The sequence below is a fragment of the Pseudomonas sp. G5(2012) genome (genome assembly GCF_000408945.1).
Classification (GTDB): domain Bacteria; phylum Pseudomonadota; class Gammaproteobacteria; order Pseudomonadales; family Pseudomonadaceae; genus Aquipseudomonas; species Aquipseudomonas umsongensis.
Window position 1 is genome coordinate 1 of the sequence record NZ_APIO01000079.1, and the last position, 43,865, is coordinate 43,865.

Here is a 43,865-nt window from a genome sequence, read left to right on the forward strand (position 1 = left end):
GCAGCTCCTACAGGGGGATTTGCGGTGGACATAAAAAAGGGAGGCCACTTGGGCCTCCCTTTTTTTATTGCGATTTGCCGTTACAGACTGGCAATCCGCGCATGCTGCTCGGCCAGCTTGCCCAGAGCCTGTTCGGCTTCGGCCAGTTTGGCGCGTTCCTTGTCGATGACTTCGGCCGGAGCCTTGTCAACGAACCCGGCGTTGGACAGCTTGCCACCGACGCGCTGCACTTCGCCTTGCAGGCGCTGGATTTCCTTGTCCAGGCGCGCAAGCTCGGCACCTTTGTCGATCAGGCCAGCCATTGGCACCAGCACTTCCATCTCGCCGACCAGGGCAGTGGCGGACAGCGGTGCTTCTTCGCCAGCAGCCAGCACGGTGATCGATTCCAGGCGCGCCAGCTTCTTCAGCAGGGCTTCGTTCTCGGTCAGGCGACGCTGGTCTTCTGCACTGACGTTCTTCAGGAACAGCGGCAGCGGTTTGCCCGGGCCGATGTTCATCTCGCCACGGATGTTACGCGTGCCGAGCATCAGGCCCTTGAGCCATTCGATGTCGTCTTCGGCGGCCTGGTCGATGCGCGCTTCATTGGCCACTGGCCAAGGTTGCAGCATGATCGTCTTGCCTTCGATACCGGCCAGCGGCGCGACGCGCTGCCAGATTTCTTCGGTGATGAACGGCATGAACGGGTGCGCCAGGCGCAAGGCAACTTCGAGCACGCGAACCAGGGTGCGACGGGTGCCGCGCTGGCGTTCGACCGGGGCGTTTTCGTCCCACAGCACTGGCTTGGACAGTTCCAGGTACCAGTCGCAATACTGGTTCCAGATGAACTCGTACAAGGCTTGCGCGGCCAGGTCGAAACGGAACTGGTCGAGCTGGCGGGTGACTTCGGCTTCGGTGCGTTGCAGCTGCGAAATGATCCAGCGGTCAGCCAGAGAGAGCTCGTAGGCTTCGCCGTTCTGGCCGCAGTCTTCGCCCTTGTCCAGCACGTAGCGCGCGGCGTTCCAGATCTTGTTGCAGAAGTTGCGATAGCCTTCGACGCGGCCCATGTCGAACTTGATGTCGCGACCGGTGGACGCCAGCGAGCAGAAGGTGAAGCGCAGGGCGTCGGTGCCGTAGCTGGCGATACCCTCGGCGAACTCTTCACGGGTCTGCTTCTCGATCTTCTTCGCCAGTTTCGGCTGCATCATGCCGGAGGTGCGTTTCTGCACCAGCTCTTCGAGCTCGATACCGTCGATGATGTCCAGTGGGTCCAGGACGTTGCCCTTGGACTTGGACATCTTCTGGCCTTGGCCATCACGCACCAGGCCGTGCACGTACACGGTCTTGAACGGCACCTGCGGTGTGCCGTCTTCGTTCTTCACCAAATGCATGGTGAGCATGATCATCCGGGCAACCCAGAAGAAAATAATGTCGAAGCCGGTGACCAGGACGTCGGTGGAGTGGAATTTCTTCAGGAATTCGGTCTGTTCCGGCCAGCCGAGCGTGGAGAAGGTCCACAGGCCCGAGCTGAACCAGGTGTCGAGTACGTCGTTGTCCTGTTGCAGCGCGACGTCCGGGCCGAGGTTGTGCTTGGCGCGCACTTCGGCTTCGTCGCGACCGACGTAGACTTTGCCCGACTCGTCGTACCAGGCTGGAATCCGGTGGCCCCACCACAGCTGACGGCTGATGCACCAGTCCTGGATGTCACGCATCCACGAGAAGTACATGTTTTCGTACTGTTTCGGCACGAACTGGATGCGACCGTCCTCGACGGCGGCAATCGCAGGTTCGGCCAACGGCTTGGTGGACACATACCACTGGTCGGTCAGCCACGGCTCGATGATGGTGCCGGAACGGTCGCCTTTCGGTACTTTCAGGGCGTGATCGTCGACGCTGACCAGCAGGCCCGCGGCCTCGAACGCCGCAACGATCTGTTTACGCGCTTCGAAACGGTCCAGGCCGGCATACTCGGCCGGGATCTTGCCGTCGATCGTTTCGTTCAAAGTGCCATCGAGGTTGAACGCCTGAACGGCTGGCAAGACATGGGCGTTCTTGTCGAAGATGTTCAGCAGCGGCAGGTTGTGGCGCTTGCCGACTTCGTAGTCATTGAAATCGTGGGCCGGGGTGATTTTCACGCAGCCGGTGCCGAATTCGGGATCGCAGTAATCGTCGGCGATGATCGGGATGCGGCGGCCGACCAGCGGCAGCTCGACAAATTTACCGATCAGGGCTTTGTAGCGCTCATCGTTCGGGTTAACCGCGACGGCGGAGTCGCCGAGCATGGTTTCCGGGCGGGTGGTCGCGACGATCAGGAACGGGTTGCCTTCAGCGGTCTTGGCGCCATCGGCCAACGGGTACTTCAGGTTCCACAGGAAACCTTTTTCGTCGTGGTTTTCCACTTCAAGGTCGGAAATCGCCGTGTGCAGCTTGGTGTCCCAGTTGACCAGGCGCTTGCCGCGGTAGATCAGGCCATCTTCGTGCAGGCGCACGAACGCTTCCTTCACGGCTTCCGAGAGGCCGTCGTCCATGGTGAAGCGCTCGCGGCTCCAGTCCACGGACGAGCCGAGACGACGGATCTGACGGCTGATATTGCCGCCGGACTGATCCTTCCATTCCCAGACTTTCTCGAGGAATTTGTCGCGGCCCAGGTCGTGGCGATTCTGGCCCTGGGCTTCGAGTTGACGCTCCACCAGCATTTGCGTGGCGATACCGGCGTGGTCGGTACCCGGTTGCCACAGGGTGTTGCGACCCTGCATGCGGCGGAAACGGATCAGGGCGTCCATGATCGCGTTGTTGAAGCCATGTCCCATGTGCAGGCTGCCGGTGACGTTCGGCGGCGGGATCATGATGGTGTAGGACTCGCCCGCGCCTTGCGGGGCGAAGTAATTCTCTGACTCCCAGGTGTTGTACCAGGAAGTTTCAATGGCGTGCGGCTGGTAGGTCTTATCCATGCGCGGCGGGACCCTATTGGCATTAATTCAGGAAAAGCCGACGAGTATAGCGGGGCATCAAGGATAGGGCGAGCAGGTGCAGACAGGCGCAGAGCGAATGTGGGAGCGAGCCTGCTCGCGAAAGCGTTGTGCCAGTCGACTTAAAGGGTGACTGTTACACCGCCTTCGCGAGCAGGCTCGCTCCCACAGGGGGGGGCAGTGTGTGGCTCAGTCGTTGTACTGACTGAGAAGCCGTTCCATGCGCGCGCTGAGGCGGCGTTTGATTTCGGTTTCGATGTGCGGCGCGAAGTCGTCGATCACGTCTTGCATGATCAATTGCGCAGCGGCGCGCAGTTCGCTGTCGAGGTAGAGCAGGGCGTCGGCGTTCTGATTGGCGCTCGGCGCGGGTTCGGCAGCAGGTTTGAGGGGTGTTGGTGCGACGGCCGGCGCGGGTTCGCGGACGGTGTCGAACAACATCGGGATCTGTTCCTGGTCACCTTCCTCGACCGTGTCGGTCAGCAGCGGTGGTTGCAGGTTGTCATCGCCGAGCAGTTGGCGGATCGACTCGAGGTCGTCCAGCAGGTGCGCGGATTGTTGCAGCGGTTTTGGAGTGTCCATCGGAATGCTCAGAGTCGCTGTAAACGGTGATCTTGCAGAGGATAGCCCTGTTCGCGGTAGAAACGGAAACTCTCCCGCGCAGCCGTGCGTATGACCGGATCTTCAACCACCACTTCCGCCACGCGGGCGAAACGCTGGGCAAAGGCCGGTACTTTCAGGTCGAGATTGACCAGCAGGTCCTGATGCGAACCGCAGTCATCGCCAACGCCCAGCACGATCAGGCTGTCGGGCTCATTTTCAGCGGGGCCGTGGGGCACGAAGCTTTCACCCTTGAATGCCCACAGGCGCGCATCGAGATCGTCACGCTGGGCCGCATCGCTGCAATGCAGGTAGACGCGATGGCCCATGCGCCAGGCTTTTTCGGTGAGCTTGCAGGCGAAGTCCAGCCGCGCCGAAGGATCGGCGCTGGGCAGGATATAAAAGTCGACTTTGGTCATTGCGGTTCCTGAGCCCGGGTCGACGTCGCCCAAAAGTGACGTCGCCCCAGGGTCATTGGTTTCAGGCTTTGGCACGGTCCAGCAGGTATTGGGTCAGCAGCGGAACCGGACGACCGGTGGCGCCCTTGTCCTTGCCGCCGCTGGTCCAGGCGGTGCCGGCGATGTCCAGGTGCGCCCAGTTCAGGTTCTTGGTGAAGCGCGACAGGAAGCAAGCCGCGGTGATGGTGCCGGCTTTCGGACCGCCGATGTTGGCGATGTCGGCGAACGGGCTGTCCAGCTGCTCCTGGTACTCATCGAACAGCGGCAGTTGCCAGGCGCGGTCGTCGGCAGCCTTGCCGGCGCTGAGCAGTTGGTCGATCAATTGCTCGTTGTTGCCCAGCAGGCCCGAGGTATGGGAGCCCAGTGCAACCACGCAGGCGCCGGTCAGGGTGGCGATGTCGATCACCGCTTGCGGCTTGAATCGCTCGGAGTAGGTCAGGGCGTCGCACAGCACCAGACGGCCTTCGGCGTCGGTATTGAGGATTTCCACGGTCTGGCCGCTCATGGTGGTAACGATGTCGCCCGGGCGCGAAGCGTTGCCGCTGGGCATGTTCTCGGCGCAAGCCAGGATGCACACCAGGTTGATCGGCAGTTTCAGTTCGAGCACGGCACGCACGGTGCCGAACACGCTGGCGGCGCCGCCCATGTCGTACTTCATTTCATCCATGCCGGCACCCGGCTTGAGGCTGATGCCGCCGGTGTCGAACGTGATGCCCTTACCGACCAGGGCGTAGGGCTTCTCGGACTTCTTGCCACCGTTATATTGCATGACGATCAGGCGTGGCGGTTGGGCGCTGCCCTGGCCGACGGCGTAGAACGAGCCCATGCCCAGGGCCTTGATCTTTTTCTCGTCGAGGACTTCGACTTTCAGGTCCTTGAATTGCTTGCCGAGGTTTTTCGCTTGCTCGCCGAGGAAGGTCGGGTGGCAGATGTTCGGCGGCAGGTTGCCCAGGTCACGGGTAAGCGCCATGCCGTTGGCGATGGCGGTGGCGTGGGTCACGGCGCGTTGCACTTCAGCCTCGGCGGCCTTGATGGTCACCAGGGTGATTTTCTTCAGCGCGCGCGGCTCGGCTTTCTGGCTCTTGAACTGGTCGAACTGGTATTCGCCGTCCACCAGGGTTTCGGCCAGCAGGCGGGTCTTGCCATAGCTGTCGCGGCCCTTGACCACGATTTCGTCCAGGGCCAGCACGGCGTCGCTGCCACCCAGGCCTTTGAGCGTGTTGAGGATGCCGGCAACGATTTTGCGGAACGGGCGGTCACCCAGTTCTTCGTCCTTGCCCACGCCGACCAGCAATACGCGTTCGGCTTTCAGGTTCGGCAGGCTGTGCAGTAACAGGCTCTGGCCAACCTTGCCGGCCAGGTCGCCGCGCTTGAGTACGGCACTGATGGCGCCAGCGCTGAGTTCGTCGAGCTGTTTGGCAACGGCGCCGAGCTTGCGGCCCTCGCCGACGGCAACCACCAGCGTGGCGGTTTTCAACGTTTGCGGGTTGACGCTTTTTACAACCAGTTCCATGTCCGGATCCCTGAATTGATGGTCAATAGCAAGCGCTGGACAAGGTATGGGCAGCGCTTGCTTATAAATAGAAAGGCGCCAGGATCGACCGGCGACGAAGGCGGCAGTTTGAACCTCGCCAGCGGCGCCTGACAACCCTCGGTTGTAGATTGTGGGAGCAGCCGGTCGACGCTCGACTGCTCGCGAAGAACCTGAGGCCGCCGAGGGGCTTTAGACTTCCCGCGTTATCGTTGACGACCATCGTCGGATCGCCGCCCGGAGCGCTCGCTCCTACAGTCCTCCCCATGCATTGCGCAGTGACAGGCGCACCCAATCACAGGATAATGCGCAATCTTTTTTTCGGCGGCCCTGCCTTGCGGGCTGTCTGACGTGTTTGCTTGTTTGGCCGCCATAGCCTGACAACCCTGGAGTGTCTGGTTTGATCGTCTTTCGTTATCTATCCCGCGAAGTCCTGTTGACCTTGAGTGCCGTCAGTGCGGTGCTGCTGGTCATCATCATGAGTGGACGCTTCATCAAGTACCTCGCGCAGGCCGCTTCGGGTCAACTGGATCCGGGCTCACTGTTCCTCATCATGGGTTTTCGCCTGCCGGGATTCCTGCAACTGATCCTGCCGCTGGGCCTGTTTCTCGGGATACTGCTGGCCTACGGCCGCCTGTACCTTGAGAGCGAGATGACCGTGCTGTCGGCCACGGGCATGAGCCAGCAACGCCTGTTTCGCATGACCCTGTTTCCGGCCACCCTGGTTGCGCTGGTCGTTGCCTGGTTGAGCCTGAGCCTGGCGCCACAAGGCGCCAATCAGTTCCAGCTGCTGCTGAACAAGCAGGACGCCCTGACCGAGTTCGACACCCTGGAGCCTGGCCGTTTCCAGGCCCTGCGCGATGGCACGCGGGTGACCTATACCGAGCAGTTGTCTGATGACCGCGTCCATCTGGCGGGGGTCTTCATCTCGCAAAAGAACCTCGGTTCCGACAACAAGGATCGCGGGATCTCCGTGCTGGTGGCGGAAAAAGGCCGCCAGGAAATCCGCCCCGACGGTAACCGCTACCTGATCCTCGATAACGGCTACCGCTATGACGGCAATCCGGGGCAGGCCGATTACCGGGCGATCAAGTACGACGAATACGGCGTGTTGCTGCCCAAGCCGGACGTCAGCGACGAAGTGACCGACCGTGACGCGATGCCCACGAGCTCCTTGCTGGGTAGCGATGACCTGCGTTCGCGCACCGAGCTGCAATGGCGCCTGTCCCTGCCGCTGCTGGTGTTCATCGTCACCTTGATGGCGGTGCCGTTGTCGCGGGTCAACCCGCGCCAGGGGCGTTTCCTCAAGTTGTTGCCGGCAATCCTTCTTTATATGGCCTACCTGACTATCCTGATTGCCGCTCGCGGTGCGCTTGAAAAAGGCAAGATCCCACCAGCGCTGGGCTTATGGTGGGTGCATGGGATATTCCTGGCCATTGGCCTGGGTCTGCTCTATTGGGAGCCTTTGCGCTTGAAGATGGCGAGTCGCCGCAGTGCGCTGGAGGTGGCCCGTGGTTAAGCTCGACCGCTACATCGGCAGCAGTGTGTTCATGGCGATCCTGGCGGTATTGGGGATTATTCTCGGCCTGGCCACGTTGTTTGCGTTCATCGACGAGATGGGCGATGCCAGTGATACCTATACATTGCTCGACGTCATGAGCTACGTGCTGCTGACGGCACCACGCCGGCTCTACGACATGCTGCCGATGGCAGCCTTGATCGGTTGCCTGATCGGTCTCGGCAGCCTGGCCAGCAACAGTGAACTGACCATCATGCGTGCGGCTGGCGTGTCCATCGGGCGGATCGTCTGGGCGGTCATGAAGCCGATGCTGGTGCTGATGGTGGTGGGAGTGCTGATTGGCGAATACGTCGCGCCGGCGACTGAAAGCACCGCCCAGGCCAACCGCTCGCTGGCCCAGGGCAGTGGCGATGCGCAAAGCGCCAAACACGGTTTGTGGCATCGCCAGGGTGACGAATTCATCCACGTCAACTCCGTACAACCCAATGGCCTGCTGTACGGCGTGACCCGCTACCACTTCGACAAGGAGCGGCACATGCTGTCGGCGAGCTTCGCCAAGCGCGCCGAGTTCGACAAGGATCACTGGCAGTTGTCCGATGTCACCACCACGGTGTTCCACGAAAGGAACACTGAAGTGGTGAGCGCCCCGGTCGAGCGCTGGGATGTGGCATTGAGCCCGCAGTTGCTGAGCACCGTGGTCATGGCGCCGGAATCGCTGTCGATCTCGGGGCTGTGGGGCTATATCCACTATCTGGCTGAGCAGGGGCTGAACAATGGCCGTTACTGGCTGGCATTTTGGGTCAAGGTGTTGCAGCCGCTGGTTACCGCTGCCCTGGTGCTGATGGCGATCTCCTTCATCTTTGGTCCGTTGCGCTCGGTGACCCTCGGTCAGCGGGTATTTACCGGTGTGCTGGTCGGTTTCACCTTCCGCATTGCCCAGGATTTGTTGGGGCCTTCAAGCCTGGTCTTCGGTTTTTCGCCACTGTTTGCGGTGCTCGTGCCAGCCGGTGTCTGTGCCCTGGCGGGGCTGTGGTTGCTGCGTCGCGCCGGTTGATGGCGACTTGTTCATCGCTTCGCTGCTGATAAAAAACGCCCCTGTCACAAGACCGGGGCGTTTTTGTACGGGCCGTCTGGCCTGCAAACGTGACGCTTGCGCCGTGGATCAGGTACAATTCCCGGCTATTTTTCGGCGGGCTATGCCTGCAGCCTTTTTGAGTGTTGATCCGTGAGTGATTTGAGTCATATCCGCAATTTCTCCATCATCGCCCACATTGACCATGGCAAGTCGACGCTGGCCGATCGCTTCATCCAGATGTGCGGCGGCCTGGCCGAGCGTGAAATGGAAGCCCAGGTACTGGATTCCATGGATCTTGAGCGCGAGCGCGGGATCACCATCAAGGCGCACAGCGTCACGCTTTACTACAAGGCTCGTGATGGCGTCACTTACCAGCTGAATTTCATCGATACTCCAGGTCACGTTGACTTCACCTATGAGGTGAGCCGATCGCTGGCCGCCTGTGAAGGCGCGCTGCTGGTGGTCGATGCCGGTCAAGGCGTTGAGGCGCAGTCGGTTGCCAACTGCTACACGGCGATCGAACAGGGCCTGGAAGTGATGCCGGTGCTGAACAAGATCGACCTGCCACAGGCTGATCCGGACCGCGTAAAAGAAGAAATCGAAAAAATCATCGGCATCGATGCCACCGACGCGGTCACTTGCTCTGCCAAGACCGGCCTGGGCGTCGATGAGGTGTTGGAGCGTCTGGTTACCACCATTCCTGCACCCACCGGCAACATCGAAGATCCGCTGCAAGCGTTGATCATCGACTCCTGGTTCGACAACTACCTGGGCGTCGTGTCCCTGGTGCGCGTGCGTCACGGCCGCGTGAAGAAGGGTGACAAGATCCTGGTCAAGTCCACCGGCAAGATCCACCTGGTGGACAGCGTCGGTGTATTCAACCCGAAACACACCCCTACCGCTGACCTGAAGGCCGGCGAAGTGGGCTTCATCATCGCCAGCATCAAGGACATTCACGGTGCCCCCGTGGGCGACACCCTGACCTTGAGTTCGACGCCGGACGTCGATGTGCTGCCAGGTTTCAAGCGCATCCAGCCGCAGGTCTATGCCGGTCTGTTCCCGGTCAGCTCCGACGACTTCGAAGATTTCCGTGAGGCCCTGCAAAAGCTCACCCTGAATGATTCGTCGCTGCAGTACACCCCGGAAAGCTCTGACGCCCTGGGCTTCGGCTTCCGTTGCGGGTTCCTCGGCATGCTGCACATGGAAATCATCCAGGAGCGCCTGGAGCGCGAGTATGACCTGGACCTGATCACCACGGCACCGACGGTAATCTTCGAGCTGCTGCTCAAGACCGGTGAGACGATCTACGTCGATAACCCGTCGAAGTTGCCGGACCTGTCTTCCATCGAGGACATGCGCGAGCCGATCGTGCGCGCCAATATCCTTGTGCCGCAAGAGCACTTGGGTAACGTCATTACGTTGTGCATCGAAAAACGTGGTGTGCAGGTCGACATGCTGTTCCTGGGCTCCCAGGTACAAGTGACCTACGACTTGCCGATGAACGAAGTGGTCCTGGACTTCTTCGATCGCCTGAAATCCACCAGTCGCGGCTATGCTTCGCTGGATTACCATTTCGATCGTTACCAATCGGCTAGTCTGGTGAAACTGGACGTGCTGATCAACGGCGACAAGGTCGACGCGCTGGCGTTGATCGTGCACCGTGACAATGCGCACTACAAAGGTCGCCAGTTGACCGAGAAGATGAAAGAACTGATTCCGCGGCAGATGTTCGACGTGGCAATCCAGGCCGCCATTGGCGGGCAGATTGTGGCGCGTACAACCGTCAAGGCGCTCAGAAAGAACGTATTGGCCAAATGCTACGGCGGTGACGTCAGCCGTAAGAAAAAGCTGCTGGAAAAGCAAAAGGCCGGTAAAAAACGCATGAAGCAGGTCGGCAACGTGGAAATTCCACAAGAAGCCTTCCTTGCCGTGCTCAGGTTGGATAGTTAGGTCCTATGTCACTAAATTTCCCGCTGTTGCTGGTCATCGCCGTATTCGTCTGCGGCCTGTTGGCGTTGCTTGATCTGTTGATCCTGGCGCCGCGTCGGCGTGCCGCCATCGCCTCCTATCAGGGCAGCGTCAGCCAGCCTGATGGGGTGGTGATCGAGAAACTGGGCAAGGAACCGTTGCTGGTCGAATACGGCAAGTCGTTCTTCCCGGTGCTGTTCATCGTACTGGTGCTGCGTTCGTTCCTGGTGGAACCGTTCCAGATCCCATCGGGCTCGATGAAACCGACCCTGGACGTCGGCGACTTCATTCTGGTGAGCAAGTTTTCCTACGGGATTCGCTTGCCGGTGATCGACAAGAAAATCATCGAAGTCGGTGAGCCACAGCGTGGCGATGTGATGGTGTTCCGCTATCCGAGTGATCCGAACGTCAACTACATCAAGCGTGTAGTGGGGCTGCCGGGCGATACGGTGCGGTACACCGCTGACAAGCGTCTGTTCGTCAACGGTGAGTCGATTGCCGAAAAGCTGGTCGGCTCCGAGCCGGGCACGCTGGGCAGTGCCGAGCTCTACAAGGAAAAACTCGGTGTCGCCGAGCACTTGATCCGCAAGGAAATGAGTCGCTATCGCGCAACACCGGACCGTACATGGACAGTGCCTGCCGGGCACTACTTCATGATGGGCGACAACCGCGACAACTCCAACGACAGTCGCTACTGGGATGATCCAGCCATTCCCAAGGATCTGCTGGGCATGGTTCCCGACAAGAATATCGTCGGCAAAGCCTTCGCGGTCTGGATGAGCTGGCCGGAACCCAAACTCAGTCACCTGCCGAATTTCTCGCGGGTTGGCCTGATCCAGTAATCAAGCACGGCGCTGTTGAACACAGCGCCGAATGCATTTCTGGAGTCGGCACAATCGGCGACAGAGGCATGAAAACAACGATATTCAGGACGTTATTTTTGAACACAGCGTTAATTGTCCCAGGCCTGCGCCGACTCCCGGCGATGGCGGTGGAATCCAACCACGAACTCAGCGTGGGTAAACCGTGAGCGTCTCCTTAAGCCGTCTCGAGCGTCAGCTCGGCTATACCTTCAAGGATCAGGAACTGATGGTCCTGGCCCTGACTCACCGCAGTTTTGCCGGGCGTAACAACGAACGCCTGGAATTCCTCGGTGATGCCATCCTCAACTTCGTTGCTGGCGAGGCGCTGTTCGATCGCTTCCCGCTGGCCCGCGAAGGCCAGTTGTCGCGTTTGCGTGCACGCCTGGTCAAAGGTGAGACCCTGGCCGTACTGGCCCGTGGTTTCGATCTGGGCGAGTACCTGCGCCTGGGCTCCGGCGAACTGAAAAGCGGCGGTTTTCGTCGCGAGTCGATTCTGGCCGATGCCCTGGAAGCGCTGATTGGCGCGATCTACCTGGACGCCGGCATGGAAGTGGCGCGCGAGCGCGTGCTGGCCTGGCTGGCTGGGGAGTTCGAAGGCCTGACGCTGGTCGACACCAACAAAGATCCAAAAACCCGCCTGCAGGAATTCCTGCAGTCCCGTGGTTGCGAGCTGCCGCGTTACGAAGTGGTGGATATCCAGGGTGAACCGCATTGCCGGACGTTCTTCGTCGAATGTGAAATCATCCTATTGAATGAAAAAAGCCGAGGTCAGGGTGTGAGCCGTCGTATTGCCGAACAGGTAGCGGCCGCCGCAGCACTGATTGCCCTGGGTGTGGAGAATGGCAATGACTGATACAAACGCAACGCGCTGTGGCTATGTTGCCATCGTCGGCCGTCCGAACGTGGGCAAGTCCACGCTGCTCAACCACATCCTCGGCCAAAAGCTGGCGATCACCTCGCGCAAGCCGCAAACCACCCGTCACAACATGCTCGGCATCAAGACCGAGGGTGATGTGCAGGCGATCTACGTCGATACGCCCGGTATGCACAAGGGCGGCGAAAAGGCCTTGAACCGCTACATGAACAAGACTGCCTCGGCGGCATTGAAAGACGTCGACGTGGTGATCTTCGTGGTGGATCGCACCAAGTGGACCGACGAAGACCAGATGGTCCTCGAGCGCGTGCAATACGTGACCGGCCCGCTGATCGTTGCGCTGAACAAGACCGATCGCATCGAAGACAAGGCCGAGCTGATGCCGCACCTGAGCTGGTTGCAGGAGCAGTTGCCGAACGCACAGATCATCCCGATTTCGGCGCAGCACGGGCACAACCTCGACGCGCTGGAAAAAGTCATCGCTGATCATCTGCCGGAAAACGATCACTTCTTCCCGGAAGACCAGATTACCGACCGCAGCAGCCGTTTCCTCGCCGCCGAGCTGGTACGCGAAAAAATCATGCGCCAGTTGGGCGCCGAGCTGCCGTACCAGATCACCGTCGAAATCGAAGAGTTCAAGCAGCAGGGCAAGACCCTGCATATCCATGCCTTGATCCTCGTCGAGCGTGATGGCCAGAAGAAGATCATCATTGGCGACAAGGGCGAGCGCATCAAGCGCATCGGCACTGAAGCGCGCAAGGACATGGAGCTGTTGTTCGACTCCAAGATCATGCTCAACCTGTGGGTCAAGGTGAAGGGCGGCTGGTCCGACGACGAGCGTGCCTTGCGTTCGCTGGGTTACGGCGACCTGTAAGACTGCATAACGATCCACTGTGGGAGCGAGCCTGCTCGCGAAGAGGATGTAACATTCAGCATTGATGTTGACTGTTCCACCGCTTTCGCGAACAGGTTCGCTCCCACAGTGGTTTTGGGTTGTCAGCAAAATCGCGATCCATCATTGAGAGCTCCATGTCCCAACCCATCCCCCAACCCGCCTACGTCCTCCATTCCCGTGCCTACCGCGAAAACAGCGCCTTGGTGGACTTCCTCACGCCGCAAGGTCGGCTGCGGGCGGTATTGCGCAGTGCGCGGGGCAAGGCCGGGACGCTGGCGCGGCCGTTCGTGCCGCTGGAGGTCGAGTTTCGCGGTCGTGGCGAGCTGAAAAATGTTGGGCGCATGGAGAGCGCCGGCATCGCCACCTGGCTCAACGGTGAGGCACTGTTCAGCGGTCTTTATCTCAATGAGCTGTTGATTCGCCTGCTACCCGCCGAAGACCCTTTCCCTTCGGTGTTCGATCACTACGCCGCGACCTTGCTCGCCCTGGCCGAAGGTCGGGCGTTGGAGCCGTTACTGCGTTCGTTCGAATGGCGCTTGCTGGATGACCTGGGCTACGGCTTTTCATTGACTACCGATATCCACGACGAACCCGTTGCGCCAGACGGTCTCTACCGTTTGCAGGTGGATGCGGGGCTGGAGCGGGTCTATCTGCTGCAGCCCGGTTTGTTCAACGGCGCCGAATTGCTGGCCATGGCTGAAGCTGACTGGAGTGCCCCTGGTGCATTGTCAGCGGCCAAGCGTTTGATGCGCCAGGCACTGGCTGTTCACTTGGGCGGTCGTCCACTGGTCAGTCGCGAGCTGTTTCGCAAGCCGTAGTCTCCCCGTATGCTGTGCACCGAACTTTTTCTTATTCTGGAGCGCTTCCGTGACCACCAGCACCCGCATTCTTCTTGGCGTGAACATCGACCACGTTGCCACCCTGCGTCAGGCCCGGGGCACGCGCTACCCGGATCCGGTCAAGGCGGCACTGGATGCGGAAGAGGCGGGCGCGGATGGCATCACCGTGCACCTGCGCGAAGACCGCCGGCACATCCAGGAGCGCGACGTGCTGGTGCTCAAGGACGTGCTGCAAACCCGCATGAACTTCGAAATGGGCGTCACCGAAGAAATGATGCAATTCGCCGAGCGCATCCGTCCGGCGCATATCTGCCTGGTGCCGGAAACCCGCCAGGAGCTGACCACCGAAGGTGGGCTGGACGTGGCGGGGCAGGAGGCGCGGATCAAGGCTGCTGTGGAGCGCCTGTCGAGGATTGGCTCCGAAGTGTCGCTGTTCATCGATGCCGACGAACGGCAAATCGCAGCATCGCGTCGCGTCGGTGCGCCAGCCATCGAACTGCACACCGGTCGTTATGCCGATGCCGAGACGCCGACCGAAGTGGCTGAAGAGCTCAAGCGCGTCGCCGACGGCGTAGCGTTCGGCCTGGCGCAGGGCCTGATCGTCAATGCCGGCCACGGTCTGCACTATCACAACGTCGAGGCGGTGGCCGCGATCAAGGGCATCAACGAACTGAACATCGGCCATGCGCTGGTAGCCCATGCGTTGTTCGTGGGCTTCAAGTCGGCGGTTTCGGAGATGAAGGCGCTGATTCTGGCGGCTGCCCGGTAGGAGCGAGCATGCTCGCGAAAAACCTGAGGGCGCCGCGGGGCATCAGGTTTTTCGCGTCATCATTGACGACCATCGCGAGCAAGCCGGCTCCCACATTTGATTGAGGTGTCTGTTAAAGCGGGGCAGGTTCCTGGGCCGGCTTGGTCTTGTCGATGCCCGGCACATGCAGGTTGCCCTCGGCGACCTGATCGCCTTCAAGCTGCGGCTGCGTTACCCAGGTCAGGATGTCGTAGTAGCGACGGATGTTCGCCACGAAATGCACGGGCTCGCCGCCACGGGCGTAGCCGTAACGGGTTTTGCTGTACCACTTCTTCTCGGACAGGCGCGGCAGGATTTTTTTCACGTCCAGCCATTTGTCGGGATTCAACCCTTCCTTGGCCGCCAGCTTGCGGGCGTCATCAAGGTGACCGCTGCCGACGTTGTAGGCGGCCAGGGCAAACCAGGTGCGATCCGGTTCCTGGATCGACTCGTCGAGCTGATCCTTTATGTAGGCCAGGTACTTGGCGCCGCCCATGATGCTCTGCTTGGGATCGAGGCGGTTGGACACGCCCATGGCTTGCGCGGTGTTCTGGGTCAGCATCATCAGGCCGCGCACACCGGTCTTGGACGTCACGGTCGGTTGCCACAGGGACTCCTGATAACCGATCGCCGCCAGCAGGCGCCAGTCGACCTGTTCTTTCTTGGCGTAGGCCTTGAAGTGCGGTTCGTACTTGGGCAGGCGCTGCTGCAAGTGCTGGGCGAACGTGGTCGCGCCCATGTAGCCGAGTACATCGACATGCCCGTAATAACGGTCCTTCAGGCGTTGCAGGGTGCCGTTTTTCTTGACCTTGTCCAGATACTCGTTGATCTCGTTGAGCAGGCTGTTGTCGTCGCCCGGCGCCACGGCCCAGCTCTGGTTGCTGGCGTCACCCAGGTCGAAGGCAACGCGGATGTTGGTGAAGTACACCTGGTTCATCGCGACTTCATTGGAGTCTACCAATGTCAGATCGATCTGACCTTCGTCGACCATGCGCAGGAGATCCACGACCTCGACCGCGTCGGATTCTTCGTATTCGATACCGGGAAATTTCTGTTTCAGCTGTGCGAGCTGCTCGGCATGGGTGCTGCCCTTGAGCACCATGATCTTCTTGCCGACCAGGTCTTTCGCGTCGGTAGGACGCGACTTGCCGTTGCGGTAGATGACCTGTGGGGTGACTTCCAGGTAGGGATGGGAGAACCGCACCTGTTTTTTGCGTGCTTCGCTGCTGACCAGGCCGGCAGCCGCCAGGACCGGGCCATTGGGCTTGCCCACCTGATTGAACAGGTCGTCGAGGTTGTCGGCCGTCTCGATCTTGAGATCGACCCCCAGATCGTCGGCGAAGCGCTTCACCAGCTCGTATTCGAAGCCGGTTTCACCGTTGCGATCCTGAAAGTAGGTGGCGGGGCTGTTACGGGTAACCACCCGCAGCACACCATCCTCCTTTACGCGCTCCAGTGTGTTGGGTTTATCAACACAGCCACTGAGCATCAGGAAGAGTCCGGTTGCGATCAGCCATTTGGCGTACCGCGGACGCAAAGCCGTTGGGGAAAACATTTGCGCAGTATACGCAAAGGACCACGAGCGCCATATCTCGACAGCAACAGGGTAGTCTGCTAGAGATCGCAAAAGCGGCCAGAACCCCACTGGAACGGGCCTTTTCAGCATTTTGATACAGTAAAAATAAGCTGTCGTCACCCGGCGGGTTAACCTGACTTTCGGGGCAGAAACACAGATCGGCACTCGAGTGCAACCGTGCGTAGCGTTTCGGGTGCTGTCGCTGGCTGTTTAGGCTAGAATGCACGGCCTCAAAGCACACCCCTTCCCGAGGCTGTCCCGAAGATGTTGATCCTGCGCGGCGCTCCTGCCCTTTCTGCCTTTCGCCACAGCAAGCTCCTTGAGCAACTGAGCCAGAAGGTTCCGGCTGTCAGTGGCCTGTATGCTGAATTCGCTCACTTCGCCGAAGTTACCGGCGACCTGACCGGCGACGAACAGCAGGTGCTTGCGCGCCTTCTGAAGTACGGTCCAAGCGTTCCGGTCCAGGAGCCGACCGGTCGTCTGTTCCTGGTGTTGCCACGTTTCGGCACCATCTCGCCCTGGTCGAGCAAGGCCAGCGACATCGCTCGCAACTGCGGCCTGACCAAGATCCAGCGTATCGAGCGCGGCATTGCCTTCTATGTGGCTGGCCAGTTCAGCGACGCTGAAGCCCAGTTGATCGCCGACGCACTGCACGACCGCATGACCCAGATCGTCCTGGGCAACCTCGAACAGGCTGCCGGCCTGTTCAGCCACGCCGAACCCAAGCCCCTGACCGCGATCGACGTGTTGGGTGGCGGCCGCGCCGCGCTGGAAAAAGCCAACACCGAGCTGGGCCTGGCCCTGGCTGAAGACGAAATCGACTACCTGGTCAACGCCTTCGTCGGCTTGAAGCGCAACCCGCACGACATCGAACTGATGATGTTCGCCCAGGCGAACTCCGAGCACTGCCGTCACAAGATCTTCAACGCCAGTTGGGACATCGACGGCGAAAGCCAGGAAAAAAGCCTGTTCGGCATGATCAAGAACACCTACGTGATGCACAGCGAGGGCGTTCTGTCGGCTTACAAGGACAACGCCTCGGTGATCGTCGGCTCCGTGGCCGGGCGTTTCTTCCCGGACCCCGAAACCCGCCAGTACGGCGCGGTGCAGGAGCCGGTGCACATCCTGATGAAGGTTGAAACCCATAACCACCCGACCGCGATTGCCCCGTTCCCGGGCGCGTCCACCGGTTCCGGTGGCGAGATTCGTGACGAAGGCGCAACCGGTCGTGGCGCCAAGCCAAAAGCTGGCCTGACCGGTTTCACCGTGTCCAACCTGCAGATCCCGGGCTTCTTACAGCCGTGGGAAGTGCCGTACGGTAAGCCCGAGCGCATCGTTACCGCGCTGGACATCATGATCGAAGGCCCACTGGGCGGCGCTGCGTTCAACAACGAATTCGGTCGTCCGGCACTGACCGGCTACTTCCGTACCTTCGAACAGTCGATCAGCACCCCGCACGGTGATGAAGTGCGCGGTTACCACAAGCCGATCATGCTGGCTGGCGGCATGGGCAACATCCGTGAAGAACACGTCAAGAAAGGCGAGATCGTGGTCGGCTCCAAGCTGATCGTGCTCGGCGGCCCGGCGATGTTGATCGGCCTGGGCGGCGGCGCGGCTTCTTCCATGGCCACCGGCACCAGTTCGGCAGACCTGGACTTCGCCTCCGTGCAGCGTGAAAACCCTGAGATGGAGCGTCGCTGCCAGGAAGTCATCGACCGTTGCTGGCAACTGGGCGACAAGAACCCGATCAGCTTCATCCACGACGTGGGTGCGGGCGGCCTGTCCAACGCCTTCCCGGAACTGGTCAATGACGGCGACCGTGGTGGCCGTTTCGAACTGCGCAACATTCCAAACGACGAGCCGGGCATGGCCCCGCACGAAATCTGGAGTAACGAATCCCAGGAACGCTACGTGCTGGCAGTCGGCCCGGCCGACTTCGATCGCTTCAAGGCGATCTGCGAACGTGAGCGTTGCCCGTTTGCCGTCGTCGGCGAAGCCACGGCCGAGCCGCAGCTGACCGTCACCGACAGCCACTTCGGCAACAGCCCGGTGGACATGCCGCTCGAAGTGCTGTTGGGCAAAGCCCCGCGCATGCACCGTTCGGTAGTGCGTGAAAACGAGCTGGGCGACGATTTCGATCCGTCGACCCTCGACATCGGCAATTGCGTCGAGCGCGTCCTGCATCACCCGGCCGTCGCGAGCAAGAGCTTCCTGATCACCATCGGCGACCGCACCATCACCGGCCTCGTGGCCCGTGACCAAATGGTCGGCCCATGGCAGGTGCCGGTGGCCGACGTTGCCGTCACCGCCACCAGCTTCGACGTCTACACCGGTGAAGCCATGGCCATGGGCGAGCGCACTCCGCTGGCACTGCTGGACGCTCCGGCGTCGGGCCGCATGGCCATCGGCGAAACCCTGACCAACATCGCCGCTTCGCGTATCGGCAAGATCTCCGACATCAAGTTGTCGGCGAACTGGATGTCCGCTGCCGGTCACCCGGGTGAAGACGCACGTCTGTACGACACCGTCAAAGCGGTCGGCATGGAATTGTGCCCTGAGCTGGGCATCACCATTCCAGTGGGCAAGGACTCGATGTCCATGGCCACTCGCTGGAACGATGAAGGCGTGGACAAGGCCGTGACCTCGCCAATGTCCCTGATCGTGACCGGTTTCGCGCCAGTGACTGACATCCGTCAGACCCTGACCCCGCAACTGCGCATGGACAAGGGCACCACCGACCTGATCCTGATCGACCTGGGCCGTGGCCAGAACCGCATGGGCGCCTCGATCCTGGCCCAGGTGCATGGCAAGCTCGGCAAGCAGGCTCCGGACGTCGACGACGCCGAAGACCTGAAAGCCTTCTTCGCGGTGATCCAGGGCCTCAACGCCGACGGTCACCTGCTGGCTTACCACGACCGTTCCGACGGTGGTCTGCTGACCAGCGTGGTGGAAATGGCCTTCGCCGGTCATTGCGGCCTGAGCCTGAACCTCGACGGCCTGGCAGAAACGTCTGCTGACATCGCCGCGATCCTGTTCAACGAAGAACTGGGCGCCGTGATCCAGGTTCGCCAGGACGCTACCGCCGACATCCTGGCGCAATTCAGCGCTGCCGGCCTTGGCGAGTGCGTGTCGGTGATCGGCCAGCCGATCAACAATGGCCAGATCAACATCACCTTCAACGGTGACACCGTGTTCGAAGGCCAGCGTCGTCTGCTGCAACGCCAGTGGGCCGAGACCAGCTACCAGATCCAGCGTCTGCGTGACAACGCCGACTGCGCCGATCAAGAGTTCGACGTGCTGCTGGAAGAAGACAACCCGGGCCTGAGCGTGAAGCTCAGCTACGACGTCAACCAGGACATCGCCGCGCCTTACATCAAGAAAGGCATCCGCCCACAGGTTGCCGTGCTGCGTGAGCAGGGCGTCAACGGTCAGGTGGAAATGGCTGCCGCGTTCGATCGCGCCGGTTTCAACGCGATCGATGTGCACATGAGCGACATCCTGGCTGGTCGTGTCGACCTGAACGAGTTCAAGGGCCTGGTTGCCTGCGGCGGCTTCTCCTACGGTGACGTACTCGGCGCCGGTGAAGGCTGGGCCAAGTCGGCGCTGTTCAACAGCCGCGCCCGCGATGCGTTCCAGGGTTTCTTCGAGCGTAACGACAGCTTCACCCTCGGCGTGTGCAACGGTTGCCAGATGATGTCCAACCTGCACGAGCTGATCCCGGGCAGCGAGTTCTGGCCGCACTTCGTGCGTAACCGTTCCGAGCAGTTCGAAGCGCGCGTGGCGATGGTGCAGATCCAGGAGTCGAACTCGATCTTCCTGCAGGGCATGGCCGGTTCGCGCATGCCGATCGCCATCGCCCACGGTGAAGGCCATGCCGAGTTCGCCAGCGAAGAAGCGTTGCTGGAAGCTGATCTGTCCGGTTGCGTGGCGATGCGTTTCGTCGACAACCATGGCAAGGTCACCGAAACCTACCCGGCCAACCCGAACGGCTCGCCGCGCGGGATCACCGGATTGACCAGCCGCGACGGGCGCGTGACCATCATGATGCCGCACCCGGAGCGTGTGTTCCGTGCCGTGCAGAACTCGTGGCGTTCGGAAGACTGGAACGAAGACGCGCCTTGGATGCGTATGTTCCGTAATGCGCGTGTGTGGGTGAACTGATAGCTGTGTACAAGCTCGCTTTCTTCGTTCCCGACAGCCATGTCGAAGTGGTCAAAAGTGCCGTATTCGCTGCCGGTGGCGGGCGGATCGGCGCTTACGATCACTGTGCCTGGCAGGTGTTGGGCCAGGGCCAGTTTCGCCCACTGGACGGCAGTCAGCCGTTCATTGGCGAGGCGGGGCAGGTCGAGCGGGTGGAGGAATGGAAGGTCGAGCTTGTGGTGGCCGATGAGTTGATTGGCTCGGTGGTGGCGGCTCTGAAACAGAGTCACCCCTACGAGACGCCAGCATACGAAGTGTGGCGGTTGGAGGATTTCTGATCCTTTGGTCGCGGCAATAAAAAACCCGCTGATTCGTCAGCGGGTTTTTTATGGCCCGCATTTTTCTTCGGGCGTAAAAAAACCCGGCATGAAAGCCGGGTTTTTCAGGAGCGTCGAGCTTAAGCGGTGAAGGTTTTGCCTTCGAACTGCTCAGCCACGAACTTCCAGTTAACCAGGTTCCAGAACGCCTCAACGTACTTCGGACGCAGGTTGCGGTAGTCGATGTAGTAAGCGTGTTCCCAAACGTCGCAGGTCAGCAGCGGGGTGTCGCCGTTGGTCAGCGGGTTGCCGGCACCGATGGTGCTGGCCAGGCCCAGGGAGCCGTCAGCCTTTTTCACCAGCCAGCCCCAACCGGAACCGAAAGTGCCGATGGAAGTCTTGCTGAACTCTTCCTTGAACTTGTCGAACGAACCGAAGGCTGCGTTGATGGCGTCAGCCAGCGCGCCGGTTGGTTGACCGCCAGCGTTTGGCGCCAGGCAGTTCCAGTAGAAAGTGTGGTTCCACACTTGAGCGGCGTTGTTGAAGATGCCGCCCGAGGAAGTCTTGACGATTTCTTCCAGGGTCTTGCCTTCGAACTCGGTGCCAGGCACCAGGTTGTTCAGGTTCACGACATAGGTGTTGTGGTGCTTGTCGTGGTGATATTCCAGGGTTTCCTTGGAAATGTGCGGCTGCAGGGCATCGTGTGCGTACGGCAGCGGCGGCAATTCGAAAGCCATTATGATTCTCCTAATCAGGTCAGTTGCGGTGAGCGCAAGGCCGATCACGGGCGGCCAGACAAGCGCCGGGGAGTTTGTACTCTTTGCGGCGCATCGGGTCGGATCATAGCACCGGGGGTGCGGCATAACCACGCAACATCTGTGTGGAATAGAGGTTCCAGAGCCTTTTGGAATAAATCAGCCGGCGCTGATCAGCTGTAATGCTACGGCGAACATCATCACCGCCACCAACAGGTCAAGAATTCGCCAGGTACTTGGCCGCGCCAGCCACGGCGCTAGCCATGCCGCACCGAGTGCCAAGGTAAAGAACCACAGCAATGACGCACTGGCCGCCCCAACTACATAAGCGCCGGGCTCCGTTTGCTGGGCGCCGAGGGAGCCAATCAACAGAACGGTGTCCAGGTAAACGTGCGGGTTGAGCAGGGTAACCGCCAACGCACTGAGCATCACCGCGCGCAACGAACGAACGGTCTGGTTCTCACCTTGTTGCAGACTCTGTCTGGAGCAGGCCCGACGCAACGCCTGGCTGCCATACCACAACAGAAACGCCGCGCCGCCCCAACGGGCAATGGCGAGCAGGGTCGGGTTTTGTGCCAGCACCGTGGCCAGGCCGAATACCCCGGCGGCCACCAGTAATGCATCGCAGGCCACGCAGAGTGCCGCCACCGGCAGGTGATGTTCACGTCGCAGGCTTTGCGCCAGTACGAATGCGTTCTGCGTGCCGATCGCCATGATCAGGCCGAAGGCCACCAACAGGCCGTTCATATAGCTTTGCCACATTATTTTTTACTCCGCGTTGGCTGCCAAGTCGCGCAGCACTTGCATCGCACGTTCGGCGTCGGCCTGGCCGACAAACAAATGGTCGTGGTAGTAACCGGCGATCACATTGCAGCTGATCCCGGCATGGCCCAGGGCCGTGGCGAACGCGGCGGTCAGTCCGACGGCTTCGAGGGCCGAATGCACGTTCAGGGTGATCCACGCGGCGATGTAGTCGAAGCTGTATCCAGCCTGTTCTGCATGGGAGCGTTCGAGAATTACGGTCAGGCCTTCCTGCTCGCGAAAGCTGCCGATGATTTCCAGTCCCACGGGCAATTGGCCGTTGGCCAGGGTGCAGAACACGTACTCGCCGGCATTGAGTTGCGGGCTCATGCTGCGCAGTAGCGTTGCCAGTGAAGTTTCGCCAGCCATGAGGAGGATCCTTGTGCAAGAGTTCGTGCTGGCCATTTTCCAGTAGTAACCTGTATAAGAAAAACCAATATTGCTGATCGCTCATTAGGAAAACTGATGTTCGACTATAAATTGCTTTCTGCCCTGGCTGCGGTGGTCGAGCAGGCCGGTTTCGAACGGGCAGCCCAGGTGTTGGGGCTGTCGCAATCGGCCATTTCACAACGCATCAAATTGCTCGAGGCGCGGGTCGGCCAACCGGTGTTGGTGCGGGGCACGCCGCCGTCACCGACCGAGATCGGCCGGCGGCTGCTCAACCATGTGCAGCAGGTACGTCTGCTTGAACGGGATTTGCAGACGCTGGTGCCGGCGCTGGACGAAGAGGGCCTGCCGGAACGCCTGCGAATCGCCCTGAATGCCGACAGCCTCGCGACCTGGTGGGCCCAGGCGGTGGGGGAATTTTGCGCGCAACACCACCTGTTGATGGATCTGGTGGTCGAGGACCAGACCGTCGGCCTCAAGCGCATGCGCGCAGGTGAAGTCGCGGCGTGCCTGTGTGCCAGTGAGCGCCCGGTAGCCGGTGCGCGCAGCGTATTGCTCGGGGCGATGCGTTACCGTGCATTGGCCAGCCCGGCCTTCATTGCGCGGCACTTTCCCCAAGGCGTGCGCGCCGATCAGTTGGCCCGGACTCCTGCGCTGGTGTTCGGCCCGGACGACTTCCTGCAGCATCGCTACCTGGCATCCCTGGGCGTCGATGGCGGTTTCGAACACCATCTTTGCCCATCGTCTGAAGGCTTTATCCGCCTCACCGAGGCCGGGCTTGGCTGGGGCCTGGTGCCGGAACTTCAGGTGCGCGAACAACTGGAGCGCGGCATTTTGCTGGAGCTTTTGCCAGATAAACCGATCGACGTGCCGCTGTACTGGCATCATTGGCGCAATGGCGGTCAGTTGCTGGGGTTGCTGACCGAGCAATTGGTGCAGGTGTCCCGGCAATGGTTGGTGCCGTTGGGCTGACAGGCAGCGTCAAGACCTCACGCAATACGCAAAAAACGAAATATTCGGAGCACTACATGAAGATTCTGGTCACCGGCGCAAGCGGCTTCATTGGCGGGCGCTTTGCGCGTTTCGCCCTGGAGCAGGGCCTGGACGTGCGGGTCAACGGTCGCCGGGCCGAAAGCGTCGAACATCTGGTGCGCCGTGGCGCGGAGTTTATCCAGGGCGACTTGTGCGATCCGCTGCTGGCACGCGACCTGTGCTCCGAGGTCGAGGCCGTGGTGCATTGCGCCGGTGCCGTTGGCCTGTGGGGGCGTTATCAGGATTTTCACCTGGGCAACGTCCAGGTCACCGAAAACGTGGTTGAAGCCTGCCTGAAGCAGCGGGTTCGGCGCCTGGTGCACTTGTCGTCGCCGTCGATCTATTTCGATGGTCGCGATCATCTGGGATTGACCGAAGAGCAGGTGCCTAAACGCTTCAAGCACCCGTACGCCGCGACCAAGTACCTGGCCGAGCAAAAAGTTTTCGGCGCCCAGGAGTTTGGCCTCGAAACCCTGGCGCTGCGCCCGCGTTTCGTGACCGGGGCCGGTGACATGAGCATCTTCCCGCGGTTGCTCAAGATGCAGCGCAAGGGGCGCCTGGCGATCATTGGCAACGGTTTGAACAAGGTCGACTTCACCAGCGTGCACAACCTCAATGAAGCGTTGCTCAGCAGTTTGATGGCCACTGGTTCAGCCCTGGGCAAGGTGTACAACATCAGCAACGGCGCGCCGATCCCGTTGTGGGATGTGGTCAATTACGTCATGCGTAAAATGGAAGTCCCACAAGTCACGCGCTACCGTTCCTACGGCCTGGGCTACAGTGTCGCGGCGCTCAATGAGGGGTTCTGCAAGTTGTGGCCGGGTCGTCCCGAACCCACCCTGTCGCGACTGGGCATGCAGGTCATGAAGAAAAATTTCACCCTGGATATCAGTCGCGCCCGGCATTATCTGGACTACGACCCCAAGGTCAGTCTCTGGACGGCGCTCGATGAATTCTGCGCCTGGTGGAAGGCCCAGGACATTCGCTGAAATCGGCTTCACTGAACCGAGGTTGGGCTTCGGGGTCAATCGTTGCGGCCGTGGGGGGTTATACTGCGCCGCATCAAGCCAACACCGTGTTTCACAAAGGTTGACTCAATGTCCATGCGTAACGATGCCAACGATGACTTCGACGATGTACCGAGCCTGCGTGCAGACATCCTCGATGATGATTTCCCGAAGAGCACCCGCACCTCCGTGCACTCGCGCACGCCGCCAGTGGTCAAGGTCAAGGCGGCGAGTACCGGCCCGTTGTGGGCACTGGTCGGCGCCCTGTTCTTTGCCTTCGCAGGCCTTGCCTGGTGGAGCTTCCAGCAAATTTCGCTGATGGAGCAACAGCTGGTGGCAACCCAGGAAAGCTTTGCGCGAATCAGTGAAGAAGCGGCGGGGCGCCTGCAGGATATTTCCGGCAAGGTGGTCGCCAGCCAGACTAACGTCAGTACCGACAGCGAAGCGCTGAAGCTGCAAATCCGGCAGCTGCAAAATCAGCTGCAGGATCAGGGCAAGCAACAACAGGGCGTCGCCGGCCAGGCCTCGGACCTGGACAAGCGCCTGGCGCAGATGACCGCGCAGACCAGCGACCTGGACAAGCGCCTCGCCGAGATGGCCGCCCAGGACACCGAGCAGCAAAAGGCCAATGCGCAAGTGCAGGAGCAGGTCAAAGCCTTGGGTAGTGAACTGGCCACGCTGAAAAATACCCCGGCGGATACCGAGAAATTCGATGCGCAACTGAAGAGCCTGGGCGCCGACATCACGGCGCTGAAGAAACAGGGCAATCCGAACGCTGCCATCGATCGCCTGGAGCAGGACATCGTGGTTCTCAAAAGCCAGCAGGACAACCGTCCAGGCACCTCTCAAGGCGCAAGCACTGCTGAGTTCGATGCCTTCCGCAGCCAGGTCACCCGAACCATCAACAGCCTGCAAGCGCAGATCCAGAACCTGCAACAGCAGCTGCGCACTCGCCAGTAAGCCCTGCCTCATTCCCGGTTCGCCGGGAATGATCCCCGCCTCGATTCGCTGAATGTCCCTGCATGCGCCATTGCCGTCTACGCTCTTGAAACATCAAGAGAACGGGGGGACGTGCCATGGGAATTGTGCAAAAGTTGGCCTGTTTGGGGGGCATGCTGTTGATGTGCCTGGGCCAGGTTCAAGCTGCCGAAACGGAAAAGGCCGACAGCCAGGCGGCCATTGCTTTGCTGGAAAAAGCCCTGGCCTACTACCACGACAATGGCGACAAGGCTTTCGCCGCCTTCAGCCGTCAGGGCGAGTTTGTCGACCAGGACCGGTATGTCTTCGTGGTCGATACCAAGGGCGTGATGCTCGCCAGCGGTGGGCCGTCGGCTGCATTGATTGGCCGGGATGTGTCGGATGTGCTCGGGCCGGATCTGCAGAAGGCCTTCAAGGATGCGCTCAAAGTGCCCGAGGGCAATGGCATCCAGCAAGCGGAGTACCGTTGGCAAAACTGGTCCGACGGCAAGGTCGAGCGCAAGCATGTCTACTATCAGCGAGTCGGCCAGCGAATCCTCGCGGTCGGTTACTACCTGCCACGGGCTTCAGCGGAGCAAGCCATGGCCTTGCTGAACAAGGCGGCGGCCGACCTGGCCAAGGACGAGAAGGGCACCCTGAAAGCCATCAACTCTCTGAAGGGCGGTTACCTGCAGGATGACCTGTATGTCTTCGTCGTCGACCTCGATACCCGGCGCTATGTCGCCCATGGCACCAACTTGCGATTGATCAACACCGATTTCAGCAAGATCAATGATCCGGATGGCAAGCCGGTGGGGGAGCCGATGCTGGCGCTGATCGCGAAACAGGATTACGGCGAGTATGAATACCGCTGGAAAAACCCGGTGACCGGTAAGGTCGAGAACAAGCATGCCTATCTGAAGAAGGTCGGGCATTTCCTGGTGGCGGTGGGGTATTACAGCCCTTGAATGGTATTGCCTGATACACCGCATTCGCGAGCAGGCCGCTCCCGCATTGAATCTCCAGTGATCACACATTTTGTGTACTCTGGAAATCATTGTGGGAGCGAGCCTGCTCGCGAATGCGGGCGACTCGGTCTCTCTACCGGACCTTGTCCTCGCGCCCGCGGAGCACCCTGTCCGGCATGGCGATCGCCGCCGCCAACCCCAGCAGCGACACCGCCGCACTTACCATCAACAGATGCCTGAACGTCAGCAACAGTTCAGCGCGCAGGGCATCCTGCGCGTCACCCTGTGCGGCGTTCAGGCCATCCAGCAAGACATTCCCCGAGTGACCCTCGGCCAACAGCGAAGAGCCAGCCAGGTGGGCGAAGCTCGAATCCTGCAACAACGCCAGCAACAGCGCCGACATCAGTGCCACGCCCACCGCTCCGCCCAATGAACGGAACAGGTTGGTGGTGCTGGTGGCAACGCCGATGTCTCGCTGTTGCACCGAGTTCTGCGTGCCGACCAGGGAGGTCGGAAACTGCATGCCCGAGGCGATACCGCAGAACAGCATGAACAGGCTGCTCAGCCAAAAGGACTGTGGCGGGCTGAACGCCATACCGAGAATCGACAACGGCATGAGCAGGGCGCCGGTCAGGATCATCGGTTTGTAGCGTCCGGTCACGGAGGTACGGCGGCCGGCGAAATATGCGCCAATCGGCAAGCCCATGGCCAGCGGCAGCAGGTGCAGGGCAGCGCTGTCGGCACCGGCACCGGTGACACTCTGGAAACGCAGGGGCATCAGTACGATCAACGAGATGGCCTGGAAACTGGTGAAGAAAATCGTGCACCAGCACAGGATCGCATTGCGGTTGGTGAACAGGTGCATCGGCAGCAATGGCTCCGATGCGCGTCGTTCATGCAGCACGAACAGGCCCAGCACCGCTGCCGCACAAGCCAGTAACCCCAATACTTCGGTACTGCGCCAGGAGTGCCCCTGACCGAATTGGGTGATACCCAGCAGCAACGCCGTCAGTCCGATGATCATCAACAATGTACCGAGGTAATCGATCACCGGTTTGCGTTGCGGAATCGGCAAGCCGACCAGCGTGCGATTGGCCACCAGCCACGCTCCCACGCCCAGCGGCAAATTGATCAGGAAGACCCAACGCCAGGAAAGGTATTCGGTCATGTATCCGCCCAGCACCGGGCCGGCGACGCTGGCCACCGCATACATGCTGCTGAAATAGCCCTGATAACGGCCGCGCTCACGGGGCGGCACGATGTCGCCGATGATTGCCTGGCTGACGGAGATCATTCCACCGGCTCCGATCCCCTGGAGAATTCGCGCCAGCACCAGTTGCTCCATGCTCTGGGCCATGCCACAGAACAGCGACGCCAGGGTGAATAACCCCATGCCAAACAGCATCAATTTGCGCCTGCCGTACAGATCGCCCAGCTTGCCATAGATCGGCACCGCCACCGTCATCGCCACCATGTAGCCGGAAATCACCCAGGCCAGCAAACTGACGTCCTTGAACTGTGCGGAAATGGCTGGCATCGACACAGCAACAATGGTTTGGTCCAGCGCACCGAGGAAAATAGCCAGCATCAGCGCGATCAGCACGCTGCGGATGGCCGGTTTGGGCAATTCAGGCTGGTGGAAAGTGGTCACGAATAAACCTGCGGCAGTGAATGACCCGCCAGTCAAGGCGAGCGGGATGCTCGCCAGTGTAAGTCGATAGGAGGCTATTCGATAGCCTCATATGGAAGGCCTGGCCCATCGTTTTGCAAACCTTCGACCTGACGAGCGGCCATGCGGTCGCGGATGACTCCTGTCTGGCCTTAGACCATCACCGTTTTGCAACGGGTCAGCCCTTGCAGATCCCACGCGGCGGGGGGCGGTGATGGATTTTTATGGATCGAGTGCTTGCAATTTTCCCTTGCGGGTCGGTCAATTGAAGGTGAAAACTGAGCGGGTAGCTGTACATTCTGCCATTCGGTGCGATTATCGCCCGTCGTCCATTCCGAAACCTGGATTGAAGTGATGAACAAGCCTGACCTGCCTTCGATTCCGGTGTTCAAGCTCTACGGTGAACGCCTGGATTGGCCGACCCCGGACTTGCTGCACTGTGAAACCATTTCCAAACGCAGTCGCGAACACCAATGGGAAATCAAACCCCACCGCCACGCCGATTTATGTCAGTTGCTCTTCGTGTTCAAAGGTCAGGCAGAGCTTGAAATCGAAGGCAAACGTTCGCAACTGACTGAACCGGCGATCCAGATCCTGCCGCCGTTGTCGGTGCATGGTTTTCGGTTCAGCGAAGACGTCGAGGGGTTCGTGGTCACCCTCGCGGCACCGCTTATCGCGCATCTTCAGGCGCAATTGGGGCATTCGGTGAATGCCCTGGCCCAGGCCGAGAGCTACCCGGCAGGCCAGGACGCCGCGTACCTCAACAGTCTGTTCAGCGCGTTGCAGAACGAATACACCGGCCACCAACCGGCGCGGGAAATGCTCATGCATTCGCTGGTCAGCGTGATCATGGTGTGGGTCAGCCGCCAGGTGATCCAGCGCCGGTCAGCGGGTCAACGACCGCAGCGGGCGCGGGAATACCTCAATGGCTACATCCAGTTGGTGGAAGAAACCTACCGCCAGCACGTCAAGGTTGAAGACCTGGCCCATCGGCTGGGGATTTCGGTCTCTCACCTCAATGGCACCTGCCGCGAGTTGGCGGGGCAACCGGCATTGCAGATCATGCACGAACGGCAGTTGTTGGAGGCCAAGCGCTTGCTGACCTACACCAGCATGACCATCTATGAAATGTCCGACGTGTTGGGGTTCTCTGATCCTACCAACTTCACGCGCCTGTTCCGACGCCGCGTTGGCATCTCGCCAAAGGCGTTCCGCGATCGCTTGAAGGCCGATCAGGACAAAGAAGGCTGATCCGCTCCTTAGCGCAGTGCGTTAAGGGTGGCGTTGTGTGGAATGCAGCGCTCGAAGTTGCAACTGGCAGCCTCCCGGGGCAAGTTGCGTAGCTGCTCGACACGCCACGCAGCAGCGCCATACAACCCGAGCGTGACCGCGCAGGTGATGAAGATGGCGAGGTACCTTCTTGTTTTGATGTTCATGGCGTAGACCTCTGAACGAATACCCTTCGGTATTACCTTGAGCATAGGTCAGATGCGTAGGAGCTGCCGGAGGCTGCGATCTTTTGATCTCGATTTTCAGCGGCGTTGAGAAGATCCATATCAAAAGATCGCAGCCTGCGGCAGCTCCTACAGGCCAGTATCCCACTCCGGATCTTCGGGGAACCTCTCCACCAGAAAATCCACCAGGCAACGCAGCGCCGACGGCATGTGCTTGCGTGAGGCATACACGGCGTACACGCTCATCTGCCTTGGCTCTGCCCGGGGCAGCAGGCGCACCAGATCACCGTTGTGGATGTACACGCCGGCCTGATAAGTGGGGAGCATGGCTACGCCGGCGCCGGCCAGGGTGGCGCGAAGTAGCGTGCTGGCTTCGTTGGCGCTGATGTTACCTTGCACGGGCACCGCCACCTGTTCGCCATCGAGTTCAAAGTGCCACAGGTTTTTGCCGAAGTACGAGTGGGTAAGGCAATTGTGCAGGCTCAAGTCCTCGATCCGCCGGGGTGCAGGGTGTTCGCGCAGATAGGCGGGGGCGGCGCAGATCACCGAGCGACACACCGTCAACCGACGGGCGATCAGGTTCGGGTCCAGGTCATTGCTGGTGCGAATGGCCAGGTCGATGCGCTCGTCCACCAGGTTCACCGTGCGGTCAAGCATCTGCAGGTCAATGCTGACAGCCGGGTAGCGCTTGACGAATGCCGCCATGGCATCGGCCAATTGCGCCTGGCCGAACGAGGTGCTGACGCTGATTCGCAGCAGGCCGCGAGGTGTATCGTCCGGCACGCTGACGGTAGCTTGCATGTCCGTGGACAGGTCGAGCATCTGCCGGCAGCGGGGCAGTATTTCGCTACCGGCGGTGGTCAGGCTCAATTTGCGCGTGGTGCGGTGCATCAGGCGTGCGCCAACCCAGTTTTCCAGTTCCGCCAGATAACGCGAAACCACTGGCCGTGACAGCTCCAGATGATCGGCGGCGGCCGACTGGCTGCCAAGATCGATCACCGTGACGAACACCCGCATTGCTTGTAGACGATCCATGATTTGCCCGGTTTCAGAAACAAACTATGTCCAAGCATCGCATTTTTTGTACTGAAGCAGGTAACTAAGCTCTGTTCCCATTCCGGCCTTCCCTGGCCTGCAAACAACGGAGCAACAGATGATCGGTTTCACCACACTTAAACGCGTTTTGCTGGCGACCGCTGTCCTCGGCTTCGCCGCCCACGCAGCCGCGTCGACATTGACGCTGGATGTCTATAACCCCGGCGATAAAGCGATATTCCCGGTGACCTCGGTACTGGTCAGCGGCGAGAAAGAAGCCATCCTGGTGGACGCCCAGTTCGGCAAATCCCAGGCCGCGCAAGTGGTGGAAAAAATCCGCGCCAGTGGCAAGCAACTGACCACTATCTACATCAGCCACGGCGACCCGGATTATTACTTCGGCCTCGATACCCTGACGGCTGCATTCCCCAATGCAAAAGTGCTCGCTTCGCAGCCGACCGTTGATCACATCAAGCAAACCGTCGACGGCAAACTGGCGTTCTGGGGGTCGAAATTGGGAGCTGACGCGCCCGCCAAAACGGTTGTGCCGGATGTGCTCAAGGGCGACAGCCTGATGCTCGAAGGGCAGAAGCTGCAAGTGATCGGCCTTGAAGGCAAGCAACCGGATCGCAGCTTCGTGTGGGTTCCGTCGATCAAGGCCGTGGTCGGTGGTGTGGTCGTGGCAGAAAACATCCACGTCTGGATGGCCGATACCCAGTCTCCCCAGTCCCATGCCGATTGGTTGGCGACGCTGCATTCGATCGAAACCCTGAAGCCGAACACCGTCGTGCCGGGCCATTACCTCGGCGATAGCGCCCGATCCCTGGCCGCCGTTAAATTCACCGCCGATTACATCAAGGCCTTCGATGAGGAAACCGCCAAGGCCAAAGATTCGGCGGCACTGATCGCGGCGATGAAAAAGCGCTACCCAGCACTGGGCGAGGAAAGCTCGTTGGAGCTGAGCGCCAAGGTCGCCAAGGGCGAGATGAAGTGGTAAATCTGCCAATGGGACGCAGAGCGTCCCGGGCTGCATTCCCACGCAGAGCGTGGGAACGATCATACGAGTACACCCCTGCAGGTTTCGATTACCGGGATTGCGCCTGTTCCACCAGCCAACCCATCAACTCGCGCAACTTCGGAGAAGGTGCGGGTTTTTCCGGGAAAACCAGGTAATACGCCAGCCCTGTTTTCACCTTCAATTCAAAGGGCATGACCAGCCTCCCGGCACTCAGGTCATCGCCAATCAACGACCAGTCACCGATCGCCACCCCCGTGCCCTGGGACGCCATCGACATGGCCAGGTCCAGCGTTTCGAAATGCTGGCCCTTGCTCACGTTGCTCAAGCGAATATCCGCAGTGGCCAGCCAGGCCTTCCAGTCCCGTTCATCCCGGGTCGGGTGGAGCAACATGTGTTGCTCCAGGTCCTTTGGCGATTGGAGCGGCACCGAACCTTCGAGCAATGGCTGGGAACACACCGGCGTCAGTTGCTCATCGAAGAGTTTTTGCGACAGCAGTGAGCTGTCCGGCGGCGCGCCATACATCACCGCGGCATCGAACTGCTCGCGATGAAAATCCACGCCGTGCTTGACCGTGGTGGTGAGCTCTACCGGCACGTCCGGGCGTTCCCTTTGCCATTGCAACAGGCGTGGCAGCAACCAGCGCATGACGCAGGTCGGAGCCTTTAGCTGGAGGGTTTCGCGCTTCTCGCCGATCTGTTCGACCGCTTCGTCGATCAAGCCGAAAATCTGCTGGACCCGTGGCAGCCATTCCCGTCCTTCGGCGGTCAGGTCCAGGCCTCGAGCCTGACGGATAAACAATTCGTAACCCAGGAAATCTTCCAGCCCGGCGATCTGCCGACTCACCGCGCCCTGGGTGATAAATAGCTGTTCAGCAGCACGGGTGAAATTGCAGCACTGCGCGGTAATCAGGAATGTGTGCAGCGCCGGCAGGGGAGGCAGTCGTTTCATCGGGATCCAAGGTATGACGTGAGGACATGGCTAGTATGACTTTTTATCCATTGTTGCGGCTATGTGTCGCCCGTTCCAATGAGGCCATCCCTGGACCTGCGAACCCATCATAAACACTGCGCAGGCCCGGCGTCTCAAACGAACAAGAAGGGCAATGACATGGCGACGTGTGGCGAAGTATTGGTCAAGTTACTCGAAGGTTATGGAGTCGAGCAGGTGTTCGGCATTCCCGGGGTTCATACCGTGGAGCTGTATCGCGGGCTGGCCCGTTCGAGCATCAACCACGTCACCCCGCGTCACGAACAGGGCGCCGGCTTCATGGCTGACGGCTATGCCCGCACCCGCGGCAAGCCGGGTGTGTGCTTCATCATCACCGGCCCTGGCATGACCAACATCACCACGGCAATGGGCCAGGCCTATGCCGACTCGATCCCGATGCTGGTGATCTCCAGCGTACAGACCCGCAACCAACTGGGCGGCGGTCGCGGCAAGCTCCACGAACTGCCGAACCAGAGCGCACTGGTCGGTGGCGTGGCGGCGTTCTCCCATACCCTGATGTCGGCGTCCGAATTGCCGGACGTGCTGGCCCGTGCCTTCGCGCTGTTCCAGGCCGGTCGCCCGCGCCCGGTGCACATCGAAATTCCGTTGGACGTACTGGTTGAAGAAGCCGACGACCTGCTCGCCAGCGTCCCGGTAAACATCGATCGCGCCGGCGCCGCACCGTCCGCCGTGAGCCGCATGACCGAGCTGCTGGCCGGTGCCAGGCGTCCGTTGATCCTCGCCGGTGGTGGCGCCATCGATGCCGCCGCCGAATTGACCGAACTGGCCGAATTGCTGGACGCGCCCGTAGCGCTGACCATCAATGCCAAGGGCATGCTGCGCTCTGCTCACCCGTTGCTGATCGGTTCGACCCAGAGCCTGGTTGCCACGCGCGCACTGGTCGCCGAGGCCGATGTGGTGCTGGCCATCGGTACCGAGCTGGCCGAGACCGACTACGACGTGACCTTCGCCGGTGGTTTCGAGATTCCTGGCAAGCTGCTGCGCGTCGACATCGATCCGGACCAGACCGTACGCAACTACCCGCCACACGTGGCCTTGGTCGCCGACTCGCGCAACGCTGCCCAAGCCTTGCTCAGCGCGCTGTCGCACAAGCCACTGGCCGAGCGCCGCAACGATTGGGGCCAGGTGCGCGCCGCCCGTTTGCGCGAAGAACTGGCCGCCACCTGGGACGCGCCGACCCTGGACCAGAGCCGCTTCCTGGAAACCGTTCTGCACGAACTGCCGAACGCGGTATTCGTCGGTGATTCGACCCAACCGGTGTACACCGGCAACCTGACCTTCAACCCGGAACGCCCGCGTCGCTGGTTCAACTCCTCCACCGGTTACGGCACCCTCGGTTACGCCTTGCCAGCGGCGATTGGCGCCTGGTTGGGCGGCACCGTCGAAGGCGGCGCACGTCCTCCAGTGGTGTGCCTGATCGGCGACGGCGGCCTGCAGTTCACCCTGCCGGAACTGGCCAGCGCCGTTGAAGCGCGCACCCCGGTGATCGTGCTGCTGTGGAATAACCAGGGTTACGAAGAGATCAAGAAGTACATGGTCAACCGTGCCATCGAGCCAGTGGGCGTGGACATCTACACCCCGGACTTCATCGGTGTAGCCAAGGCATTGGGTTGTGCCGCCGAAGCCGTCAATGGTGTTGAACAATTGCGTACGGCATTGCGTGTTGCCACCGATCGCCAGGGCCCGACCCTGATTGAAATCGATCAGGCCGCGTGGACGAAGGCGGTGTCGAAATGAGCTTTTCCACGACTTTTCCGACGACTTTGGATGGCCTTTTCATCGACGGTAAATGGTCGGCGGGCAAGGAACACTTGCGCGTGATCAACCCGGCGACCGAAGCGTTGTTGACCACGGTGAATGGCGGCGATGAGCGCGCCGTCGATCAGGCGGTCAGCGCAGCGAGCAAAGCCTTTGCCGACTGGTCGAAGACCACCGGCGCCGAACGTGGCGCGATCCTGCGCAAAATCGCCGCGGGTGTGCAGGCCGGTCGCGACCAGTTGATGCACTTGCAGTCGAGCAACAACGGCAAGCCATTGTTCGAAGCAGCCATCGATGTTGATGACGTGATCGCCACGTTCGAATATTACGCCGGCCTGGCTGAAGGTCTGGACGCGAAACAGGACAGCCCGGTAGAGCTGCCGACCGACGATTTCAGTGCGCGCCTGCGCCGTGAACCTTGCGGTGTGGTCGGCCTGATCGTGCCGTGGAACTTCCCGATGGTCACCACTGCGTGGAAACTCGCCCCGGCCCTGGCCGCCGGTTGCTGCGTGGTGCTCAAGCCCTCGGAAGTGACGCCGCTGCCGGAGCTGGAACTGGCGAGGATCATTGCCCAGGCCGGCTTGCCTGCCGGTGTGTTCAACCTGGTGTGCGGCACTGGCCTGGCCGTTGGCGCACCGTTGTCGGCAGACCCGCGCATCGCCAAGGTGTCGTTCACCGGCAGCAACGCGGTCGGTGTGCAGGTCATGCAGCGGGCAGCGGAAACCGTCAAGGGCGTGAGCCTGGAACTGGGCGGCAAATCTTCCTTGCTGGTGCTGGCCGATGCCGATCTCGACCTGGCGGTGGAAGTGGCCTGCGGTGGCGGTTTCTTCAACGCCGGGCAGATGTGCTCCGCGACCAGCCGCGTGCTGGTTGCCGATGAGCTGGCCGATGAGTTCCTCAGTCGTGTGAAGGTCCGCGCCGAAGCCATTCGTGTGGCCGACCCGTTCGACCCGAACGTGGAGATGGGCACGCTGGTCAATCAGGCGCAGTACCAGCGCGTGCTCGGCCATATCGATCGCGGTTTGAGCGCTGGCGCCAAACTGGTTTGCGGCGGCAATCGTCCTGCAGACTTGCCGCGCGGATATTTTTTGCAGCCGACCGTTTTCACTGACGTGCCCCTGGACAGTGCGCTGTGGTGCGAAGAGATTTTCGGCCCGGTGATTTGCGTGCGTCGTTTCGCCTCTGAGGCTGAGGCGATTGCCTTGGCCAACGACAGCCAGTTTGGTCTGGTCGCCAGCGTGGTTACGCGTAACGCAGAAACGGCGGATCGCGTCGCCAACGCTTTGCAGGCGGGGCTCGTGTGGATCAATGCGCCGCAAGTGATCTTCCCGCAGACCGCCTGGGGTGGCTACAAGCAGAGCAGTATCGGCCGCGAATTGGGGCCATGGGGCTTGCAGGCTTTCCAGGAAATCAAGCACGTGATTCGCGCTGTCTGATGCCTCTCCCGTAGGAGCGAGCATGCTCGCGATGGACGTCAACGATAACGCGGGGCATCAGACAGCCCGTGTCGTCCATGCGTCCATCGCGAGCATGCTCGCTCCTACAGTGAGGCATGCGTCGGCGTCATGGCTTCAATGAATTTTTATCGATAGTCAGGTGTTTTACACGACCTCAGGATGAACCCGCTGGCTCAGTAAAGCCCCCGAACATACGAGGGGTAAACGCTGAACCGGCCGCGCGGATGCAACAGTTTCGACCTGCCTTATACCTACAAAAACAAAGGGAGTCCGTAATGGGCGAGCATGATCTGAACAGACGTCAATTCATCAAGACCGTGGGCGTAGCCTCGGTTGCCGCGGCGGCCATGAGCCTGCCGTTCGTCAAGGCCAACGCCAGCGACACCCGCTTTCAAGGCAAGACCCTGCGCCTGCTGACCTGGTCCGACGATACCGGCCTGGCCGCACTGCGCAACATCGCCGCGACCTTCGAAGACAAGTACGGCTGCAAGGTCATCGCCGACCGCACCGGCAGTACCTCGGAAATGGTCGCCAAACTCAAGGCCGGCGGTGATCGTCCGCAGTACGACATCATCACCCTGGCCGGCGTCGGCGCCGAAGGCCTGGCCGCCGCCAACCTGCTGGAAAAGCCCGACCTCAACCGCATCCCTAACCTGGTCGACGTACCGGAGAAATACCGCACCGGCGCCAATGGCCACGGTATCGGCTACCTGCTCTGGTGCAACAGCCTGGTCTACAGCACGCGCACCATCAAGCAGGCACCGGACAGCTATGCCGCCCTGTGGGACGCCGACCTGTCGCCGAACATCTTCCTGCCGCCGCCGAACTGGACCGAGGCCATGGACCTGATCATCATCGCCGCCAAACTGGCCGGTGGTGACGAGCACAACATCGAGCCGGGCTTCAAGAAACTCGCCGAGCTCAAGGATCGTGTGGTGACCCTGGGCGAGAACCCGAACCAGATTGCCGAACTGTTCCGCACTGGCTCCCTGGACATGGGCGGCCTGTACGCCCCGGCGTTTTTCCCGAAACAGATCCGCGATCCGAACTACGGTCTGGGCGCCACCTTCGGCATGAAGGAAGGTTTCTACACCGACCTGATGCTCTCGGTGATGCCGAAGAATCGTCCGGGCGATACCGACCTGACCTACGCCTTCATCAACCACTCCCTGGACCCGCTGGTGCAGGGCAAGATGGCTGAAGACATCTACAACGGCCCGGTCAACGCCAAGGCGATCATCTCCGCCGAAGCGCGCAAGAGCCCGTACATTCTCACCCCGGAGCAGATTGCCGAGAAGGCGATCATGCACGACAACGCCTTCCTGGCCACCGTGCATGACCAATGGATTCGTCGTTACACGGAAATCTTTTCTTCCTGATCTTCGACCACTGAAGATCCCCTGTGGGAGCGAGCCTGCTCGCGAATGCGGTCTGACATTCACCATTGATGTCGACTGACAAATCGCTTTCGCGAGCAGGCTCGCTCCCACAAGGGAATGATGTGTCTGGAAGATCTGTGTTTCAGCTGCTTTCCATTGACGAGACCTTTGCTATGGAACACCAACCTTTGACCCATTCGGTCAGTGTCGCCGAGCCGCGCCCGAACCGGGGTGTTTCGCCGACGGCCCGTGCCTGGTTTTTCCTCACGCCGTCGATGCTGTTTCTTGGCGTACTGATTGCCGCCAGCCTGCTGGTGCTGCGCATGAGCGTGGGCACCAAAGGCGCGGAATGGTCCGGGTTCAGCCTGGCCAGCTACGCCCAATTGCTCGAACCCTACTACCTTAAATCGCTGATGCTGACCCTGCGCCTGGCGCTGATCAGCGCGGTGATCGCGGTGATACTGGCGATCCCGGTGGCCTACACCATGTCGCGCCTGACTTCGCCGTTTGTGCGGCGGATCTTTCTCGCCGCAGTGCTGTTGCCGTTGCTGGTCAACCTGCTGCTGCAAAGCTACGGCTGGCTGGTGATTCTCGGTCCCGGCGGCATGCTCAACCAGGCACTGATGGGCCTGGGCCTGATCAAGCGCCCGATCATGCTGTTGTACAACCAGAACGGCGTGTTGATGGGCCTGGTGCAAACCGCCTTCCCGCTGGCCGTGCTGCCGATTGCCAGCGCCATGCGCGGCGTCGCCCGCAGCTACGAAGAAGCAGCCGCCACCCTCGGCGCCAGTCGTTTCCAGGTGTTCCGCCAAGTGGTCTTGCCTATGAGCCTGCCGGGGATCATCACCGGCGCGACGCTGGTGTTTGCCTACAACGCCAGCAGCTTCGTGGTGCCGCTGCTGCTCGGTGGTCGACGCGTGCCGATGCTGGCGGTGATGGTGCATGACCAGATCGCCCCGCTGATGAACTGGCCCGCCGCGTCCGCCGCCGGCGTGGTGCTGATCGTCACCACCCTGGCGATCATGACCTTGTCCGAATTCATCACTGGCCGTCGTCGGCGCATGCTGGAGGCTTCCCAATGAGCACCCTGACCAAGAAGCGATATGGGCTGTTGCCCGGCGAGACCGGCAAGTTTGCCGGCATCCTTTCGGGCTTCATCCTGCTGCTGGCGGTATTGCCGATCCTGACCATGATCGTGATGTCGTTCAGCGGCGCGTCGAACCTCGACTTCCCGCCCAGCAGCTATAGCCTGCAATGGTACAAGGCAGCCTGGCACACCTTCGTGTCGCCGGACGCCAGCGATGTGCTGAGCCTGGGCAAGGCCATGACCACCAGCCTGATGGTGTCGTGCCTGACCATGGTCTTCGCGACCATCATCGCCGTGCCGGCGGCCTATGCCCTGACCCGTTGCGAGTTCCGTGGCAAGGCCGTGGCGCTGCAATTGATGTCGCTGCCCCTGGTGTTCCCGATGGTGGTGCTGGGCCTGGCGTTGCTGCTGGTGTTCGACAGCCTGCCGTTCCAGATGACCACTTCGCGGCTGGTGATCGCCCACGTGATCCTGGCACTGCCGTTTGTGGTGAAGAACTGCACGGCGGCCATGCTCTCGATCGGCAGCGAAGTCGAAGAAGCCGCGCAAATGCTAGGTGCTTCGCCGCTGCGGGCGATTGTCGACGTGGTGGTGCCGTTGATGAAGTCGGGGATCCTGGCAGGCATGTTGCTGGCGTTCATCGTCTCGTTCAACGAGTTCACCGTGACCTATTTCCTCTACACCATCGATGTGATGACCGTGCCGATCTGGATGTACAGCCGCACCGTGTCGTCGCTCGATCCAACCGTATTTTCGTTTGCCGTGCTGATCGTGCTGATCGACTTCGTCCTGATCTGGGCGCTGGAGAAGCTGGTCGGTGAAGGTGGCGTTTCGTTCTGATTTCTTGAGGTGATTCTTATGTCTGGTCTGATTCTGGAAAACGTCGAGAAATATTACGGCTCGGCCTGCGCGGTAAAAGATGTGAACCTGCATTTGCCCGAGGGCAAGCTGGTGTGTTTCCTGGGCCCGTCCGGTTGCGGCAAAACCACCTTGCTGCGCATGATCGCCGGCCTGGAAACCCTGAGCGGTGGCGAGATTCGCCTGGACGGCGAGGACATCGGCCATACCCCGGCGCACCTGCGTAATTTCGGCATGGTGTTCCAGTCCCTGGCGTTGTTCCCGCACATGACCGTGGGGGAAAACATCGCCTATCCACTGAAACTGCGCGGGGTCAGCAAGGCTGACCAGCAGGCGCGGGTGGTGGAGTTGCTGGAGTTGATTCAGCTGCAAGCGATGATCGATCGCCCGGTAGCGAAACTCTCCGGCGGCCAACGGCAACGCGTGGCGATTGCCCGGGCGATTGCCAACCACCCGAAAATCCTGTTGCTCGACGAGCCGCTGTCGGCGCTGGACGCCAAGCTGCGTGAGTCGATGCAGGTGGAAATCCGTCAGTTGCAACAGCGTCTGAACATCACCACCTTCATGGTGACCCACGACCAGCGCGAGGCCATGACCATGGCTGATATCGTTGTCGTGCTGGGCGAGCACAAGGTGCAGCAGGTGGGTACGCCGATCGAAATCTACCGCCACCCGGCCAACGAGTTTGTCGCGGACTTCATCGGCTCGGGCAACATCTTCCCAGCCACGGCGCTGGGCGACGGCAAGGTCAGCCTGCCGGGCGGCGATGCGTTGCAAGTGCCAATCTGCAGCAGCATTGTGGTCGGTGAAAAAGTGAAGATGCTGATTCGCCCGGAAGACCTGCAACTGTCGGCGCCGCAAGCCACGGCGGGTAACCGCTTGCTGGGCAAGGTGACCTTCGTGCGCGATATCGGCGCGACCATCGAGACTACGGTGGAGTGTTCCGGGGTGTCGTTTACCGCGCTGAGTACACCGTGCCAGGGGTTTGGCTTGAGCGTTGGGCATCCGGTGTCGGTGACATTGCCGGCAGAGGCTTGCCGCGTACTCGGCGCCTGACTGTACTGGCCTCTTCGCGAGCAGGCTCGCTCCCACAGTGGATCTTCTGTGAACACAGCATTTGTTAACACCAAAGATCAAATGTGGGAGCGAGCCTGCTCGCGAAAGGGCCGGCACACCCCACACAAATCTCAGCTAGACACTCAGGCGCAACCGCGCCAGGTCCCGCAACGGCGGCGCGCCGAACAACCGGCTGTACTCCCGGCTGAATTGCGAAGGGCTTTCATAGCCGACCCGATACCCCGCCGCCGAAGCCTCCAGCCCTTCGGCCAGCATCAAGCGCCGCGCCTCCTGCAGGCGTAGCTGCTTTTGATACTGCAACGGACTCATTGCCGTCATCGCTTTGAAGCGGTGATGCAACGTCGACACGCTCAAGTTCACTTCTTTGGCCAGGTCATCGATACGCAGCGGCTGCTCATAGTTGCTGTTGAGCCACTTGATCGCCTGGCTGATGCGATGACTCTGACTGTTGGCAATGGCAATTTCATACAGCCGATGCCCCTGCTTGCTGCGTAATAACCGGTAGAGAATTTCCCGACGAATCAGCGGCGCGAGCATGGTGATGTCTTTCGGCGTGTCGAGCAATCGCGCCAGGCGCAGCACGGCGTCGAGCATTGCGCTGTCGAGACGTTCGACATACAACCCGCGTCCGGTTGGCCGGGTGGGTACGCCGAGGGGACCGGCGTCGGCGATCAGCGCGGTGATCTCCGCGGGGTCAATGTCCAGCCGCAAGGCCAGGATCGGTTCCTCGGTCGAGACATTGACCACCCGCCCGCTCAGCGGCATCGAGACCGAGACCACCAGGTAGTTCAGCGGGTCGTAATTGAAATACTCGTTAGCCAGCTGAACTTCTTTGCGTCCCTGGGCCATGATGCACAGCGCTGGTTGCGCCAGTACCGGGGCGAACTCGTGGGACTGGCTGTGGCGCGACATGAACAGTGAGCCGATGGCAGTGGCATAACTGCCATCTTCGGCAGTGTTGCGACGGATGATCGCCGCCAGTTCCGTGCGCTGCTTTTCCATGTCGGTGTCCAGCGGGGTTTGCGGCGGGTGTGAAAAGTGATCGAGAGACGACATGCAAGGCATCCTCGGCAAGGCATGGGTGATGGGGCAGAGCATATGTTTGTGCAAGCAACAGCGGTAGACACATCCTGCCAGATGCTTGCCTGATTCTGCACGGGGTTGTTTCCGTGCACGGGCAATGCGGGATGCAGACGGGAAAACTTGCTTGAAACTCGCATGGCAGAACCGTGACAGGATTTTCCATGTTGTTACAGCCAGTTCATGCACGTTCGCAGGATTGTGCAACGCGCCGGCAGGAATCGACTAACGACACAGGCACATCGGCCTTTAACCTTGGATCCTGTCGCAGCCCGTTCCGCTGGCTGCCTCGCGACTCCCCGGGAGGGTTGAACATGTCAAAGCAGATCCCCGTCAGTCATATGGCCTTTGTCCGGGCACGCCCGGGGCGTTCTCAAGAACTGGGAGTGCGCCTGAGCGCGCTGATCGAGCCGTCGCGGGCCGCACCAGGCTGCCTGAGCTTCGCCTTGCAGCAGTCGCAATGCGATCCGCAGTTGTGGCTGGTGTCCGGTTTTTGGGTCAACCAGCAGGCCATGAACGCGTACTTCAGCACGCCGGCCATGGAGGTTTTTGCCGAGCTGGTGCAGGAACTGGTGGTCGACAGCCTGGATTTTCACACCTTCAAGGACGTGTCGGCGACGCAGGCGTTGCGACAGTCCGGGGCAGCGGTACACAAACTGGCCGGTTGAGGGTTTAATGGCAGCATTCTCAACTAGCCAGGATGCGCGACATGGCACGCAAAGCCTTTGAACACTTCGAAGCCGTTTCAGCTGTAGTACCGGGCGAGGGTGGCTACCACGCCGCAATCGCAGTCAAGGCATTGGGTGGTTCCGGCGCCCCGCGTTTTCACAAAGTGTTGGAAGGCCAGACCTTCAAGACCGCTCACGAGGCCGATGATGCGGCCGCGAAGGAGCTGACTCGCCTCAAGGACGTCAAGGAAAACACCGACCTGCTCTGGTAATCACTTCACCGCCCCCGGGCGATACATCTTGAACAATGCCTCAGGCCCCAGCTGGAAATAATCCGCCGGCCCGCCGCCGCGCAGAATCGGTTCTGCCGCGGCGGTGTCGTACACCCCATCCTTCAATAGCCACTTGGCGATATGCACGGCGACGACTTCGCCGAGAATCAGCCAGCTCGGCACCACATTTCCGTCCGCCCGCTGCAGCTGAATAATCTGGGTGACCTTGCATTCGAAAGACACCGGGCTTTCGGCGACCCGTGGCACCTGAATGACTTTCGAGGGGACGGTGGTCAGGCCTGCCAGTTCGAACTCGTTGACCTGCGGTCCGACCATGGCACTGCTCTGGTTCATCTGCTCGGCCAGTGGCCGGGTGGCGAGGTTCCAGGCGAATTCACCCGTCTGTTCAATGTTGTTCAGGCTGTCTTTGCGCCCGACGCTGGAAAATCCAATGATCGGCGGGATGTAGTTGAAGGCGTTGAAAAAGCTGTAGGGCGCCAGGTTCAAGCGGCCTTCGCCATCCTGTGAAGAAATCCAGCCGATGGGGCGCGGGCCGACGATCGCGTTGAACGGGTCGTGGGGCAGGCCGTGGCCATTGGCGGGTTCGTAGTAGTGGATGTCATCGGGCATGGAGAAAATCCTGGGGCTTTCGATAGGCGGTCATGGTGCTGGGACCGGCACTATTTTTCCAGCCAATAAACATCTCGTAGGAGCTGCCGCAGGCTGCGATCTTTTGATCTTGCCGTTGGAAATCAAAAGATCGCAGCCTGCGGCAGCTCCTACAGGTGTTGTGACAGTGCGCATGTTTTTGCTGTGCTCCAGAAATGACTAAGCCCGGCCGAAGCCGGGCTTTGGTGCCAATCTTGCGGATTAGCTGACGGAAGCACCGCCAGTGCGGTCGTAACCATCTTCAGCGACAGTGGCGCCGCCGGTGCGGTCGTAGCCATCTGCGGCGACGGTAGCGGAACCAGTGCGGTCATAGCCGTCTGCTGCAACAGCGGAACCAGTGCGGTCGTAACCGTCGGCAGCGAAGGTGTTGGCGGCCAGTACGGACAGGGCGATGGCGAGGAACAGTTTGGTTTTCATTTCATTTCTCCAGGTTCTTTGGCGTTTTGTCTCTCGGGCATGGGTTTCATGCTACGCCAATTAAACTGATTAAAAAGCGCAAAATAATGCTAAAAACAATCGATTAAGTAGATGTTAAGGCCGTGAGGCTTTACTGCTTTCAGAGACTAGTGAACGCATCGCATTTAACCGATCAGGCAAACTCAGGACGGCGGCCGGGCATTAACTCGTGATTAATCCATTGGATGGCGATTCTGTTTTCCAAGACCCTGGGCACCGCGCTTGGCGATTACCTGGCTGATGACTCGGGGCTTGGCTTTGCCGGTGGCGCGCTATTGATCGGCTCGACCATTGCGTTGGTCGTGCTGCTCAAATACTTCACGAAGATTTCGTCGGTGCTGTTGTTCTGGGTGGCGTTCGTGCTCACCCGGCCGTTCGGCGCGACATTGGGTGATTTCCTGACCAAGCCACATGAAAAGGGTGGGCTGGACTTTGGCACCATTGGTTCGACGCTGGTGCTGGCGGGGATTCTGGTGGTGATGATTGCGGGGGCTTCGTACGCGCAGAACACGTACGCGAATCGGGCGGTAGTCGAGTTGACTTGATACCGAGGCGTCCCCTTCGCGGGCAAGCCTCGCTCCCACAATGGATCCGAGTGAATCAGCCCTTGTGGGAGATTCTATGGTTG

At 60.6% G+C, this 43,865-nt stretch carries 39 protein-coding genes and 1 pseudogene; 25 read left to right on the forward strand and 15 right to left on the reverse strand.

Going from position 1 to position 43,865, the window contains the following annotated elements; all coding sequences use genetic code 11:
• Window positions 1–80: 80 nt before the first annotated feature.
• From PG5_RS22580 to PG5_RS22595, 4 genes are all read right to left on the reverse strand, one after another.
• On the reverse strand, window positions 81–2,927 hold the full coding sequence (locus tag PG5_RS22580; RefSeq protein ID WP_020799449.1) for a valine--tRNA ligase: 2,847 nt from the start codon (window positions 2,925–2,927) through the stop codon (window positions 81–83).
• Window positions 2,928–3,134: 207 nt separating this feature from the next.
• Window positions 3,135–3,524 carry a hypothetical protein gene (locus PG5_RS22585; protein ID WP_020799450.1) on the reverse strand — a complete coding sequence of 130 codons (390 nt, stop codon included), beginning with the start codon at window positions 3,522–3,524 and terminating at the stop codon, window positions 3,135–3,137.
• A gap of 8 nt (window positions 3,525–3,532) precedes the next feature.
• The gene (locus tag PG5_RS22590) at window positions 3,533–3,961 is read right to left on the reverse strand and encodes a DNA polymerase III subunit chi (protein WP_020799451.1); all 429 of its coding nucleotides are present in this window, start codon (window positions 3,959–3,961) and stop codon (window positions 3,533–3,535) included.
• Window positions 3,962–4,022: 61 nt separating this feature from the next.
• On the reverse strand, window positions 4,023–5,513 hold the full coding sequence (locus tag PG5_RS22595; protein ID WP_020799452.1) for a leucyl aminopeptidase: 1,491 nt from the start codon (window positions 5,511–5,513) through the stop codon (window positions 4,023–4,025).
• Between the two features lie 418 nt (window positions 5,514–5,931).
• On the opposite strand from PG5_RS22595, the gene lptF reads away from it, so the two are divergent.
• The 8 genes from lptF to pdxJ all read left to right on the forward strand — a co-directional run bounded on the left by lptF (window position 5,932) and on the right by pdxJ (window position 14,333).
• A complete protein-coding gene (gene lptF, locus PG5_RS22600) occupies window positions 5,932–7,050 on the forward strand; it encodes an LPS export ABC transporter permease LptF (protein WP_020799454.1) in 1,119 nt (372 codons plus the stop codon).
• Entirely contained in the window at window positions 7,043–8,104 is a 1,062-nt protein-coding gene (gene lptG / locus PG5_RS22605) for an LPS export ABC transporter permease LptG (protein WP_020799455.1), read from the forward strand. Before lptF ends, lptG begins: the two co-directional genes overlap by 8 nt.
• A gap of 171 nt (window positions 8,105–8,275) precedes the next feature.
• The gene (gene lepA, locus PG5_RS22610; RefSeq protein ID WP_020799456.1) at window positions 8,276–10,075 is read left to right on the forward strand and encodes a translation elongation factor 4; all 1,800 of its coding nucleotides are present in this window, start codon (window positions 8,276–8,278) and stop codon (window positions 10,073–10,075) included.
• 5 nt (window positions 10,076–10,080) lie between these two features.
• On the forward strand, window positions 10,081–10,935 hold the full coding sequence (lepB, locus tag PG5_RS22615) for a signal peptidase I (RefSeq protein ID WP_020799457.1): 855 nt from the start codon (window positions 10,081–10,083) through the stop codon (window positions 10,933–10,935).
• A 184-nt stretch (window positions 10,936–11,119) separates the two neighbouring features.
• On the forward strand, window positions 11,120–11,809 hold the full coding sequence (rnc, locus tag PG5_RS22620) for a ribonuclease III (RefSeq protein WP_018927089.1): 690 nt from the start codon (window positions 11,120–11,122) through the stop codon (window positions 11,807–11,809).
• Window positions 11,802–12,704: a GTPase Era gene (era, locus tag PG5_RS22625; protein ID WP_020799458.1), complete on the forward strand. Its 903-nt coding sequence runs from the start codon at window positions 11,802–11,804 to the stop codon at window positions 12,702–12,704. The genes rnc and era overlap by 8 nt, the downstream gene beginning before the upstream one ends.
• Window positions 12,705–12,859: 155 nt before the next feature.
• Window positions 12,860–13,543, forward strand: coding sequence for a DNA repair protein RecO (recO, locus tag PG5_RS22630; RefSeq protein WP_020799459.1), 684 nt, complete (start codon window positions 12,860–12,862; stop codon window positions 13,541–13,543).
• Window positions 13,544–13,592: 49 nt separating this feature from the next.
• Entirely contained in the window at window positions 13,593–14,333 is a 741-nt protein-coding gene (gene pdxJ, locus PG5_RS22635) for a pyridoxine 5'-phosphate synthase (protein ID WP_020799460.1), read from the forward strand.
• A gap of 112 nt (window positions 14,334–14,445) precedes the next feature.
• On the opposite strand, the gene mltF is transcribed toward pdxJ, so the two are convergent.
• Window positions 14,446–15,906: a membrane-bound lytic murein transglycosylase MltF gene (gene mltF, locus PG5_RS22640; RefSeq protein ID WP_020799461.1), complete on the reverse strand. Its 1,461-nt coding sequence runs from the start codon at window positions 15,904–15,906 to the stop codon at window positions 14,446–14,448.
• Window positions 15,907–16,191: 285 nt separating this feature from the next.
• On the opposite strand from mltF, the gene purL reads away from it, so the two are divergent.
• Entirely contained in the window at window positions 16,192–20,088 is a 3,897-nt protein-coding gene (gene purL, locus PG5_RS22645) for a phosphoribosylformylglycinamidine synthase (RefSeq protein WP_020799462.1), read from the forward strand.
• Window positions 20,089–20,093: 5 nt separating this feature from the next.
• Window positions 20,094–20,405: a YqfO family protein gene (locus tag PG5_RS22650; protein ID WP_020799463.1), complete on the forward strand. Its 312-nt coding sequence runs from the start codon at window positions 20,094–20,096 to the stop codon at window positions 20,403–20,405.
• Between the two features lie 119 nt (window positions 20,406–20,524).
• Here the strand turns inward: PG5_RS22650 and PG5_RS22655 are convergent, their stop codons facing one another.
• From PG5_RS22655 to PG5_RS22665, 3 genes are all read right to left on the reverse strand, one after another.
• A complete protein-coding gene (locus tag PG5_RS22655) occupies window positions 20,525–21,121 on the reverse strand; it encodes a superoxide dismutase (protein WP_020799465.1) in 597 nt (198 codons plus the stop codon).
• A 177-nt stretch (window positions 21,122–21,298) separates the two neighbouring features.
• Window positions 21,299–21,901 (reverse strand): LysE/ArgO family amino acid transporter, encoded by a 603-nt coding sequence (locus tag PG5_RS22660; RefSeq protein WP_020799466.1) that lies wholly within the window; start codon window positions 21,899–21,901, stop codon window positions 21,299–21,301.
• 6 nt (window positions 21,902–21,907) lie between these two features.
• Window positions 21,908–22,309, reverse strand: coding sequence for an ACT domain-containing protein (locus PG5_RS22665; RefSeq protein ID WP_020799467.1), 402 nt, complete (start codon window positions 22,307–22,309; stop codon window positions 21,908–21,910).
• 96 nt (window positions 22,310–22,405) lie between these two features.
• Here PG5_RS22665 and PG5_RS22670 point away from each other — a divergent pair, with 96 nt between their 5' ends.
• The 4 genes from PG5_RS22670 (at window position 22,406) to PG5_RS22685 (ending at window position 26,291) form a co-directional block, all read left to right on the forward strand.
• Window positions 22,406–23,299 (forward strand): LysR family transcriptional regulator ArgP, encoded by an 894-nt coding sequence (locus PG5_RS22670; RefSeq protein WP_020799468.1) that lies wholly within the window; start codon window positions 22,406–22,408, stop codon window positions 23,297–23,299.
• 56 nt (window positions 23,300–23,355) lie between these two features.
• Window positions 23,356–24,348 (forward strand): NAD(P)-dependent oxidoreductase, encoded by a 993-nt coding sequence (locus PG5_RS22675; protein WP_042955664.1) that lies wholly within the window; start codon window positions 23,356–23,358, stop codon window positions 24,346–24,348.
• A 108-nt stretch (window positions 24,349–24,456) separates the two neighbouring features.
• Window positions 24,457–25,326: a hypothetical protein gene (locus PG5_RS22680; protein ID WP_020799470.1), complete on the forward strand. Its 870-nt coding sequence runs from the start codon at window positions 24,457–24,459 to the stop codon at window positions 25,324–25,326.
• A gap of 116 nt (window positions 25,327–25,442) precedes the next feature.
• Entirely contained in the window at window positions 25,443–26,291 is an 849-nt protein-coding gene (locus PG5_RS22685; RefSeq protein ID WP_042955663.1) for a cache domain-containing protein, read from the forward strand.
• Window positions 26,292–26,424: 133 nt separating this feature from the next.
• On the opposite strand, the gene PG5_RS22690 is transcribed toward PG5_RS22685, so the two are convergent.
• Complete coding sequence (locus PG5_RS22690; protein WP_371106619.1) at window positions 26,425–27,879, reverse strand: MDR family MFS transporter; 1,455 nt, start codon at window positions 27,877–27,879, stop codon at window positions 26,425–26,427.
• Window positions 27,880–28,314: 435 nt separating this feature from the next.
• On the opposite strand from PG5_RS22690, the gene PG5_RS22695 reads away from it, so the two are divergent.
• Complete coding sequence (locus tag PG5_RS22695; protein WP_020799473.1) at window positions 28,315–29,211, forward strand: helix-turn-helix domain-containing protein; 897 nt, start codon at window positions 28,315–28,317, stop codon at window positions 29,209–29,211.
• An 8-nt stretch (window positions 29,212–29,219) separates the two neighbouring features.
• Here the strand turns inward: PG5_RS22695 and PG5_RS34470 are convergent, their stop codons facing one another.
• Entirely contained in the window at window positions 29,220–29,396 is a 177-nt protein-coding gene (locus PG5_RS34470; protein ID WP_020799474.1) for a hypothetical protein, read from the reverse strand.
• Window positions 29,397–29,543: 147 nt separating this feature from the next.
• A complete protein-coding gene (locus PG5_RS22705) occupies window positions 29,544–30,449 on the reverse strand; it encodes a LysR family transcriptional regulator (protein ID WP_218187896.1) in 906 nt (301 codons plus the stop codon).
• Window positions 30,450–30,567: 118 nt separating this feature from the next.
• Between PG5_RS22705 and PG5_RS22710 the strand changes: the two genes are divergently transcribed.
• A complete protein-coding gene (locus tag PG5_RS22710) occupies window positions 30,568–31,446 on the forward strand; it encodes an MBL fold metallo-hydrolase (RefSeq protein WP_020799476.1) in 879 nt (292 codons plus the stop codon).
• A gap of 88 nt (window positions 31,447–31,534) precedes the next feature.
• Here PG5_RS22710 and PG5_RS22715 read toward each other — a convergent pair whose 3' ends face one another.
• Window positions 31,535–32,416: a LysR substrate-binding domain-containing protein gene (locus PG5_RS22715; RefSeq protein ID WP_020799477.1), complete on the reverse strand. Its 882-nt coding sequence runs from the start codon at window positions 32,414–32,416 to the stop codon at window positions 31,535–31,537.
• A 159-nt stretch (window positions 32,417–32,575) separates the two neighbouring features.
• Here PG5_RS22715 and PG5_RS22720 point away from each other — a divergent pair, with 159 nt between their 5' ends.
• The 6 genes from PG5_RS22720 (at window position 32,576) to PG5_RS22745 (ending at window position 40,071) form a co-directional block, all read left to right on the forward strand.
• On the forward strand, window positions 32,576–34,213 hold the full coding sequence (locus tag PG5_RS22720) for a 5-guanidino-2-oxopentanoate decarboxylase (protein WP_020799478.1): 1,638 nt from the start codon (window positions 32,576–32,578) through the stop codon (window positions 34,211–34,213).
• Window positions 34,210–35,670 carry an aldehyde dehydrogenase family protein gene (locus tag PG5_RS22725; RefSeq protein ID WP_020799479.1) on the forward strand — a complete coding sequence of 487 codons (1,461 nt, stop codon included), beginning with the start codon at window positions 34,210–34,212 and terminating at the stop codon, window positions 35,668–35,670. Before PG5_RS22720 ends, PG5_RS22725 begins: the two co-directional genes overlap by 4 nt.
• Window positions 35,671–35,966: 296 nt before the next feature.
• A complete protein-coding gene (locus tag PG5_RS22730; protein WP_020799480.1) occupies window positions 35,967–37,070 on the forward strand; it encodes an extracellular solute-binding protein in 1,104 nt (367 codons plus the stop codon).
• Between the two features lie 173 nt (window positions 37,071–37,243).
• Window positions 37,244–38,152: an ABC transporter permease gene (locus PG5_RS22735; protein WP_033041993.1), complete on the forward strand. Its 909-nt coding sequence runs from the start codon at window positions 37,244–37,246 to the stop codon at window positions 38,150–38,152.
• Entirely contained in the window at window positions 38,149–38,997 is an 849-nt protein-coding gene (locus PG5_RS22740) for an ABC transporter permease (RefSeq protein ID WP_007986104.1), read from the forward strand. Before PG5_RS22735 ends, PG5_RS22740 begins: the two co-directional genes overlap by 4 nt.
• 18 nt (window positions 38,998–39,015) lie before the next feature.
• The gene (locus PG5_RS22745) at window positions 39,016–40,071 is read left to right on the forward strand and encodes an ABC transporter ATP-binding protein (RefSeq protein ID WP_020799483.1); all 1,056 of its coding nucleotides are present in this window, start codon (window positions 39,016–39,018) and stop codon (window positions 40,069–40,071) included.
• A gap of 135 nt (window positions 40,072–40,206) precedes the next feature.
• Here PG5_RS22745 and PG5_RS22750 read toward each other — a convergent pair whose 3' ends face one another.
• Window positions 40,207–41,148: an AraC family transcriptional regulator gene (locus PG5_RS22750; protein ID WP_020799484.1), complete on the reverse strand. Its 942-nt coding sequence runs from the start codon at window positions 41,146–41,148 to the stop codon at window positions 40,207–40,209.
• Between the two features lie 338 nt (window positions 41,149–41,486).
• On the opposite strand from PG5_RS22750, the gene PG5_RS22755 reads away from it, so the two are divergent.
• Together PG5_RS22755 and PG5_RS22760 are read left to right on the forward strand one after the other, a co-directional pair.
• Window positions 41,487–41,840: a putative quinol monooxygenase gene (locus tag PG5_RS22755; RefSeq protein ID WP_033041757.1), complete on the forward strand. Its 354-nt coding sequence runs from the start codon at window positions 41,487–41,489 to the stop codon at window positions 41,838–41,840.
• Window positions 41,841–41,881: 41 nt separating this feature from the next.
• Window positions 41,882–42,112 (forward strand): hypothetical protein, encoded by a 231-nt coding sequence (locus PG5_RS22760; protein ID WP_020799486.1) that lies wholly within the window; start codon window positions 41,882–41,884, stop codon window positions 42,110–42,112.
• Here the strand turns inward: PG5_RS22760 and PG5_RS22765 are convergent, their stop codons facing one another.
• Window positions 42,113–42,742: a flavin reductase family protein gene (locus tag PG5_RS22765; RefSeq protein WP_020799488.1), complete on the reverse strand. Its 630-nt coding sequence runs from the start codon at window positions 42,740–42,742 to the stop codon at window positions 42,113–42,115.
• 240 nt (window positions 42,743–42,982) lie between these two features.
• A complete protein-coding gene (locus PG5_RS22770; protein WP_008061934.1) occupies window positions 42,983–43,198 on the reverse strand; it encodes a hypothetical protein in 216 nt (71 codons plus the stop codon).
• A gap of 212 nt (window positions 43,199–43,410) precedes the next feature.
• On the opposite strand from PG5_RS22770, the pseudogene PG5_RS22775 reads away from it, so the two are divergent.
• Window positions 43,411–43,782: pseudogene (locus PG5_RS22775) on the forward strand (hypothetical protein); the annotation flags it as partial.
• Window positions 43,783–43,865 lie beyond the last annotated feature (83 nt).

Coding starts and splice junctions, on each gene's coding strand:
- PG5_RS22580 (WP_020799449.1), bottom strand. CDS start 2,927: ATGGATAAGACCTACCAGCCGCACGCCATTGAAACTTCCTGGTACAAC.
- PG5_RS22585 (WP_020799450.1), bottom strand. CDS start 3,524: ATGGACACTCCAAAACCGCTGCAACAATCCGCGCACCTGCTGGACGAC.
- PG5_RS22590 (WP_020799451.1), bottom strand. CDS start 3,961: ATGACCAAAGTCGACTTTTATATCCTGCCCAGCGCCGATCCTTCGGCG.
- PG5_RS22595 (WP_020799452.1), bottom strand. CDS start 5,513: ATGGAACTGGTTGTAAAAAGCGTCAACCCGCAAACGTTGAAAACCGCC.
- lepB (WP_020799457.1), top strand. CDS start 10,081: ATGTCACTAAATTTCCCGCTGTTGCTGGTCATCGCCGTATTCGTCTGC.
- era (WP_020799458.1), top strand. CDS start 11,802: ATGACTGATACAAACGCAACGCGCTGTGGCTATGTTGCCATCGTCGGC.
- recO (WP_020799459.1), top strand. CDS start 12,860: ATGTCCCAACCCATCCCCCAACCCGCCTACGTCCTCCATTCCCGTGCC.
- mltF (WP_020799461.1), bottom strand. CDS start 15,906: ATGTTTTCCCCAACGGCTTTGCGTCCGCGGTACGCCAAATGGCTGATC.
- purL (WP_020799462.1), top strand. CDS start 16,192: ATGTTGATCCTGCGCGGCGCTCCTGCCCTTTCTGCCTTTCGCCACAGC.
- PG5_RS22655 (WP_020799465.1), bottom strand. CDS start 21,121: ATGGCTTTCGAATTGCCGCCGCTGCCGTACGCACACGATGCCCTGCAG.
- PG5_RS22660 (WP_020799466.1), bottom strand. CDS start 21,901: ATGTGGCAAAGCTATATGAACGGCCTGTTGGTGGCCTTCGGCCTGATC.
- PG5_RS22665 (WP_020799467.1), bottom strand. CDS start 22,309: ATGGCTGGCGAAACTTCACTGGCAACGCTACTGCGCAGCATGAGCCCG.
- PG5_RS22670 (WP_020799468.1), top strand. CDS start 22,406: ATGTTCGACTATAAATTGCTTTCTGCCCTGGCTGCGGTGGTCGAGCAG.
- PG5_RS22675 (WP_042955664.1), top strand. CDS start 23,356: ATGAAGATTCTGGTCACCGGCGCAAGCGGCTTCATTGGCGGGCGCTTT.
- PG5_RS22680 (WP_020799470.1), top strand. CDS start 24,457: ATGTCCATGCGTAACGATGCCAACGATGACTTCGACGATGTACCGAGC.
- PG5_RS22685 (WP_042955663.1), top strand. CDS start 25,443: ATGGGAATTGTGCAAAAGTTGGCCTGTTTGGGGGGCATGCTGTTGATG.
- PG5_RS22690 (WP_371106619.1), bottom strand. CDS start 27,879: ATGCTGGCTATTTTCCTCGGTGCGCTGGACCAAACCATTGTTGCTGTG.
- PG5_RS22695 (WP_020799473.1), top strand. CDS start 28,315: ATGAACAAGCCTGACCTGCCTTCGATTCCGGTGTTCAAGCTCTACGGT.
- PG5_RS34470 (WP_020799474.1), bottom strand. CDS start 29,396: ATGAACATCAAAACAAGAAGGTACCTCGCCATCTTCATCACCTGCGCG.
- PG5_RS22705 (WP_218187896.1), bottom strand. CDS start 30,449: ATGGATCGTCTACAAGCAATGCGGGTGTTCGTCACGGTGATCGATCTT.
- PG5_RS22710 (WP_020799476.1), top strand. CDS start 30,568: ATGATCGGTTTCACCACACTTAAACGCGTTTTGCTGGCGACCGCTGTC.
- PG5_RS22715 (WP_020799477.1), bottom strand. CDS start 32,416: ATGAAACGACTGCCTCCCCTGCCGGCGCTGCACACATTCCTGATTACC.
- PG5_RS22720 (WP_020799478.1), top strand. CDS start 32,576: ATGGCGACGTGTGGCGAAGTATTGGTCAAGTTACTCGAAGGTTATGGA.
- PG5_RS22725 (WP_020799479.1), top strand. CDS start 34,210: ATGAGCTTTTCCACGACTTTTCCGACGACTTTGGATGGCCTTTTCATC.
- PG5_RS22730 (WP_020799480.1), top strand. CDS start 35,967: ATGGGCGAGCATGATCTGAACAGACGTCAATTCATCAAGACCGTGGGC.
- PG5_RS22735 (WP_033041993.1), top strand. CDS start 37,244: ATGGAACACCAACCTTTGACCCATTCGGTCAGTGTCGCCGAGCCGCGC.
- PG5_RS22740 (WP_007986104.1), top strand. CDS start 38,149: ATGAGCACCCTGACCAAGAAGCGATATGGGCTGTTGCCCGGCGAGACC.
- PG5_RS22745 (WP_020799483.1), top strand. CDS start 39,016: ATGTCTGGTCTGATTCTGGAAAACGTCGAGAAATATTACGGCTCGGCC.
- PG5_RS22750 (WP_020799484.1), bottom strand. CDS start 41,148: ATGTCGTCTCTCGATCACTTTTCACACCCGCCGCAAACCCCGCTGGAC.
- PG5_RS22755 (WP_033041757.1), top strand. CDS start 41,487: ATGTCAAAGCAGATCCCCGTCAGTCATATGGCCTTTGTCCGGGCACGC.
- PG5_RS22760 (WP_020799486.1), top strand. CDS start 41,882: ATGGCACGCAAAGCCTTTGAACACTTCGAAGCCGTTTCAGCTGTAGTA.
- PG5_RS22765 (WP_020799488.1), bottom strand. CDS start 42,742: ATGCCCGATGACATCCACTACTACGAACCCGCCAATGGCCACGGCCTG.
- PG5_RS22770 (WP_008061934.1), bottom strand. CDS start 43,198: ATGAAAACCAAACTGTTCCTCGCCATCGCCCTGTCCGTACTGGCCGCC.